The 49051-nt window shown below is 40.7% G+C and carries 56 protein-coding genes and 2 pseudogenes; 32 read left to right on the top strand and 26 right to left on the bottom strand.

Annotated features, from left to right (window positions below):
- Nucleotides 1-173 precede the first annotated feature (173 nt).
- The 4 genes from Q8W26_RS15035 to Q8W26_RS15020 all read left to right on the top strand — a co-directional run bounded on the left by Q8W26_RS15035 (nucleotide 174) and on the right by Q8W26_RS15020 (nucleotide 2670).
- The gene (locus tag Q8W26_RS15035; RefSeq protein WP_305473718.1) at nucleotides 174-503 is read left to right on the top strand and encodes a hypothetical protein; all 330 of its coding nucleotides are present in this window, start codon (nucleotides 174-176) and stop codon (nucleotides 501-503) included.
- A gap of 110 nt (nucleotides 504-613) precedes the next feature.
- Nucleotides 614-1132, top strand: coding sequence for a hypothetical protein (locus tag Q8W26_RS15030; RefSeq protein ID WP_305473717.1), 519 nt, complete (start codon nucleotides 614-616; stop codon nucleotides 1130-1132).
- 221 nt (nucleotides 1133-1353) lie between these two features.
- The gene (locus Q8W26_RS15025; protein WP_305473716.1) at nucleotides 1354-1764 is read left to right on the top strand and encodes a hypothetical protein; all 411 of its coding nucleotides are present in this window, start codon (nucleotides 1354-1356) and stop codon (nucleotides 1762-1764) included.
- A 129-nt stretch (nucleotides 1765-1893) separates the two neighbouring features.
- Complete coding sequence (locus Q8W26_RS15020) at nucleotides 1894-2670, top strand: alpha/beta fold hydrolase (protein WP_305473715.1); 777 nt, start codon at nucleotides 1894-1896, stop codon at nucleotides 2668-2670.
- A gap of 325 nt (nucleotides 2671-2995) precedes the next feature.
- Here the strand turns inward: Q8W26_RS15020 and Q8W26_RS15015 are convergent, their stop codons facing one another.
- The 4 genes from Q8W26_RS15015 to Q8W26_RS15000 form a co-directional block, all read right to left on the bottom strand.
- Entirely contained in the window at nucleotides 2996-3211 is a 216-nt protein-coding gene (locus tag Q8W26_RS15015) for a phage integrase N-terminal SAM-like domain-containing protein (RefSeq protein WP_305473714.1), read from the bottom strand.
- A gap of 234 nt (nucleotides 3212-3445) precedes the next feature.
- Nucleotides 3446-3625: a DUF6435 family protein gene (locus Q8W26_RS15010; RefSeq protein WP_101214707.1), complete on the bottom strand. Its 180-nt coding sequence runs from the start codon at nucleotides 3623-3625 to the stop codon at nucleotides 3446-3448.
- 559 nt (nucleotides 3626-4184) lie between these two features.
- On the bottom strand, nucleotides 4185-4682 hold the full coding sequence (locus Q8W26_RS15005) for a GNAT family N-acetyltransferase (RefSeq protein WP_305473713.1): 498 nt from the start codon (nucleotides 4680-4682) through the stop codon (nucleotides 4185-4187).
- On the bottom strand, nucleotides 4679-4951 hold the full coding sequence (locus Q8W26_RS15000; protein WP_101214705.1) for a DUF1778 domain-containing protein: 273 nt from the start codon (nucleotides 4949-4951) through the stop codon (nucleotides 4679-4681). The genes Q8W26_RS15005 and Q8W26_RS15000 overlap by 4 nt, the downstream gene beginning before the upstream one ends.
- 355 nt (nucleotides 4952-5306) lie before the next feature.
- On the opposite strand from Q8W26_RS15000, the gene Q8W26_RS14995 reads away from it, so the two are divergent.
- From Q8W26_RS14995 to Q8W26_RS14920, 16 genes and pseudogenes are all read left to right on the top strand, one after another.
- The gene (locus Q8W26_RS14995; protein WP_305473712.1) at nucleotides 5307-7208 is read left to right on the top strand and encodes a S9 family peptidase; all 1902 of its coding nucleotides are present in this window, start codon (nucleotides 5307-5309) and stop codon (nucleotides 7206-7208) included.
- A gap of 267 nt (nucleotides 7209-7475) precedes the next feature.
- A pseudogene (locus Q8W26_RS14990) lies at nucleotides 7476-7550 on the top strand (type II toxin-antitoxin system prevent-host-death family antitoxin); the annotation flags it as partial.
- A 16-nt stretch (nucleotides 7551-7566) separates the two neighbouring features.
- Nucleotides 7567-7629 (top strand): annotated as a pseudogene (locus Q8W26_RS14985) (Txe/YoeB family addiction module toxin); the annotation flags it as partial.
- Entirely contained in the window at nucleotides 7604-7750 is a 147-nt protein-coding gene (locus tag Q8W26_RS14980) for a hypothetical protein (protein ID WP_305473711.1), read from the top strand. The pseudogene Q8W26_RS14985 and the gene Q8W26_RS14980, both read left to right, overlap by 26 nt.
- Before the next feature lie 279 nt (nucleotides 7751-8029).
- Nucleotides 8030-8455: a hypothetical protein gene (locus Q8W26_RS14975; RefSeq protein WP_101214703.1), complete on the top strand. Its 426-nt coding sequence runs from the start codon at nucleotides 8030-8032 to the stop codon at nucleotides 8453-8455.
- A 255-nt stretch (nucleotides 8456-8710) separates the two neighbouring features.
- The gene (locus Q8W26_RS14970; protein WP_101214702.1) at nucleotides 8711-9109 is read left to right on the top strand and encodes a GNAT family N-acetyltransferase; all 399 of its coding nucleotides are present in this window, start codon (nucleotides 8711-8713) and stop codon (nucleotides 9107-9109) included.
- A 211-nt stretch (nucleotides 9110-9320) separates the two neighbouring features.
- A complete protein-coding gene (locus Q8W26_RS14965; RefSeq protein WP_101214701.1) occupies nucleotides 9321-9953 on the top strand; it encodes a LysE family translocator in 633 nt (210 codons plus the stop codon).
- A gap of 160 nt (nucleotides 9954-10113) precedes the next feature.
- The gene (rhlP, locus tag Q8W26_RS14960; RefSeq protein WP_101214700.1) at nucleotides 10114-10998 is read left to right on the top strand and encodes a rhombotarget lipoprotein; all 885 of its coding nucleotides are present in this window, start codon (nucleotides 10114-10116) and stop codon (nucleotides 10996-10998) included.
- Nucleotides 10991-11506 carry a hypothetical protein gene (locus Q8W26_RS14955; RefSeq protein ID WP_101214699.1) on the top strand — a complete coding sequence of 172 codons (516 nt, stop codon included), beginning with the start codon at nucleotides 10991-10993 and terminating at the stop codon, nucleotides 11504-11506. The genes rhlP and Q8W26_RS14955 overlap by 8 nt, the downstream gene beginning before the upstream one ends.
- A 105-nt stretch (nucleotides 11507-11611) precedes the next feature.
- A complete protein-coding gene (locus tag Q8W26_RS14950) occupies nucleotides 11612-12139 on the top strand; it encodes a GrpB family protein (RefSeq protein WP_101214698.1) in 528 nt (175 codons plus the stop codon).
- A 50-nt stretch (nucleotides 12140-12189) separates the two neighbouring features.
- A complete protein-coding gene (locus Q8W26_RS14945) occupies nucleotides 12190-12615 on the top strand; it encodes a GNAT family N-acetyltransferase (RefSeq protein WP_101214697.1) in 426 nt (141 codons plus the stop codon).
- 119 nt (nucleotides 12616-12734) lie between these two features.
- Entirely contained in the window at nucleotides 12735-12959 is a 225-nt protein-coding gene (locus Q8W26_RS14940; protein ID WP_101214696.1) for a hypothetical protein, read from the top strand.
- On the top strand, nucleotides 12935-13567 hold the full coding sequence (locus Q8W26_RS14935) for a class I SAM-dependent methyltransferase (protein WP_305473710.1): 633 nt from the start codon (nucleotides 12935-12937) through the stop codon (nucleotides 13565-13567). Before Q8W26_RS14940 ends, Q8W26_RS14935 begins: the two co-directional genes overlap by 25 nt.
- 59 nt (nucleotides 13568-13626) lie before the next feature.
- A complete protein-coding gene (locus Q8W26_RS14930; RefSeq protein WP_101214694.1) occupies nucleotides 13627-13926 on the top strand; it encodes a hypothetical protein in 300 nt (99 codons plus the stop codon).
- A gap of 43 nt (nucleotides 13927-13969) precedes the next feature.
- On the top strand, nucleotides 13970-14467 hold the full coding sequence (locus tag Q8W26_RS14925) for an LD-carboxypeptidase (protein WP_305473709.1): 498 nt from the start codon (nucleotides 13970-13972) through the stop codon (nucleotides 14465-14467).
- An 8-nt stretch (nucleotides 14468-14475) separates the two neighbouring features.
- Entirely contained in the window at nucleotides 14476-14988 is a 513-nt protein-coding gene (locus Q8W26_RS14920) for a hypothetical protein (protein WP_305473708.1), read from the top strand.
- A gap of 35 nt (nucleotides 14989-15023) precedes the next feature.
- On the opposite strand, the gene Q8W26_RS14915 is transcribed toward Q8W26_RS14920, so the two are convergent.
- The 11 genes from Q8W26_RS14915 to pspF all read right to left on the bottom strand — a co-directional run bounded on the left by Q8W26_RS14915 (nucleotide 15024) and on the right by pspF (nucleotide 27187).
- On the bottom strand, nucleotides 15024-16259 hold the full coding sequence (locus Q8W26_RS14915) for a hypothetical protein (protein WP_101214693.1): 1236 nt from the start codon (nucleotides 16257-16259) through the stop codon (nucleotides 15024-15026).
- Entirely contained in the window at nucleotides 16259-17068 is an 810-nt protein-coding gene (locus tag Q8W26_RS14910; RefSeq protein ID WP_101214692.1) for an outer membrane lipoprotein-sorting protein, read from the bottom strand. The genes Q8W26_RS14915 and Q8W26_RS14910 overlap by 1 nt, the downstream gene beginning before the upstream one ends.
- The gene (locus Q8W26_RS14905) at nucleotides 17052-19421 is read right to left on the bottom strand and encodes an RND family transporter (protein ID WP_101214691.1); all 2370 of its coding nucleotides are present in this window, start codon (nucleotides 19419-19421) and stop codon (nucleotides 17052-17054) included. Before Q8W26_RS14905 ends, Q8W26_RS14910 begins: the two co-directional genes overlap by 17 nt.
- 230 nt (nucleotides 19422-19651) lie before the next feature.
- Nucleotides 19652-20311, bottom strand: coding sequence for a TetR/AcrR family transcriptional regulator (locus Q8W26_RS14900; RefSeq protein ID WP_101214690.1), 660 nt, complete (start codon nucleotides 20309-20311; stop codon nucleotides 19652-19654).
- Nucleotides 20312-20388: 77 nt separating this feature from the next.
- The gene (locus Q8W26_RS14895; protein WP_101214689.1) at nucleotides 20389-20667 is read right to left on the bottom strand and encodes a peptidylprolyl isomerase; all 279 of its coding nucleotides are present in this window, start codon (nucleotides 20665-20667) and stop codon (nucleotides 20389-20391) included.
- A gap of 18 nt (nucleotides 20668-20685) precedes the next feature.
- On the bottom strand, nucleotides 20686-21456 hold the full coding sequence (locus Q8W26_RS14890; RefSeq protein WP_101214688.1) for an ATP-binding cassette domain-containing protein: 771 nt from the start codon (nucleotides 21454-21456) through the stop codon (nucleotides 20686-20688).
- Nucleotides 21450-22451, bottom strand: a complete 1002-nt coding sequence (locus Q8W26_RS14885; RefSeq protein ID WP_101214687.1) for an oligopeptide/dipeptide ABC transporter ATP-binding protein — start codon at nucleotides 22449-22451, stop codon at nucleotides 21450-21452. Before Q8W26_RS14885 ends, Q8W26_RS14890 begins: the two co-directional genes overlap by 7 nt.
- Complete coding sequence (locus tag Q8W26_RS14880) at nucleotides 22451-23344, bottom strand: ABC transporter permease subunit (RefSeq protein ID WP_101214686.1); 894 nt, start codon at nucleotides 23342-23344, stop codon at nucleotides 22451-22453. The genes Q8W26_RS14885 and Q8W26_RS14880 overlap by 1 nt, the downstream gene beginning before the upstream one ends.
- The gene (locus Q8W26_RS14875; protein ID WP_101214685.1) at nucleotides 23331-24362 is read right to left on the bottom strand and encodes an ABC transporter permease subunit; all 1032 of its coding nucleotides are present in this window, start codon (nucleotides 24360-24362) and stop codon (nucleotides 23331-23333) included. Before Q8W26_RS14875 ends, Q8W26_RS14880 begins: the two co-directional genes overlap by 14 nt.
- Nucleotides 24363-24364: 2 nt before the next feature.
- On the bottom strand, nucleotides 24365-25984 hold the full coding sequence (locus tag Q8W26_RS14870; protein ID WP_305473707.1) for an ABC transporter substrate-binding protein: 1620 nt from the start codon (nucleotides 25982-25984) through the stop codon (nucleotides 24365-24367).
- A gap of 111 nt (nucleotides 25985-26095) precedes the next feature.
- Entirely contained in the window at nucleotides 26096-27187 is a 1092-nt protein-coding gene (gene pspF / locus Q8W26_RS14865) for a phage shock protein operon transcriptional activator (RefSeq protein WP_101214683.1), read from the bottom strand.
- A gap of 183 nt (nucleotides 27188-27370) precedes the next feature.
- Between pspF and pspA the strand changes: the two genes are divergently transcribed.
- The 3 genes from pspA to pspC are packed head-to-tail and all read left to right on the top strand — an operon-like array spanning nucleotide 27371 to nucleotide 28688.
- Nucleotides 27371-28033, top strand: coding sequence for a phage shock protein PspA (pspA, locus tag Q8W26_RS14860; protein WP_101214682.1), 663 nt, complete (start codon nucleotides 27371-27373; stop codon nucleotides 28031-28033).
- Between the two features lie 14 nt (nucleotides 28034-28047).
- Nucleotides 28048-28287, top strand: coding sequence for an envelope stress response membrane protein PspB (gene pspB / locus Q8W26_RS14855; protein WP_305473719.1), 240 nt, complete (start codon nucleotides 28048-28050; stop codon nucleotides 28285-28287).
- The gene (gene pspC, locus Q8W26_RS14850) at nucleotides 28284-28688 is read left to right on the top strand and encodes an envelope stress response membrane protein PspC (protein ID WP_305473706.1); all 405 of its coding nucleotides are present in this window, start codon (nucleotides 28284-28286) and stop codon (nucleotides 28686-28688) included. The genes pspB and pspC overlap by 4 nt, the downstream gene beginning before the upstream one ends.
- Before the next feature lie 67 nt (nucleotides 28689-28755).
- On the opposite strand, the gene bcp is transcribed toward pspC, so the two are convergent.
- Together bcp and Q8W26_RS14840 are read right to left on the bottom strand one after the other, a co-directional pair.
- Nucleotides 28756-29223: a thioredoxin-dependent thiol peroxidase gene (bcp, locus tag Q8W26_RS14845; RefSeq protein ID WP_305473705.1), complete on the bottom strand. Its 468-nt coding sequence runs from the start codon at nucleotides 29221-29223 to the stop codon at nucleotides 28756-28758.
- 81 nt (nucleotides 29224-29304) lie between these two features.
- The gene (locus tag Q8W26_RS14840) at nucleotides 29305-29820 is read right to left on the bottom strand and encodes a glycine cleavage system protein R (protein ID WP_101214678.1); all 516 of its coding nucleotides are present in this window, start codon (nucleotides 29818-29820) and stop codon (nucleotides 29305-29307) included.
- A gap of 164 nt (nucleotides 29821-29984) precedes the next feature.
- Between Q8W26_RS14840 and dapA the strand changes: the two genes are divergently transcribed.
- The 3 genes from dapA to Q8W26_RS14825 all read left to right on the top strand — a co-directional run bounded on the left by dapA (nucleotide 29985) and on the right by Q8W26_RS14825 (nucleotide 32580).
- The gene (dapA, locus tag Q8W26_RS14835; protein WP_101214677.1) at nucleotides 29985-30863 is read left to right on the top strand and encodes a 4-hydroxy-tetrahydrodipicolinate synthase; all 879 of its coding nucleotides are present in this window, start codon (nucleotides 29985-29987) and stop codon (nucleotides 30861-30863) included.
- 13 nt (nucleotides 30864-30876) lie between these two features.
- Nucleotides 30877-31959, top strand: a complete 1083-nt coding sequence (gene bamC / locus Q8W26_RS14830) for an outer membrane protein assembly factor BamC (protein WP_305473704.1) — start codon at nucleotides 30877-30879, stop codon at nucleotides 31957-31959.
- Nucleotides 31960-32112: 153 nt separating this feature from the next.
- Entirely contained in the window at nucleotides 32113-32580 is a 468-nt protein-coding gene (locus Q8W26_RS14825) for a GNAT family N-acetyltransferase (RefSeq protein WP_101214675.1), read from the top strand.
- 61 nt (nucleotides 32581-32641) lie between these two features.
- Here the strand turns inward: Q8W26_RS14825 and Q8W26_RS14820 are convergent, their stop codons facing one another.
- Together Q8W26_RS14820 and Q8W26_RS14815 are read right to left on the bottom strand one after the other, a co-directional pair.
- On the bottom strand, nucleotides 32642-33397 hold the full coding sequence (locus tag Q8W26_RS14820; protein WP_101214674.1) for a class I SAM-dependent methyltransferase: 756 nt from the start codon (nucleotides 33395-33397) through the stop codon (nucleotides 32642-32644).
- 103 nt (nucleotides 33398-33500) lie between these two features.
- Nucleotides 33501-35171 (bottom strand): bifunctional UDP-sugar hydrolase/5'-nucleotidase, encoded by a 1671-nt coding sequence (locus tag Q8W26_RS14815; RefSeq protein WP_101214673.1) that lies wholly within the window; start codon nucleotides 35169-35171, stop codon nucleotides 33501-33503.
- A 267-nt stretch (nucleotides 35172-35438) separates the two neighbouring features.
- Between Q8W26_RS14815 and Q8W26_RS14810 the strand changes: the two genes are divergently transcribed.
- Complete coding sequence (locus Q8W26_RS14810) at nucleotides 35439-35645, top strand: DUF3545 family protein (RefSeq protein WP_305473703.1); 207 nt, start codon at nucleotides 35439-35441, stop codon at nucleotides 35643-35645.
- Between the two features lie 92 nt (nucleotides 35646-35737).
- Here the strand turns inward: Q8W26_RS14810 and arsJ are convergent, their stop codons facing one another.
- The 3 genes from arsJ to Q8W26_RS14795 are packed head-to-tail and all read right to left on the bottom strand — an operon-like array spanning nucleotide 35738 to nucleotide 38341.
- Entirely contained in the window at nucleotides 35738-36946 is a 1209-nt protein-coding gene (arsJ, locus tag Q8W26_RS14805; RefSeq protein WP_153071505.1) for an organoarsenical effux MFS transporter ArsJ, read from the bottom strand.
- Nucleotides 36947-36952: 6 nt separating this feature from the next.
- Nucleotides 36953-37957 (bottom strand): ArsJ-associated glyceraldehyde-3-phosphate dehydrogenase, encoded by a 1005-nt coding sequence (locus Q8W26_RS14800; protein ID WP_305473702.1) that lies wholly within the window; start codon nucleotides 37955-37957, stop codon nucleotides 36953-36955.
- Between the two features lie 36 nt (nucleotides 37958-37993).
- The gene (locus Q8W26_RS14795) at nucleotides 37994-38341 is read right to left on the bottom strand and encodes a metalloregulator ArsR/SmtB family transcription factor (RefSeq protein WP_101214670.1); all 348 of its coding nucleotides are present in this window, start codon (nucleotides 38339-38341) and stop codon (nucleotides 37994-37996) included.
- A gap of 169 nt (nucleotides 38342-38510) precedes the next feature.
- Between Q8W26_RS14795 and Q8W26_RS14790 the strand changes: the two genes are divergently transcribed.
- The gene (locus Q8W26_RS14790; RefSeq protein ID WP_101214669.1) at nucleotides 38511-39833 is read left to right on the top strand and encodes a methyl-accepting chemotaxis protein; all 1323 of its coding nucleotides are present in this window, start codon (nucleotides 38511-38513) and stop codon (nucleotides 39831-39833) included.
- A gap of 54 nt (nucleotides 39834-39887) precedes the next feature.
- Here the strand turns inward: Q8W26_RS14790 and Q8W26_RS14785 are convergent, their stop codons facing one another.
- Together Q8W26_RS14785 and Q8W26_RS14780 are read right to left on the bottom strand one after the other, a co-directional pair.
- Nucleotides 39888-40811: an ion channel gene (locus Q8W26_RS14785; protein WP_101214668.1), complete on the bottom strand. Its 924-nt coding sequence runs from the start codon at nucleotides 40809-40811 to the stop codon at nucleotides 39888-39890.
- 64 nt (nucleotides 40812-40875) lie between these two features.
- Nucleotides 40876-42828 carry an exoribonuclease II gene (locus tag Q8W26_RS14780; protein ID WP_101214667.1) on the bottom strand — a complete coding sequence of 651 codons (1953 nt, stop codon included), beginning with the start codon at nucleotides 42826-42828 and terminating at the stop codon, nucleotides 40876-40878.
- A 182-nt stretch (nucleotides 42829-43010) separates the two neighbouring features.
- On the opposite strand from Q8W26_RS14780, the gene Q8W26_RS14775 reads away from it, so the two are divergent.
- Nucleotides 43011-45485, top strand: a complete 2475-nt coding sequence (locus Q8W26_RS14775) for a hypothetical protein (protein WP_305473698.1) — start codon at nucleotides 43011-43013, stop codon at nucleotides 45483-45485.
- 77 nt (nucleotides 45486-45562) lie between these two features.
- Here the strand turns inward: Q8W26_RS14775 and Q8W26_RS14770 are convergent, their stop codons facing one another.
- A complete protein-coding gene (locus Q8W26_RS14770; RefSeq protein ID WP_101214665.1) occupies nucleotides 45563-46504 on the bottom strand; it encodes a chemotaxis protein CheV in 942 nt (313 codons plus the stop codon).
- Between the two features lie 273 nt (nucleotides 46505-46777).
- Here Q8W26_RS14770 and Q8W26_RS14765 point away from each other — a divergent pair, with 273 nt between their 5' ends.
- Nucleotides 46778-47200: a DUF3010 family protein gene (locus Q8W26_RS14765; protein ID WP_101214664.1), complete on the top strand. Its 423-nt coding sequence runs from the start codon at nucleotides 46778-46780 to the stop codon at nucleotides 47198-47200.
- Between the two features lie 40 nt (nucleotides 47201-47240).
- Here Q8W26_RS14765 and Q8W26_RS14760 read toward each other — a convergent pair whose 3' ends face one another.
- Entirely contained in the window at nucleotides 47241-47519 is a 279-nt protein-coding gene (locus tag Q8W26_RS14760) for a hypothetical protein (RefSeq protein WP_101214663.1), read from the bottom strand.
- 93 nt (nucleotides 47520-47612) lie between these two features.
- Here Q8W26_RS14760 and Q8W26_RS14755 point away from each other — a divergent pair, with 93 nt between their 5' ends.
- Both Q8W26_RS14755 and Q8W26_RS14750 read left to right on the top strand, forming a co-directional pair.
- Nucleotides 47613-48119 (top strand): M48 family metallopeptidase, encoded by a 507-nt coding sequence (locus Q8W26_RS14755; RefSeq protein WP_101214662.1) that lies wholly within the window; start codon nucleotides 47613-47615, stop codon nucleotides 48117-48119.
- 127 nt (nucleotides 48120-48246) lie between these two features.
- Nucleotides 48247-48915, top strand: a complete 669-nt coding sequence (locus tag Q8W26_RS14750; RefSeq protein WP_101214661.1) for a deoxynucleoside kinase — start codon at nucleotides 48247-48249, stop codon at nucleotides 48913-48915.
- Nucleotides 48916-49051 lie beyond the last annotated feature (136 nt).

Raw genomic sequence — 49051 nt, 5'->3', positions numbered from 1 at the left:
GCAGCTAAAGCCTGGGTCTCACTTTACCGGAAACTAGATTTATTTAGTAAATAAGATGGGTTTATTATCCATACAAGGCGCTCAAACGGAAAAAATACAGTTGGCTCGCGCTTCGCGCAGTTTAGCCTAACTCTATTTTTCCGCTTAGCGTTAGCACTCAATGAGGATCTAGCATGTCGTCGGTACCTGAAAAAGATTGGAAGCTATTTCGAAAACTTCAAAGCGATTTAACAGCAAAAGCTTGTGAACTTATATTTGTTAAAGTTGATGCTTTAGCTAAAAACAGAGAGGGTATTGAACATAAATCATATCTAGACCTGTATGACTTAATTCAAACTGAAGATGCAAAGATTGCTGAGATGTTCAATAACCCTACTCGTAATAATATACTGTTGAAACTAGTTTCTTTGAAAAGTTATGGCATTTTTACTGAGGAACAATTTCAAATGTTCAGTCAAGAAACACAAGATAGGATTGCTAGCATACTTGAGTTGAGGTGCTAACAAGCGCATTAAGATGGGACTGCTAACAGTTGGCTCAGTTTCGCTCCGCTACACATTTTAGCCAACAATTATCAGCCCCTTATGCGGGCGTTAGCAGTACAAGGATAGTCATGAGCAAGGTTATAGTTCTACTTCTTTTAAGTTTTTGTTTACTTGGCTGTGCACCTTCTACGTCAACATACATGAAACCTGAAGGTAATTTTGGTAAAGCAACAATCGATGGTTGTGGACAAATACCAAGTACCTTTAGATATGAGTCAAAGAAATCTGCTTTTAAAGTTACTGTATATAGAAATCAAATTCTCTTTGGGCTCGAAGCAGTAAGTAATCATGAAGTGAAATGGAGTTCTTCTAAATTAAAAGTAATTGTTGATGGACAATCTCATTCGTTAAACGTTGGTGAATTCAAACCAAGCTATCTCAGACAGCCTTGCGGTGGCTTCGCTGAAGCATTTAATTGTGCTGCGATACAGCATTATTATTCAGATCTAGAGTTACCAAATATGATGGAGGCTTCAGAAGTAATTATAATTCCGCCAACTCCATTAATTAATGGTAAACCAATGAAAGTAGATCGGATTAAATTTAATAAAGTAACTGAAACGGTTTGGTCGGCATTGAACTGCTAACAAGCTGTGCAAGCGGGACTGCTAACGTTTGGCTCGGTTTCGCTTCGCTACACATTTTAGCCAAACATTATCAGCCCCTTAACAGGGCGTTAGGGAAACAAGGTAAGCACAGTGAAAAAACTCATCATTATTGTTATGTTCCCTTTGATGCTCCTTAGTTTTGCTATGTACTTTTATTTAAAGCAAGAGTTTACTTACCATTTGCACTATATTGCACTATATTGCACTATATTGCACAGGAAAATTCTGTACTTGGTACAGTTAGTGAGTTGTGGCTTGAGTCTTGCCCTAGCATTCGCGCTGATGATGCTGAACCAAATTCACTTTTGGGTGCTGTTGTTGCAGGTCGCGAAATTTTAAATTCAAAGTTTAGTACCGTACTGAAAAATATGGTTAGCTGTGGGGCTGACATAGAGCAAAGAGATTCAATAGGTTTTACCCCTCTACATGCTGCAATCTTATATTCAGATCCTATTGCAGTTAATGAGTTACTAAAACTTGGGGCAAATAAAAAATCTAAGTTAACCAATGAAGCAGCAAAAAAGTATGGTGCTGTTGATGCAATACAATTTGCATCTCAAGTTCAAAGACCAAATGAAACTATCATAAAGTACTTAGTAAATTTGCCCTAACAAGGTTGTAAACGCGGACAAATAACAGTTGGCTTTGTTCGTGCCTCACTTATTTTAGCCAACAATTATCAGCCCCTTATGCGGGCGTTAGGTTTTTTTAGTTTTCTCACATCAATAAGGAGTTGAGATTTGTTAGCTTTTACACATAAAAATGGACACTATTTAAGTCTTGACGGTGCGGAACTTTATTATGAAATTATGGGTAACCTAAATGGAAAGCCCCTTGTTCTATTACATGGCGGCTTTGGGAGCATGCTCGACTTTAACTGCCTTCTCGGGAGTATACCATCTGACTATCAGATCATTGGTATTGACCTTAGAGGCCATGGGAAATCTACTGTAGGCGATAAAGAACTAAGCTACGCTCAATACCAAAGCGATATCGAAGCTGTTGTAAATCATCTGGATATTTATTCTTATTCTTTATTAGGTTTCAGTGATGGTGGTATTGTGAGTTATCGCTTAGCAGCATCAGAAAACTCAAAGGTAAAACAGTTAATTACTTTAGGTTCACAGTGGCGTTTAGAAAAAGATGACCCATCTGTCGACTTCTTGGGTGGTGTCACATCTGGCGACTGGGAAGGAATGTTTCCTGATGCGGTTGCATCTTACAACCGATCAAATCCACAACCAGATTTTGATTTGTTAGTAAATAAAGTAAAGAACGTCTGGCTGGATATGACTTCGACAGGTTACCCAAATAATGACGTAGGTGACATTAAGTGCCCGGCGCTTGTAATGCGTGGTGATGATGATTTCTTGTTTTCTCTCGGAGAGGCTGTTGCGCTAGTAGAAGAAATAGAAAATTCAAAATTTATGAACATTCCATTTGCTGAGCATGAGGCTCATAAAGAATATCCTGAAGTTTGTTGCTCTGTAATAAGCAAGTTTCTATCAGCGTATTAGTCCAAAACCTAACAAACAAGAATAGGTGTCGCGCAGCCGACACCTTATTCGGGTGTTGGACAAGCCCGAAGCCCTTCCTTTTATAGTAAATAGTGCAAGGTGTACCAGTGGTGATCAAGCCTGAATAATAAACTTAAGCCGAGTCGTGTTAGTGCATAACGTGTGTTCACGTTATATCAAGTGATTAGCTATTTTTAGTTGTTGTTCTTCTCGTTATTGCTCCTCCCATTTTGTTGATGCCATTCTCCTTATTATCGGTACCGCTTAGCTCGTTCGCGTGATGCCTATACAGGTCATCTCGTGTTGGCAACACGGGCAAATGCGTTTAGCGCGTGGTGGTGTCAGTTGAGGGGCGAGAGCAGAACGCGGAAGCTTTATGGTCCAGCTTAATGGTACTCCAAGAGTGCGTTTGAATCAGGCTATTAAAATACTGCTTCAAATCAGCAGTGGTCAGCGTATCGGGTACGCAATCAAAAAACTCAGTAATACGGCGAACGGCACGGGCATAAGCATCAATGGTTGATGGGCGTTTACCTTGCAAGCGAAGGTTGATAAAGGGTATTAAAACGTTGTTGTTGGGCGGTGTTCATTGTGATGTCTCCAGTTAAAACGCACCCAGTGGTGGTTTATCTGGTTAAGTATGAACAACCGCGAGTATATTCTGCCGCGGAGCGGCTTCGTTCAACAAGGGTTTTCAAGTCGGACAAATTACAGTTGGCTTTTTGTTCGTGCCTCATTTATTTTAGCAAACTGCAATTTGCCGCTTAAAACGGCGTTATTTTTTTGCGGAATTTTCTAGCTCTTGTATTTTATTTGCTATTAACTCAGCTTCAGCAGTAATCATTGAATAAGACTTAATATCGCCATTTCTTTGAGCGTGCATAGCTTGCTCAAGCTTGGCTTCATAAGCTTTGTTTAATTTTTTTATTGGATCAGTTTTAAATATTGAGAACATCTTTATCACTTTTTAAATTGTATTTACTTTAATACGTATATGAAGAGACTTTAGTTTTGTATTTTACAATAAAAACATAACAAACAAGAATAGGTGTCGCGCAGCCGACACCTATTCGGATGTTGGACAAGCCCGAAGCCCTTCCTTTTATAGTAAATAGTGCAAGGTGTACCAGCGATGAGCAAGCCTGAATAATGAACTCAAGCCGAGTCGTGTTAGTGCATAACGTGTGTTCACGTTATATCAAGTGGTTAGCTATTTTTAGTTGTTCTTCTCGTTATTGCTTCTCTCATTTTGTTGATGCCATTCTCCTTATTATCGGTACCACTTAACTCGTTCGAGTAACCCCCGTGCATATTGTGATGTCTCCAGTTAAAACGCATCCACTGGTGGTTTATCTGGTTAAGTATGAACAACCGCGAGTATACTCTGCCGCGGAGTGGCTTCGTTTAACAAGAAAATAACAAGGACTTAAAACAGTTTGCTGTTTTTTGTATCTCAAATTTTAGCAAACAATTTTAAGTCTGTTATTTAGGCGTTGCTAAAGGCTAGCGGTTAACTAGCTTAAGCTTGCTCTCACATCAGCAATGGTGATGAAGAGTTTACTTTCAGCGTCTTCAAATGATTGAAAACCATAGCGTTCATAGAAGTGTTTCGCACCGTCTTTGGCGTCAACGATAACAACTGGAAATGCAACGCTATCACTTGCAGCTAATAGCTTTCTGAGTGCGTCGATAAGCAGCCACTCACCAAAACCTTTCCCTTTGTATCGGTCATCGACAGCAAGGCGGGCAATCAGACCACCAGAGGTGGATGGTTGGTGTTTTTTTTGTAACTTATCGGGCAATGCCTTTAAGTCAATTGGTGTCATTGTTAGCGTGTAAAAGCCGATGACATGAGAGTTGTCGTTATCATCCTCCAAAACAAACGTTCTGGTGTTGTCTTTTTTTGCTTGCTGACTCGCCATTACTTTTAAGTAATTATTGAGAGCTTCGATACCACACTTGAATCGGTTTCTATCGTGTTTAGCTTTATCTAGAAGTACCGTATTCATCATTGAGTTTTGCTTTCGTACCGATCAGCAGCAGCTTTTAGTTTTGAGTTCTGTGTAGCAGGGCGGTCTAAAGCTTCCATTAGCAACATAGCATCAGCTTGGCTCAGTTTTAAAGCCTGTTCACGTTCGATGACTTGTTTAGCTTTTTCGATTGCAGCGCTTAGAACAAACGAGTTGATGCTAGACATGCCGGTGATCGCGGCAGCCTTAGTAAGTAAGTCTTGTGTATCGACATCAACTCTAGCGGTGATGCGAGGCAAAGTAGTAGCCATAATTATATCTCCTGTTGTGTCAAAGTGTCACATGGGTATTATGGTCTTAAAGTGTTCAATAAGCAATCTTTGTGTCACTTTGGCACGCAAACTAACAAACAAGAATAGGTGTCGCGTAGTCGATACCTTATTCGGGTGTCGAATCGAACAATAGAACAATAAGACAATCATAAATTATCGTGAATGGCCGTTTCATAAACTTTATAAAAGGGCTTTAGAGCTACTGTAACGATAATATGCCAGCCTGATAACATCTTACCTCTGGATAATCTGCCCAATTCTTAACGCGAGTTCTTTTAACTTAGTGTCAATTTATGTAGTCTATTCGAGATTTTATTTTTAGAGGTATTTCGCGATGTTGCGGATTCTATTATGTGCAAGTTTAGGACTTGCGGCAAGTATGCATGTATCAGCCAAAGAGGTGATGACACCTGAGAAACTTTGGCAACTTAAACGCGTAAGCGCACTGGGCTTAAATACAGATAAAACTCATGTGATTTACAAGGTAACCACTCCAAGCATTGAAAAGAATGACTTTTCAAGCAAGGTGTACCAAGTACCGCTAAAAGGTGGTAGTTCTCAATTATTAGAGGCATACCAAGGTGTGGTCATTGATAAAAGTATCTCACCGGATGGCAGCAAAAAGCTATTTCACGAAAAAGTACAGATTGAAGACGTACTTGCCACTGTCCGCCATAAAGAGCTGAGCCAAGCCAATGCTTATGTCTATGACGATTTAAACTACCGTCACTGGGATACGTGGAAAGATGGCAAATACAAGCATGTGTTTTACCAAGACTTAAAAACTGAAGAAAAAGTCGACATCATGCAAGGCATGCCATTTGATAGTCCAACATCACCATTTGGTGGTCCGGCAGACTACACGTGGGGGCCAAAAGGTAAAAACATTTATTACGTAAGCAAAAAGCTTACGGGCACAGAATATGTTAAAAGCACCAATACCGACATTTACAGCTATAACCTAGCAAGTAAAAAAACCACCAATCACACCGAGAAAAACCTTGGCTACGATAAGTACCCAGCATTTTCGCCAAAAGGCCATTTAACTTGGCTACAAATGGATGAAGCAGGTAACGAAGCCGACAAGCAAGATATTATTGTGCGCGTAAAAAACCGCGATATTAACTTAACTGAGCACTGGGATGGCACGGTATTTAGCTTTAAGTGGAGTACTGACGGCAAAACTATTTACTTTATTGCGCCAACCAATGGCACAATTCAGCTATTTAAAGTAGCGGTGAATACAAAAACCAAGGCTAAGCCTAAAATCAAACAGCTAACCAAAGGTCAGTTTGATGTAAACGGCATTGTTGCAGTGCTAAAAGATAAGCTTGTGGTCACACGCAATAGCATGAATGCAGCCAAAGAGATTTACCGTTTTGATTTAGGTAGCAAAAAACTCACTGCCCTGACTAAAGAAAACGATTCAGTGTATGGTGAGCTAGACCTGCCAAACGTTGAAAAGCGCATGGTAAAAACTACCGATGGCAAAGACATGGTCACTTGGGTAATTTACCCACCTAATTTCGATAAGAAAAAGAAATACCCAACGCTTTTATACCTTCAAGGTGGGCCGCAGTCGCCACTTTCTCAGTTCTATTCATTCCGTTGGAACTTCCAATTAATGGCATCACAAGGTTACATTGTAGTTGCGCCTAACCGTCGTGGTATGCCAGGTCACGGCGAAAAGTGGAACGACGATATTAGCCATGATTGGGGCGGTCAGGTAATGGATGATTACCTATCGGCCATTGATGATGTAGCAAAAGAGTCATACGTTGATAACAACCGTATTGGTGCCGTTGGCGCAAGCTACGGTGGTTACTCTGCATTCTACCTTGCAGGCAACCACGAAGGTCGTTTTAAAACCTTCATCGCACACTGTGGTATTTTTGACTTACGCAGCATGTACGGCACAACAGAAGAATTATTCTTCGTCAACAACGAACTAGGCGGTGCTTACTGGGAAAAGAACGCAGCGACTGAAAAAGCCTATGGCCAGTTCAATCCAATCAATCACATTGAAAAATGGGATGCGCCAATGTTTGTGATCCACGGTGCAAAAGACTACCGTGTGCCACTTGAGCAAGGCATTGCAGCGTACCAAGCCGCAAAACTACGTGGCTTACAGAGTCGCTTCTTACTTTTCCCTGAAGAAAATCACTGGGTACTAACGCCGCAAAACGGCATTGTATGGCAACGTGAATTCTTCAAATGGTTAGAAGATACGCTTTAAGCACGATTAAGCGTAATTTAGCATTAAAAAGCCAGTGCACCTGCACTAATGCCGATCAGTTAAGTAAAAAATAACTTGAAGAATGGCTCAATGAGATCAAAATCCGATGAATACTTTTCATCGGATTTTTTTATGCAAGAGAAGAAAACAAGAATGAAAGGACAGACTTAAATTTGTAAATTTTCGCATGTTCAATTAACTATACATGTTGGTTGTCTAAGTCTATATTTGTCTTATAAGTTGTACATGTGGAAGCTCTTGTGAAAGATTGTATCTTTTACGGAAGCCAGAAGTGGTCTCAAAGTTGTTTTGGATGGTGTAGTTAATGATGCCGATACAACAGCACGAGAACTAATTGATGAGTAGTAGCCAACGTTTACTCTCTGGGACTGACGATGCTTGGACCGACTACTTGTATTGGTAAACTCAAGACAAGAATGCCTGCACGTCAAAATGCGAAAGTTGCTGCTGTATTATGGGGGCTACTTACAATTCCTTTTGCTCCAATATCATTAGTCATGTTTTTTGCCTTTGATGTATAACGTTAGTGTGAAGTTGGGTGGCGCTCATTCTTCGCTATTTATGAAAAGTTTAAGCCTTTCTTATTTTTCGTGTTTTCCGTTTCCTATGTTTTCTAAAATGGTATCTAAATACAGTAAATGATTGTTTCTTAATGTTGTTTTTGTGGAGTATACTGGCTCCTTTGAGCGTGTAGTGAATACTTAGAATACGTGAGACTTTTCATTGTCTCGTTTGTGTTAATATCTTCGCAGACCACAGGGTCTAAATTATGCTGTACGTTTACGTCTCAGGAGTTTTCTATGCAATATAAAAACACACAGCTAGGTACGGCGATGCTTGCACTAATGGGGCTTGTGACTGTTATTCTTGTGCTTGGCTTAATAAGTAAGCCACAAGAGCCTATAGGGTTTGCGTTTGTCATTGTCGGTGTGATTGCGCTGCTTTTTTCATCACTCACCATTAAGGTCAGTAGCGATACGATTGATTGGTTTTTTGGCCCTAAGTTTTGGAAGAAATCACTAGCCATTTCTGATGTTCGATCGGCGCAGGTTATACGAACTAAATGGTATTATGGCTTTGGTATTCGTCTAATCTCAACAGGGTGGTTATATAATGTATCGGGTTTAACGGCTGTTGAGCTTAAGCTAAACGATGGAACAACAGTGAGCCTAGGGACTGATGATCCTGAGAATTTACTTGCCGCGATTAACGAGCGCCTATCATAACCTGTAACCAATAGTTTCACATTTTCAACTCAGTGAAAAAAGTCGATGTCTGTTTGCTTCTGCTCGCTCTAACTTATCAGATCATGGGTGATGGCACTGCTTCTGAATTCGATTAACCCCGCTTAACAGGCGGCTTTTGCGATTAAGGTGAATACCGTTTTACAACATTTAGTAACCCGCCCACTCTCAGTCTCGGATGAAAATTTTCTCTGAAAAGCTTTCTACTATGCAGTGAATGCACCTTCTGAGGAGCTAGTGCCAGAGCCTCTGATTGCGAATTCACCGCAGCTTTCTTGTTACGTGAAAGGTTGGATGGAAGGTGCTGATGACTTTGGTTTTTTGGCGCTGCATAATAATAAGCCCATTGGCGCCGCATGGTGTCGTTGCTGGAGCGGTAATCAATTAGGTTTTGGTTTTATTGATAACGCAATACCGGAGCTTTCAATCTCAGTTATGCCAAGTTATCGAGGCTATGGTGTTGGTAGGTATTTACTCCGTAAGACGCTTGTTAGCGCTAAAAAGCAGTATCCTGCTGTCAGCCTGAGCGTTTCGTTAGATAATCCAGCAAAACGATTATACGAAAAGGAAGGGTTTCAAGACGTCGGTCTTGTGGAGCAGGGGTACATCAAAATGGTTAATCGATTTTCAGTATGACAAATCAACACGTTGAAAACAGTGAGCAGCAACTGGTATCAGAGAAAAGATGTTACTATGGACAAAGCTCGAATGATGGGTACCTACCTAATCTAAAACTCTCTCGACATGAAAATAGCTGACAAATTAAGTACTTTATTAATTGTAAAATCGCTTTAATATTATATTTTAAAATTCAATCTATGCGTTTGAATATAACTCGGAGAATTTAGTGAATTTAGACACTTTAGCCATCTACTGTTTTGTTTCATTTTTTTATATTATTAGTCCTGGCCCTGCGATTTTTCTCGCCATTTATAATGGCGCGGTTAATGGTGCTAAGTGCGTGATGGTGTCCGCTGTGGGTAATATCTTGGGGCTAATGTGTTTATCGGCCTTGTCGGTCACCGGTTTAAGTGCGATTTTGTTAGCCTCCTCGACGCTTTTTATGGCGGTGAAGGTTATTGGTGCCTGTTATTTAATTTACCTTGGCGTGAAACAAATTCGTGGTAGTCGACAAGATAAGAACCAGCAACATGCGTTGGTTAACCAACCACGTGCGCTTAGTTCTTACTTTAAAGAAGGGTTGCTTGTTGCTATCACTAATCCCAAACCCATTATTTTCTTTGCGGCGCTATTTCCTCAATTTCTTGATACTACGCAACCTCTGCCATTGCAATTTATCGTAATGACGTTCATTTTTATGGCATTCTCATTTTTGTCACTTTCTACTTATGGCTACTTAGCCCAACGTGCTAAAGGCTTCTTAGCTAAGCCCAACAATGTTAAATGGTTTCAACGCATTACTGGTGGCTTGTTTGTTGGTATGGGGGTTAGTTTGTTTCAGATAAAGAATGCCAACTAATGAATCTGTATCTATACAGCGGATTTCAGCGAATGAATTTTTTACTGCTATAAAACATATGTTTACCCGTAGCGGTGTGCGGTATATATTACTTGTTTTGGTTTCAGTAAAAATCCGCTGACTTGACCACCAAAGCAACAGCGTAGTTAAAGGAATAAGAATGAAATTTAGAATGTTAATGGTGATGCTAGGGGTAATCTTTTTAGCGTCTTGTAGTTCAATAGTCAGTGTTAATACAGGAAAAAACACTCAATCAAGCAGCCTGATGGATTTTTTATACCCAGATAAGAATAGCCGCAGTGAACATAAACCGGAGTTGCCAACACTAAGGCTACCTGTGACGGTTGGGATTGCTTTTGTACCGTCTTCTCAATGGGCTCGTGATGGTTTACACAGTAAAGATCAGGTTGAGCTGCTTAATAAAGTGAAAAAGTCTTTTTTAAAATACGATTACATAGATCGTATTGAAGTTATCCCAAGTACATATTTAAGAGGAGGGGAAGGTTTTACTACCCTTGCTCAGGTTGCAAGGCTCTATGATGTTGATGTGATGGCGTTGGTGTCATATGACCAAGTTACTCAATCAATAGAGAACAGTGCGGGGTTACTTTATTGGACCATCGCAGGGATGTATGTAATACCTGGTAATGAGAACTCAGTACAAACATTTGTTGATACGGCTGTTTTTGATGTTAAAAGCACCAAAATGCTATTTAGAGCACCGGGAATCAATAAGCTTTCCGAGCGCTCAACAGCTATTGGTATTGATGAAACATTAGCAGAAAAATCACGTGAAGGTTTTGATTTAGCCGTGACAGATATGAGTGCTAATTTAGAGTTGGAGCTGTCTAATTTTAAACAGCGAGTTAAGCAAGAGAAAATTGCAAACGTTGAGCGTCGAGAAGGTTATAGTGGCGGAGCTATGGGGAGTACATTATTGCTTTTGGGATTATTATTGTTGGTCAATCGTTTGATGAGAAACCGTATATTCACCGCTCCGCGAGTTGTCATTAACCCGCTTTTGGAGCTTAACCTAAATGAATAATAAGCAATTGTATAAAAAACCAGAAATGATAGTTGCTCTATCAGCATTGCTGATTAGTGTTATTACCGCCGTAATTGGTGTGTACTCGGCATATATTGATAGAGCCTATGCTCGCGCTTCTGTTTGGCCACGGCTTGAGGTATTTCAAAGCTTTGACACTGATAGTATTGAATATGGGGTCACTAACAACGGTACCGGCCCTGCAATTATTAAACATGCTATCGTACGTTATAATAACGAAGTTATTCATCAGTGGCGTGATATTCCAGACTTGCCTCAGTTCGTTCAGTCCCATATTGGACAGCGAATTTTACCTTCTAAACTTTCAATTACGCCAATTGTAATAGAAGACAATGAAGTATCAAAGCTACAAAAGGTATGGCGATTAATTGAGATCGAGCTTTGCTATTGTTCTATTTATGATGAATGTTGGCAAACCGATAAAACCAACCAACCAACGTTGGTTGAAGCATGCATTGTCAGTAAATCTGATCGGTTCTTACAATAGCACTGTTAAGTAAACCGCGAAGGGAGTTTGGGTTGTGATGCAATGACTATTGGCTTTGTTAGTGAATGGGCAGGTATTACTTTTTAACCAATAAATAGATATAAAATGAAGATATTACCCTATAGAAAAATAGCGGCGAGTTTTAACCCGTGGACGCCCGCTTACCTTGAGGTTGCACAGCAACTCATTGACTACCTAGCGACTGAGCGTTTCAGTGTTATTCATTTTGGTTCAACATCATTTAAGGTTGGCGGTAAAGGTATTATTGACCTTTCAATTCTTTATCCTTCAGGTGAGTTGGACAGCGCCGTAACCCACGTATTAAACCGAGGGTTTCAAGATCAAGTGAGTGATAAGCCATTTCCGCCTGAGCGCCCAAGAAAAGATGGAGCGGTATTCGTTGACGGTACCATGTTTTACATTCACCTTCATGTCATAGAGCATGGTAGTGAAAATCATCGTAAGCAGCTGGCTTATAAAACTCACATGCTAGCGAATACTGAGGCTAGAGTGGATTACGAAGCGTCTAAGAAAAAAATTTTAGCGAATGGGGTCACTGAACAAGAAGCCTATGGAGAGCAAAAATCGCCGCATGTGAAGTCTGTCTTGCAACGGATCGATGATGCGTACTAAGCGCTCTTTTTTTGCATTTTTTAAATGAATAATCAAAGGCAGCTAATAATATGAAGCTAACAACTCCACAACCGCCAAAGGAGCATGAATTTGAGGCTTTAAAATTAGGGCTCAATGGCTTTAATGAATCAATAACAGGTACTGTTCATCGCGAGAAAGTTGCCACTTTTATCAAAGATGATACCGGTGTTGTTATTGGTGGTATTTTAGGTGAAATAAATTGGCACTGGCTTCATATTCAAGGGCTTTGGGTTGATAAATCGATGAGTGGTCAGGGGTGGGGTAGTCAGCTGATGGAGTCACTCGAATGCTACGCAATGACACGAGGCATTACTAATATTCGATTAGAGACGACGGCATTTCAAGCGTTAGACTTTTACCTTAAACTGGGTTATTCAATATTTGGTAAGTTACCCGATATGCCTAAAGGCTACACTAGTTACTTCCTTCAGAAGCAGCTTAAAGCAAAGGAGTAATATTGACTCTCTTCGTTAAGCCCAGCGTTTGGTTACTTGCTTTGGTATTAATTGCCCCTATTATCGATTACTGTATGTTTAGTTTATGAACAATTTGACGATTCGTTGAGGCGCGTTTTATGGGAAATGAACAAGATATTTCAGCACATTACCTTCATGGTGACTTGTTAAAAGCCGTCGAAGCAGCTCTGGCCGAGCTTGGCAAAGAGCCCGCACAACTCACTATGGACGATTTAGCACTGGTCGATGAGTTTCATATTGGGGGGCGTGCAGCAACAAAGCATTTATTCAATCAACTCCCTTTGAAGCCACAACACTTGTGCTTGATGTTGGCTGTGGGTTAGGAGGGGCTGCTCGGTTCCTTGCCACGGCTTTTGATGTTCAAGTGTTCGGCATTGACTTAACGCAGGAGTATATCGATACAGGTAATGTTTTATGCCAATGGCTAAACCTTGATAAAAAAGTGCAATTAGCTCATGGGAGCGCGTTAAGCATGCCATATGATGACGCCTCTTTTGCTGGTGGCTATATGCTGCATGTCGGGATGAATATTGAAAATAAACAAGCGTTGTTTCACGAAGTCGCTCGTGTTCTGAAACCCGGTGCACGCTTTGCGATTTATGATGTGATGCGCTTTAACAGTGATAGGCTAACTTATCCAGTCCCTTGGACGTCTAATTCTTATGATTGCCACTTAGCAACGCCAGCGACCTATCGTGATGCAATAAATAATGCTGGGTTTATCATTGAGGCCGAGCATGATCGCCGCGACTTTGCGATAGCCTTCTTTAAGGGGTTGCGTGAGAAGAATAAACTGCAAGGTTTTCCCGTGCTAAGCCTTCACACATTGATGAAAGAAAGTGCCGGTGAAAAACTTAAAAATATGGTGAGTAACGTAATGGAAGGCCGAATTTCTCCTGTAGAAATGATTATTAAAAAACCATTGCAATAACGATACCTTTCGCTAACAATAAAATTACTGTTACACATAGTCAGGGCTATGGGGGTTGTATGTTATATTTTTTAATCGCGGTATGGGCCGGTCTGATGATTTACTCTGTCCGCGCTGAATTGCGCTATTATCATGCCGTACAGGAGCATGAGCCTGGGTTGTGGCAAAAGATTGGTGCTCCGACGCTATTTAAGATTCCTTTTGTTTTCCTTAATAAGAAAAAAGTACAACAGTTAAAATTGGTTAACAACCCGACAGTATTGGCGTTGGCACGCAAAAATAAGCAAGCACAATACTTTTTCATCGGTTACCTTGTCTTGGTGCTTTGTGCGGCGATAGTTTTTTTTAAGTTTGCTTAACCCTCCAGACACTTTCATTTTATTTATAAGATAGTTTAAAGCCATGTTATATCCAAGCCCATTAATTGCAGGTAGTACCATTGCTATCACCGCTTTTTCATCAGGCGTTCCCAGTGACTGCCACCCCCGTTTAGATATTGTTATCGCAGGCTTAAAGCAACGCGGTTTTGATGTTATTGAAGGGAGCTGCTTACGTGAAAATTATCAGCATCTCAGTGCTGATAAAATAACTCGATCTCAAGAGTTAATGACGATGTTATGCGATGACAACATTGATGCAATCATGCCGCCGTGGGGTGGTGAACTAGCAATGGACCTATTGCCATTGCTGGACTATGAGCGTTTAGCGTTGGCTAAGCCTAAGTGGCTGATAGGCTTTTCAGATATTAGTACGCTGCAGGTTGCTTTAACGACTAAACTTGGTTGGGCTAGTGCTCATGCAACGAACTTAATGCAACTACACCCGCAAGAGACAGAGTCGTTAACAACACAACTATTTGACTGCTTATCGTGTGGGCAGGGACAGTCCTTTGAGCAGTAGCCTATCAAGTGTCAAACGAGTGGTTTGCTGACAACCCAGACGTATTGTTAAACCTAACGGAACAGACTCAGTGGAAAACATTCGCTAAGGCTCACCGCTTAAGCTTTAGTGGGCGTTTGATTGGCGGTTGTATCGATACACTCATTCACTTTGTGATGACAGAGTATTGTGACTTAACTACCTATGCCAAACGTTATCAAGATGACGGGGTGATTTTATATATTGAAAATGCGGAAATGTCGCCAACGGCTTTTTGCCGGGCATTGTTAGGGCTTAAATATCGCGGCGTCTTTGAGTTAGTTCAGGGCGTCATCATTGGTCGTCATGGCATGCTAGAGAATGGCGGCAAAGATATTGACTTTGAACAGGCGCTAGCGATGGCTTTTGACGGCGTCGATGTGCCAGTGGTCTATGACGTTGATGTCAGTCACTTACCACCTAATTTAACCTTAATTAATGGTGCTGTTGCTCAGGTTGAGATTGAAGCCGGGCAAGCAAGCCTCGTGCAACAGTTGGTTTAACTGCTTTACAAGGCTCGTCCGAGTGATGTGTAAGACTAGAAGTAACGATTAACCGTTAACTCGATATAGTCATCATTTCTAATGGCGAAGCTGAGATCTTGTGGTGAAGTATTAGTCAGTACTCTTACTTCGCTGGCAATACTCCATACATCATTAAGGCGATGACTCGCTTCAAAAGAAATGAACTGACTGTGATTATCAAGATCAACGGTCATCGCTAATAAAGCGCTGGTATCAGCGGCGTTATTAAGTGCTAGTCGAGCGCCGATTGCTAAATCGTTATCAGCACTGGTATAAGAGCGATTGTCATATTGGTATTCAAATAATAAACCGAGATCGGCTACACTATTAAAAATGCCATATAAAGTGTTTTCACCGCCAGCAACTAGTGCACGATAATTTTCATTTCTACCTTGATATTTTTCTTGACCGGCAATAGCCTCAAGCTTCCATAGCCAATATTCAGTGGTCGCTTGTAAGTCGATACCCACTTGCTCTAATTGAGAATAGTAGGGCGCTAGCACAAGTGTTCCTGCCTCAGACACTGAGCCCTTTGGCGCTGCTTGGACTATGTAGCGTGGGTCACGGTTGGTTCCCTTAAAGTAGCTGGCACCAATATCCCAAATATCAATCACGTGACTATAACGTAGCGCCCAGTCAATGTGATCGTCATCGCGACTTGCTTGGTAGCGTGTCAGTGATGGCTCAACAGGTAAGGGTGGGGCAAAACGGCTATGACGTTGACTATATTCCTGTGGTTTAAATCCGATTAAAGCAAATGCTTCGAGGTTACCCCAAGACTGCACTGTTAGCAGCGATACCATGGGTTGCCCAAGCCTGTCTTCTTGGTCAATATTCGATTGTTGATCGCTTTGATTAATAATATTAACTAAGTGACGTGTTTCAGTGACTCCCCAGAACACAATGCGATTACCAATGGTTATCTCTAGATCGTTCTCTGTTTGATACCACCAATACAGCTCTTGAACATCAAATAAATCACGAGCGTCGTCATTAAAGTCTTGGCGTGCGATGACATCGAATGCTAGGCGGGATCGTCCATCGAAAAAGTCCTGATAGCCTTGGAGGTTTAACGACAAACTATGGCTGTTATCTACCTGCTCAGGCCTCAGCCCTGCTTGAGGGAAGTGTCGCCCCTGCCATTGTAGGTGACCGTCAATGTTCGGGTTCCATTGGGTTGCAAGAGCGGTAGGGGGGGCTAAAAATACCGTAGCCATTAAGGCTACGATAGTGGTTAGTGACTTTACCATTAGCGCGCTCGTTTTAAGCTGGTGGTTGTGAAGTCTTTGTCAGCATAGCCATTGCGGAATGTCCAATCTGAGAACACAAGTTCAGTACTTTTACCCGTTTGGTGATTGTGCATCGCCCAAACATTTGCGCGCCAAAATTGATTTAAATGTTGATGATAGTCACTTAAATTTAACGTTTTGAGTAAATCTTGTTTACGGTCATAAAAATCAATTTTAAAGGCACGATACTCTTGGGTATCAATCCATACATGTTGCTTTGAATAGCCTGAACGAGGATCGACAGGATCTCGCTCAATCACAAAGAATTCAACATTATCGATGGTTTCATTTTTTAAATAACGGTACGTGTATTTTTCGATTTCTTGCGATGAAATGTCTTCATAAGCAAACTCACTGCCCATAAATGGCCCTGATTTATTACTCGATGCAATGCGCTTTACTCGCTTTAAAGCGGGTAAAAATAGCCACTGCTCATCATTACTGGCTCTGTGGGTATAAGATAAAAAAGAAGTACCCTTTACGTCCCGTGGGTTATCAAACGTGATCAGCGCCTTATCGCCGTCATTAGGTTGTTCAAGTGTTTTATTACGCATTGAACGTTTTGACTCTTCCCCATGTTTATTACGTAATATCATGGTGAGATTTGACTTTACATCACCAAAACCGTTGTCACGAACATCAGCTTCAGTGGCAATCGCGAGCCCTTTAGCAATGGCTGCTTCATCGGTTAATGCTTGCACCTGTGTTGTCAGGGTAATCAAACTCGTTGCAATTAAAGAAAGAGTGATAGTTTTAACTAAATGACGCATGTTGTGTCTCCTGTGATGTTGAATGTAAAGTCGTTGGTTGAGCCGTAGGCTGAACGGCTGGATGTTGTTTTTTATCTAGTAGCATCAGTAAGGCTGGCAATAATAAGAAGTCGGCAACTAATGCTGTCCCGATACCAATCGCTGTCAGCATTGCCATACCGCTATTCATACCAAAGCTTGATTGCGCAAGTACCATAAAGCCTGCGACCAAGATGATTGAGGTGGTGATAATTGCAACACCGACCGATGAAAAGGCATAGCGAACAGCATCGGGTGCCGTTAAGCCTTTTTCTCTGCGGGCACGTAAGTACTTTGAAAGGAAGTGCACGGTGTCATCAACCACAATACCCAGCATCATGCCTGTGACCATCGCAATGGACATATCGACTTGTCCGATAGTCAGCCCCCAAATTCCAAATGCGAGCCCGGCAGGGAGGAGGTTCGGAACAAGACTTAATAAACCTAATCTGACACTGCGAAGAGCCAACGTAATTAAGCCACTAATCACGATAAGAGCCACAATGGTACCGACAATCATTGAGTTAATATTACGCTCAGAAATGTGGGCAAACATGATGGCTGGACCAATCCCAACGCTATCCAACTGGTGGTTTTCTTTAAGCCACTGGGTACCACGGGCTGCCATCTCACGTAACTTTGTGGTTGGCATGTCTTGTAACGTGATAATTAACTGCGTTGATGACTTGCTGATGTTGAGCTGATTATTTAGGTCTAAACCATAAGGTAAAGAAAGTTCATACAATAATAAGTATTGGGCAGCGAGCTCGTTTGACTCAGGTAAGCGATAGAATGCTGGATCATCACCATGCATGTTCATGTTGAGGCGCTTAAATGTATCAGAGAGCGTATTAACGTGAGTGACTTCAGGCTGTTGGCGTAGCCAAGTCGCGAAACTGTCGACTTTATGTAAAAAGTCAGTGGTTGCCACCCCGTTATTAACCCCAGAGTCTAATGAGTATTGCAGTTGAAACAATCCAGTTAAATTATCATTGATATAATCACTATCAGTTCTAAAGCTGACACTTTCATCAAAGTAGGCAATGAAATTGTCATCAAGTTTATTTTGAGGGATGAACGTTAATAGTAAGATTGAGGCGGCAACAGAGGCACCAAGCATGAGTTTGCGTTTAGCGATAATGAAATTGGCGAATGTCACCATCGATTTATCAAAGCTATTATTCGATTGACGTGCCTTTGCTGGGAAGATAGCCATTAATGCCGGTAATAAACTGACTGAAAATAACCAAGCAAACATCACTCCAATTGCTGTGATATTGCCAAGATCATGAAACGGCGGTGAGTCAGAGAAGTTCATCGACATGAAACCAACGGCCGTAGTGATGGAGGTTAATGCCACTGGGCTGAAGTTTAAGCGAAGACTTTCGGCAATCGCTTGTTGACGGGTCATTCCTTGTCTCATCGCACTAAACATTGATACTAATATATGAATCGAGTCGGCGACGGCTAAGGTCATAATAATGGTGGTTGCTGAAGATGACGGTGGTGTTAATGCAATGCCTAAGTGACCAGCAACGCCTAACGCAGACATCATAGACGCGATAATTACTACCACTGTTGAGAAAGTTGCACTCTTTGAACGAACGAGCAGGAAGGTGATTAGGATTATAACGGCATACATGAGTGGGATCAGCGTCGACATATCATTCATTGAAGCTTCAAAGAATGAATTTGAGAGCATGACTACGCCTGTTAGGTAAATGGTAACATCGTATTTTTGTTCAATGTCATTGGCGAGTTTTCTTGCAGCAGCAACAGCAATTGGCGCTTCATCTTCTGATTTTTGCGGCATTTGAAATGTTACATTGGCCGCAATCATCGAACCATCGTTGTTAATTAATTGCCCTTTTAAAAAAGGTTCTGCCAGTGCATTGGATTTAACTTTTGCAATTTGCTCTGGGGTTAATTGAGCTCCACCTTGAAATAAGTCTTCGACAATTAGGTCATCTTGTTCAGACCAAGTGTGCTGAAAGTTATTGAGCGAGTCGACACGTAAAGAGAAGGGGAGCTGCCAGGCTTGGTGTGATAGTTCTTCAATAGCGGCCAATGCATTATTTGATAATGGCTCATTATTATTGGACTCGATGGCAAATAAAATATTGTCAACCTTGGTGTAGGTGCGTTGAAGTTGATCAAAGGCTTGTAATTGTGGATTATCATCACTAAAAAATACCCGATATTCATTATCAAAACGGATTTTCGTGACGCCTGACATGGCAGCCATTGCGACAATCAAGCTTGAGATGACGACAATCCATCGCCAACGGACGAGCCAATGACTATATGACATTAGCCAAGATGATTTTGGGGACATGATGTTGCTCCTTAAGTAAACCGACTGGACGGTTTGTGTTTTTTGTAAATAAAACTGTATGTAAACTAATTAAAAGTGATTTGCTCTTTTGCCTATTAAACTCAGAACCTTTACTTGAGGTTACTGAGCTTACGACCCCCGCTCATACCGACCGCTCGGTCTGTCGTGTAAGCTAAAAAAAACGATAAAGCTATCGTTTTTTATTTGTGCCTGTTGTTTGGCTTGTTAGCTTATTTAAAGCGTTCGCTTAACTGCACTGCTGGGCAAACAAAGGGCTTTAATATAATCTTTTTGGCATTAGCTTTCGATTCTTGTGAGCGCAATCCCAACACATACTGAGCGAGCTCGTCACTTAAAATCTGAAAGGTTTCTCGGCAACGACATCCTTTGATGATCATTACCGAGCCTTGCATCGACGCTAAGATAAACATTGCTGCATGTAATGGATTTACGTCTTCTCTCAAACCTGAACGTGGCATCTCTTGTGCTAGCTTATTCACAAAGGCTTCAAATAATGTCTCAATGCGTTGGCGAAAACCTTCATCGACAGTCGACATCTCATTACACATATTGATCATTGGGCAACCACTTTCTAGGGTATGTTCGTCAACATTTTGTGGCATTTGACGAATAATTTCCGCAATGACTCCTAGTGGATCTTCATGCTCATAAGCTTGCTGCCAAGGTTGATTAAACATTGGCATAAATACTTCTTCCATCACTGCATAGCCAAGTTCAATCTTGTTCTTAAAGTGATGGTATAACGCCCCTTTAGATATTTCAGCCGAGGCTAAGATGTCCGCTAAACTCGTTGCCTTAAATCCACGATAATGGATTTCTTCTGCGGCAATAAGAAGAATTTTTTGTCTAGTAGCTTCAGGACTTCTCATTATTTACTCATGTTGCTAACTTACATTTATGCTACAGACCGTTTGGTCTGTTTGCAATGGGAAATTTAACTTTAGCCTTAATTTCGGTATAAAGTCTTAATTAAATGAAAGCCAAACTGGGTTTTGATTGGGCCGTGAACTTCAAGGATAGGTTTTTTAAATACAACGTTATCAAAGGCTTTGACCATTTGACCTGGCTTGAACTCACCAAGGTCGCCGCCTTTTTTACCTGATGGGCAAAGGGAATGTTTTTTAGCAAGTGTTGCAAAACTTTCACCTTTAGCTAAGCGTTGTTTTAGCTTTTCAGCTTCGTTTTTAGTTTTTACTAAGATATGTACTGCACTAGCTTTAGCCATGATAATTCCTACTAATGATTAATGGCCAAGATTATATAACAATTTTCGAGTGTAGTCGTTTTCTGGGTGGTTGAATACTTGCTCTGCATCACCAAACTCAATCACTTTGCCTTGATCTAATACCATCACCTGGTCGCTAACATGACGTACGACATTGATATTATGAGATACAAATATATAGGACAGCCCCATTTCGTTCTGAAGCTTTAACAACAAGTTTATTACCTGAGAGCGTACTGACATGTCTAATACCGAAAGGGCTTCATCAGCAACGATAATGTGCGGATCAAGCATTAAGGCTCGCGCAACTGCAATACGTTGTTTTTGACCACCAGAAATCATGTGAGGATAAAAATGTGCATGTTCAGGTAATAAACCCACTTGTCGCAATTTGTTATAAACTTCTTTCTCTCGGTCTTTTGACGGCATATCAGTGGCAAACTTCAATGGCTCTTCGAGTAAATTCCCAATACGCATACGTGGATTAAGACTGGTATTGGCATCTTGAAAGATCATCCGAATCAGACTACAGCGTTGTTGACGATTTCTCACTTCGAGTTGTTCCCCCTCAAGCAGAATCTGCCCCGATGTGCGTTGCTCAGCGCCAACTAAGATACGAGCGAGTGTGGTTTTTCCTGAGCCTGCATTACCTACCACCGATAAGGTCTGTTGTTCTTCAAGTTTAAACGATACAGGCCCTAACGCGCGTTGATATTGAGGAATCAACCAGCGGTAGCCAATACGATAAGACTTGGTTAAGTTATTTACTTCTAGCAGGGTGTTCAAGATTTTTTCCCTTCTTGCTCAGTTAATGGGAAGTGACAGCTAAAGTAATGACCGCGAACTTTTTCCATTTTGGGAATTTCAACGCAAAGCTTTTGTGCTCTAGGGCAGCGTGGTCCAAGTCGACAGCCAATGGGTAAATGTTGCAGCGACGGAACTGAACCTGATAATGCTGTCAGTTGAGACTTGCGACTGAGTTGCGCATTAAAGTGTGGCATGCTTTGTAACAATGCCATGGTGTAAGGGTGGTAAGGCTGCTTAAAAATTTGTTTGGTATAACCTGATTCAACCGTTTGACCACAGTACATTACGGTAATCGTTTTAGTCCATGACTCGACATGCTCTAAATCATGCGTAATTAAGAGAATTGAGACTTCGTTAAGTTGGTTTAGCTTTTTAAATAACTTAAAAATTTGATCTTGTGCGCCCGCCTCAATGACCGTGGTTGGCTCATCGGCAATGAGCAACCGTGGCTTATAAGCGATTGTCATGGCAATCATTACTTTTTGACAAATCCCTTCAGATAACTCGTGAGGGTAGCTTTTCATCACGCGTTTATGATCGCGAATGCCGACTTTGTGTAGAAAAGCTTTAATTCGTTCCTCACGCCACTTTCGTCGCTTAAAGAATGAAACATCACACTCATCCATTGGCAGTGATTCATGTAACTGATGACCGACGGTGTCGTTTGGATCAAGGCTGGACGACGGCTCTTGAAAGACCATGGCTATTTCACGCCCCATCAGTTTTCGGCGCTCTTTTGCCGACAACGAGAGTAAATCCACACCGTTATAACGTAATCGATCGGCCGAAACATACCAGCGATCATTTAAAATGCCCATGATGGCTTTAGCAACCAAACTTTTTCCTGAACCTGACTCGCCTACTAAACCGCGTATTTCTCCCGGGTTAATGGATAAGTTAACGCGATCGACGGCTTTAATTCGCCCGTGTGGACTATCAAATTCAATACTGAGGTTTCGAATATCAAGTAAAGGCATTATCCGAGTCCTTCTTTTACAGCGCGTTGTAAACCGTAACCGACTAAATTGATTGCTAATACACTAATAAAAATAGCGAGTCCGGGAAAGGTTACATTCCACGGGGCAATAAAGATCAAATCAATGCCATCGACTAGCATTGCTCCAAGTTCTGAGGTTGGCGCTGGCGCGCCAATTTTTAAGAAGCCTAGTGTTGCTATATCTATAATCGCAATTGAAATTGCCAATGTAAATTGCACGATTAGTGCGTCTAAAATATTTGGTAATATCACATTATAAAATATCTGAAATTGATTGGCGCCATCAAGCTTCGCCGCGATGACATATTCGCGGGATAATTCATGATGCACAGCGGTGTGGGTTGCACGCATAAACTGAGGCATTAAAGCGATACCTACAGCGATCATAACATTGATTAAACTTTGCCCACTAATTGCTACGAGTACGATGGCTAATAGCAGTGATGGAATCGCTAATGTTGCATCGAGCACGTGATTTAAAATGCTCGACTTTAAGCCACGAGACATACCTGAGAAAACCCCAAGTGCGATACCAAAAATGGCAGCAAATATAGTGACAATTAGGCTGGAGCCAAATGTTGTTCTAACACCATGTAACAGGTTTGAGAAAATATCTCGGCCAAGATCGTCGGTACCAAAAAAATAGGCAATATTGCCATCGGGATGCCACGAAGGTGGTGACAATAGTGCATTTGTATGTTGGTAATCAGGTGGATAAGGAGCCAAAAATGGTGCAAAGATGGCAATAAACAAGAACAATAAAAATGTCCACAAGCCAAGTTGCGCTACAGGATAGCTCATAAAGTTAAGCCATATTTGTCGCAGAGGTGACGGGATCACTTCCTCTTGATAAATACTGCTAGCTCGAGCCATAAACTGCACTCCTGCGTTGTGGTGTTGTTGCAATCAAAAATATATCACTGAGTACTGATACCAAAATAATAAAGCCTGCACAGACTAAAATTCCTGCGCTAATTACAGGGTAGTCACGTTGATAAATAGCATCCATCAACCAGTTACCAATACCCGGCCATGAGAAGATAACTTCGATAACCATAGCACTGGTAAGTATGGTGCTTAATTGTAAACTGACCTGAGCGAGCACAGGCTGAATAGCATTGGGTAAAGCATGACGAAAAATAATGGTGGCTGGGGATAGGCCACGAGCTTGAGATGCTTTGATGTAGTTTGCATTGAGCTCTTCGAGCATTGCTGTGCGCATGATCCTAGCAACCACTGTGGTTGGAAGTAGCGCTAAGGTAAGTGCTGGCATTAACAGGTGAGAGAAGGCGTCGCGCAATGCGAGTCGCTTGTTTTCAATGTCTGAAAGTAAAATATCAATAAATGTAAAGCCAGTAATTGCGTCAACTTGGTAAAGTAAATTTAAGCGACCTGCAACAGGTAACCATTGCAGTTTTAAGCCAAAATACATAATTGCCAACATCGCCAGCCAAAAAACAGGAATTGAATAACCGATTAAACTAATGCCTAAAACGGTATGGTCACTGAACTTGCGGTATCTGACTGCACCTAAAATCCCCATTGGCAAACCAAGGCAAAGGGCAACAAGGAGCGCGTAAAAACATAGCTCAATAGTGGCAGGCAAGACTTTGAGCATCTCATCAAATATCGGTTGAGCAGTCGTAAATGATAAGCCAAAATCACCATGAATACGTTGATTGATAAATGAGATATATTGATTAAACCAATTCTTATCAAGCTGATATTGCTGAACTAATTGTTCGTGTTGTTCAACCGAAGGGTTAACGTGTCCGCTAATATTCGTCGCTAACTCTCCAGGCATAGCATTAATCATTAAGAACACTAAAAAATAGAGCACTGCCACGGTCAAAACAAACAGGTTAAAACGCCGAACAATATAAAACCACATGGTTATTTTTGCTCCTGTTGTTGAGCTTTTTTACGGTAGGTTTTTGCAAAAGAAACGCCACCATAAGGGTTTAATGGCATTCCCTTAATAGTGCGGTGCTTCACCTGAAAGCGTAATGCATGAGCAATTGGAATTAATGGTAATGTTTGATTGAGTTTTTGCTGTGCCTGATGATACAAAGGAACTCGTTTAGCTTGATCTGTTTCGGCAATTGCTTGCGAAACGATGTCATCAAACGTTGGTCGGCACCAGTTCGAGCGGTTGCCTCCAGAGTTTATCGCAGCACAGCTAAACAACGGACGAAAGAAGTTATCTGGGTCAGCATTATCTGCGGTCCAACCAAGTAATACTGAATCATAATCAAAACTGTTAAGCTTTTGAATGAAGACGCTCCAGCCATAGCTGATAATATTAACTTTGATTCCTACTTTGGCTAATTGCCCTTGAAGCAACTCTGCAGTTTTTATCGCGTTTGGGTTATAAATTCGTTGTACTGGTGCAGCCCAAAGATCCATGGTGAAACCGTCACCATAGCCAGCCTGTTCAAGCAACTGCCTGGCGCGTTCAGGGTTATAATGATAAGTGGTTAATTGTTCATTATAGGCCCATGATAGTGGTGGTAAGATACTGTCTGCTATCGTCGCGCTGCCATAATAAACAGCTTCGACGATGGCTTTCTTATTAATGGCGTGGGCCAGTGCTTTGCGCACTAATATATTATCAAACGGTGCACGCTCTGTATTAAAAGCCCAATAGGCCACATTAAAACCTGTTTGTATCTGCAATTCCAATTTAATGTTGCTTCGCAGGACATCTAACTCACTAGACTGGGGCAGTGCAGAAACATCACAATCCCCCGTCATTAGCTTAGCAATACGGCTAGTACTGTTGGGCGTAATATCGTAAACAAGCTGTTCTATCTTCGGCGGACCGTCCCAGTAGTGTGGGTTGGGTTTATAGCGAATATGATTGCTTTGAAAGTATGAGTCTAAAACGAAAGGCCCCGTGCCAATAGGTTGGCTATCTATTAATTGTGGTTGATTTTTTTCAAGCAGAAAATCACCATACTCTTGAGATAATACTACGGCAAAGTTAGCTGCCAGATTGGCCAAAAAAGAACTGTCTTTCTCTTTGAGGTGAATGGTGACCATATGGTCATTCACCTTTGTTATTTTATCAATTAATTGACCAAAACCTACACTCTCAAAGAACGGATATAAGCCTCCTGATATATGGTGGTATGGGTGTGAAAGTTCAATGATTCGATTAAAACTAAATAGCACATCATCAGCATTAAACTCTCGCGAGGGTGTGAAGCCATGATTTTGATGAAATTTAACCCCCTTTCTTAAATAAAAGGTATAAATTTTACCATTCTCGTTAATATGCCAAAGGTGGGCAAGCCCAGGCTGAATGACGCCCAGCTCAGGATCGTATTCCACTAGCCTATTATACAGTTGATAAGATGTGGCATCTGTTGTGGTACCGCTGGTGGTTAATTGCGGATTAAACGTGGTTGGATCGCCCTCAGAGCAATAGACCACCCCCGGAGTTAAGTGCGCGGTACCATCAAAGTTCGGATTGCACGCAGTCATCATTAGGATGACTGGTAACAAACTCATTTTAAAATTCTTTTTAAACCAATTTATCATGGCAATATATGGGTTTCTACTAATACAGATAATGTAACGCCATGACCGTTTAACATCAATAAAATAATGAGTTTTGGCGGATTAAATGTTGCTTGAATCAAGTAAATTATACTTTTTTAGCAATCCACGTAATTGATGGTAGGTTACACCCAATTGCTCTGCTGCTTTTTTCTGGCTAAATTGTGCACTAGTGAGGGCTTGTTTGATCATTTCAATCTCATAACTTTCTGAGGTTTGCTTAAAATCAAGTGGAAAGCTGTGTTTAACTGGTGACTCTGCATTAGTCGCGGTTGATTGAGTTTGTGATGCTACATTCTCTGTTGATAAAGGTACCTGTGCTGATGCTGGTGGCTGCGCTCGCACGCTTGACGCAATTGACTGAGTTGGACGGTAAGGTGACTCGAAAGGGTCTAAGAGAATCTTTTGTAGGGGTAGGGCTGCGTTATCGTGACGATACAGAGAGCGTTCTACTACATTTTTTAATTCTCGAACATTACCTGGCCAATCATAGCTGGTTAAAATCTGCTTGGCCTTTGAACCAAAACCGCCAAAATATTCTAGCTCTAACTGTCGGGCCATATTGATAGCGAAGCTCTCTGCTAACACTAGGATATCTTCTTGACGGTGGCGCAGTGGCGGTAGGGTAATAACGTCAAACGCTAGACGGTCGAGTAAATCAGCACGAAACGTTCCTTGCTCGACAAGAGTTGGTAAGTCTTCATTGGTTGCACAAATAAGGCGAACATCTGTTTTTACGGGTCTTGAGCCACCGACACGTTCAAATTGCCCATATTCAATGACATTGAGCAGCTTCTCTTGGACTTGTAATGATGTGTTCGCTAGCTCATCAAGAAATAGTGTGCCGCCATTTGCACGTTCAAAACGACCTTCATGGCGTTTGCTTGCCCCTGTGAATGAGCCTGACTCATGACCGAATAATTCACTTTCTAAGACGCTTTCTGCAAGAGTTGCACAGTTTAGTTTTAGATAAGATTGTTCCCAACGCTTTGATAAGAAGTGGATGCGTTCTGCAATTAACTCTTTACCTGTGCCGCGTTCACCAATGATTAAGACGGGCTTTTCAATGGGGGCGGCTAATGAAACATGGTCTAATACTTCGAGAAAGCTGGACGCTTGGCCAATCAAATTATCTTTTTTGGTAAATCTACTCATCTTTATACTTTATATTGGTGTATTTAACTAAAATTTAGTCTAACAAATAATTGGAAATAAAAACAAGAGCAAACAAGGTTTATATTTTATTTATTTTTATCAATGGCTTACTGTTTTTGTTCAATGTTGGCACTGTTCGTGAATGTATGAGTGCAGTTAGTTAAATTATAGAGGTTACAAACTATGGGAATTTTTAGTCGTTTTGCAGATATTGTAAATTCAAATATTACGTCATTATTAGATAAAGCGGAAGATCCAAAAAAGATGGTTCGCTTAATCATCCAAGAAATGGAAGACACCTTAGTCGAAGTACGCTCAAATTCAGCTAGCCTAATCGCGCAAAAGAAAGAGCTGCAACGTCGTATTACTCGTGCCATGAATCAGGAAACTGAGTGGCAAAGTAAGGCTGAGTTAGCTTTAAGTAAAGAGCGTGAAGATTTAGCGCGTGGGGCGTTAATTGAAAAGCAGAAAAGTGCTGAGCTGGTTAAAACACTGAGTGATGATATGGTGTTAATTGAAGAGCAACTAGCACTATTGAAAAATGAAGTTGAACAGCTTCAATCAAAACTTGATGAAGCAAGAGCACGCCAAAAAGCGATGGTGATGCGCACTGAAACCGCTTCTTCACGTTTACAAGTGAAAAAGCAGTTAGATACTAGTCGAATTCAAGATTCAATGGATAAATTTGACCAATATGAGCGTCGTGTTGAAGATCTTGAGTCTCAGGTTGAAGCGCAGGACTTAGGTGCACGTTCATTAAATGATGAGTTTGCTGAACTTGAAGCGCAAGATGCAATCAGTGATGAGCTTGAAGCATTAAAGAAAAAGATGAGTAAATCTAAATAATTAAGGAGCTGATGATGGACCATGGAGTAGTAGCTGTATTTATCGTGCCAATCGCGCTGTTTTTAATTTTTGTGGCACCGATTTGGTTGTTTTTACATTACCGTAGTCGCCGTCAGGTAAGCCAAGGCTTATCGGATGAGGAATATCAAGAACTAACGGATTTAGGCCAGCAAGCAGAAGCGATGGCAATGCGTATCTCTACCTTAGAGTCTATATTAGATGCTGAGGCACCTGAGTGGAGAAATAAACAATGAGCAAAATAGAACGTTCCAATGAGTTATATCGAATTTCTGAACAAGCTAAAATTGGCGGCGTCTGTGCTGGTTTAGCAGAACGCTTTGGTGTAGAAACTTGGTTAGTCCGTGTTGGTGTGGCTTCGGCGTTCTTTTTAGGTGGCTCTGGCTTTATCTTCTTGATGTATATTGCCGCATGGTTCATGTTAGATGATAAACCAGCCGAAGGCGTTGATGAACATGGTGGTTTAGATCACAAAGTCTCTATCAAGTCTAAGGTATGGCAACCGGGACAACCGCCGAAAGAGGCGTTTCGTGATGTGAAGACTCAATTTAGGCAATTAGAGTTACGCCTGAGAAATGTTGAGCGTTACGTGACTTCTTCTGAATTTCACTTGTCACAAGAAATTGATAAGCTTTAACGGTAGTTTACTACAAACAAAAATGCCGCGTCACATTGATGACGCGGCATTTTTTATTGGTTTCTGATTAAGCTTGTTGAAGGTAATTTAATACCACTTCATGGTGATCTTTAGTTTTAAATTTATTAAAGATATGCTCAAGGTTACCTTGCTCATCGACTAAGAATGAAGTTCTTACAACACCCATGTTCTCACGGCCCATAAACTTCTTTAATTGCCAAACGCCATAGGCTTCACAAACACCGTGGTCCTCATCGGCTAATAAGGTGAAGTTAAGCTCTTGTTTATTAGTGAAGTTAGTCAGCTTCTTAGGTGTGTCAGGGCTTAAGCCTAAAACAACCACATTTAACTTTTCTAATTCGGCTTTGGAGTCTCTTAATGCACAAGCTTGTACAGTGCAGCCTGGAGTTGAGGCGCGAGGGTAAAAATAAACTAAGACTTTTTTTCCGCTAAAATCGCTTAGCGAGACACTGTTACTGTTTTGGTCTAATAACGTAAATTGTGGTGCCGGTGCACCGATTTCTAATGTGCTCATGGTGAGGCCTTTTATCAGTCATCCTAAGCTAAGTATTTAGCTCAGTGTTTTAATATACGAGTTTTAAAAATCGCTCTAAATTTAGTGCTGCTCTAAGTGTTCAAATCGAATAGAAAGCTTTAACTGTTCAGCTAATTGTTCAAAGTGTTCTTGTAAGTCAGCATAATCAGCTTCATCGGTGATATTAATTAACATTTCAATTTGCTGATAGCCACTCTTTGCTTTAGTGCGAAAACTTGATAGGTCAATACTGCGAGAAGCGAGGTATTCAGTGAATTGCCCAATACACCCAGGGGCATCTTCACCATCAAGTTTAACAGAGACTTGCCCTGAATAATTGATGAGCTTGTGCTCACTAGTACGCTTCATTAATGTAACCAATTCAAGTTGTGCACTACGGACAGAAAGGTCGGCTTCAAAGCGAGTGATAGCATTCCATTCACCGCTAAGGAGTAGGATTAAAGTAAACTCATTCCCAAAGACAGCTAAACGACTGTCTACAATATTACAATTAGTCTGAGTAACTATCTTGGTGAGTTCGTTGACAATACCTGGGCGATCAGTGCCCATGGCGGTAACAACTAAGAAATTCGCCATGCTTTTCCTTCTATCCGATGAGTAAGTGACGACTTATTAGGAAGTGTAGTCACAAAAAATTGCTGGGATTTTAGCATATATTAGGCATAAGGCGATTAAATCCTTGAGTTTATTACCTACGGTACGTACCATAGCTCACCAGTATTTTTGAAGGAATTTGAGTGATGTTTTCAGGCAGTATTGTTGCATTAGTAACACCCTTAAAAGGGAACGGCGAAATTGACTATCAAAACTTAGAACAGTTAGTCGATTTTCATATTGAACAAGGGACCGATGGTATAGTCGCTGTCGGTACAACTGGTGAGTCAACGACGTTATCAATGGCTGAGCATACTGATGTGGTCAAGCATATTGTCTCTTTTGTTGCGGGCCGTGTACCCGTGATAGGCGGTAATGGCTCAAATTCAACCGCCGAAGCTATTGAGTTAACCCACTTACTTAACGGTACTGGTGTGTCAGGTATGCTAGGCGTTACACCGTATTATAATAAGCCACCTCAACAAGGTTTATATAAACACTATCAAGCTGTTGCTGCTGCGACTGATATCCCGCAAATTCTTTATAACGTTCCTGGGCGAACATGTTGTGACTTGTTACCTGAAACGGTTGCTGAATTAGCAAAAATAAAAAATATTGTTGGGATAAAGGAAGCCACGGGGAACTTATCCCGCTTAACTGAAATCAAAGCACTTTGTGATGATGACTTTTTACTGTTCAGTGGCGATGATGCCACCGGTATGGAGTTCATGTTACAAGGAGGGAACGGGGTTATTTCTGTGACAAATAATATTGCACCTAAGCTGATGAGTGACATGTGTCGTTACGCGCTTGCGGGCCAACGTGAACAAGCGAGTGCAATTAATGCTCAGTTACAACCTTTACATGATAATTTATTTGTTGAAGCAAACCCTATTCCTGTTAAATGGTGTTTAGCGCAAATGAAGTTAATTAATGATGGTCAGTTACGCTTGCCTTTAGTTGAACTCGCACCGCAATACCATGCGCAGTTATTAACAGCTTTAAAGCAAGCCGATGTATTATAAAAACGGAGAACAAATGAGAAAGCTTTGTATTGCCTTATGTGGCGGTATCGCATTAAGTGGTTGTAGTAGTTTTTCAGAGCGCCATCAAGCGAGTGGTAATTTTGAATTTCTTAACGAAAAGCAACAACAAGCTATTACGGTTCCTGAAAACTTAACACCTCTAAAAGTGACAGATAAGTTTACAATCCCTAGATTAGGTGAGAGTGCAGGTCAGTTAATGGGCCCTGAACTCGATATTCGTGCACCAGCATTAATTATGCCCGTTGCACCGAATTCATTAGTGAGTGACAACAATAAACAGGTTGAAGTTTATTTTGAGTCTTTCATGGCGGCTGATAAGTTTCGAAACGATTTATGGCAAAAGCTGAATTTGTTTATTGATGATTTAGGTTATGGTGTTGGCATCGAACTTGAGGGACAAAGCCTGACAACACGTTTAATCGATTCAGACCCATTTTTTAAAGCAATTTTCGGTCTTGATGATGATCATAGTTTAGCTCAGCAGTACCAATTTTCAATTGCTGTTGAAGAACAAGGCCATAAAGCTGTCGTTAAAGTTGCCTTGGTTGAACATCAAGAGTTGGGGCTAGCAAAAGAACTCACCGACTTTGCTAAACGTCGTTATGAAGCACGTATGCTAAATCAGTTTTTATCACACGTGGCAAGCGAGCATAATAAACAAGCAATAGCTAACCGCATTAAGGCCAAAGATGGTATTAAAATTAAGTTAGCAATCGACTCTGAGCAACACACGGTTTATGAACTACATGCTGAGTTTGAGCAAGCATGGGAGAAGTTAGCAACTGTGTTACCTAAGCTTGGGTTTGAAGTTGAAGATCGTGACAAAACGTTAAATGCTTACTTCACTACTTTTGATGAAATGGATGTTGGTTTCTGGACTGGGTTATTCTCAAGTGATGATGTCTTAGTACCAATTGAGCTTGAGAAAGGCAGTAAATATCAAGTTCGTCTAAGTAAGCAAGGTGATGTTAGCCTATTGAGTATTCTTGATGCTAAAGGTAATAATCTGCCAGCGGAGAAAATGACAGAAATGTTTAATACTTTTAATAAAGTGATGGCATCGCGTCAGCTCTAGTGTAGTTACAATGTTGGTTTAGGTTATAAGGGCTTTGTTAGTAAAACTAACAAGGCCCTTTTTTGTCATACTTTAGTTTAATAAAGTATTGGTATTTCTGTGCATTGGGTATTAGTATGGATAATACTTGAACAAATTTGAAAGGAGACAGTTGTGCAGCCACTAGTGATTAGACAAGCGCAAAGAGCTGATTGTGCCGAGATAAGCTATCTCATTACGCGTAATGCAAAGCTGTTATTAAATGAGGATTTTGATGGTGACGGGCTAAATTTCTTTCTTAATACCGTTACTGAACGTGCGATTCGTGAGTACATGGATCAAGGCTTTAATTATCTTGTGGCGCAGGCTAATAATGAAATTATTGGTGTGATCGCGATTAAAGATAACAGTCACATGTTTCATTTATTTGTTGATAAAAATTATCATAAAAAGGGTATTGCCAAACAGCTATGGGAAAGTATTTACACACAAAGTGTTGAGTCGGGTAACAATGGAACCTTCACGTTAAATTCTACGTCTTATGCACTACCGGTATATCAACGTTGGGGCTTTACTTGTACTGATGAGCTACAAATTCGCCATGGTATCCGCTACACCCCGATGTCGTTAACGGTTGATTAATCATTAGACGTATACAATAAAAAAAGGTGCTTTAAAGCACCTTTTTTGTTTGTAGAGAGTTTTATTTACTAGGTTTTTTAAACAGTAATGTAAAACGGTCCGTATTTCCTGTAACGGTTTTACGGCCAACTTCATAGCGCAGTTCATCGTCAGCGCGGTAATGCAGCGTTGAGTAATCTACTAATTCAAAACCTGCCTGCTGGATCTCTTTTATCGCTAGTACAGGGTCAAAACGACGGCCATTTTCGTCATTTTTCTTTTGCATATGGCGACGAGTATGATCGATTACACCGTATACACCACCTGGCTTGAGCGCCTTAAAGGCCGCTTGGTTCATTTTATGACGACCTTCTTCTCCAAAGTTATGGTAGTTACGGAACGTTAAAACAGCATCAAGGTTCTTCAAATCAAAATTGATTTTCCCTATTTCATAGCCGCCAATATCACGGTTGTATTTCATTGATGTGTCTTTACTAACGACTTTGGCTTTATCAAAATCGCCTTTGCCTAGTAAGTTTTTCTCAATTCTCGATGTACCTAGCGCAGCATAATATTGGCCTTTATCACGCAGTGCAGGTGCTAATAATTTAGTGTACCAACCACCACCTGGGATTAACTCAAGTACGCGCATGTCTTCTTTGATACCAAAAAACTCTAATGTCTGAACTGGTTTGCGGTTTCTATCGCGATTTACTTCTTTTTCAGTTCGAAGTTCAGATTTCATTGCTTGTTTAACTTTATCGCTAAAGTCATCAGCGTGTACTTGGCCTGAGACGACTGAAGCTGTTAAAGCGAGCGGGAGTAATAGTTTAAACATACTTAATTCCTTGGCTAAAAAATAGTTATTGTATAATCAGAATTAAAATAGCATAAATCGATGAGAGGTAACGCTTTTTCATACAATTAAATGTAAGAAATTTTTAAAAGGCTTGGGCGAATTCGACAAAGGAGCTGCTCATTGTTTGAGGGTGCTCGAAATGATCCCAACTATTGAGTAAGTTATCATAACCTTCCTTGCCTGCGATTGTATAAGCTGATGAGATACCACGATACGTTGCATCTGCTACAACAGCGAGCCACTTGCCATTCTTTTTAATTTCTAGACGGGTGATACGGTGACCTTCGGATTGTTCGGCATCATATTCAAATCGCAAGTGATAACAATATGGGTAGCTACCATCACCAGTCCCTGTAACACCGTTATTTGTCGCATTATTTATTGCACCTTCAAGCGCTAAACGTAAATCATGACCTTTAATCACGTAACTGATGATTTGGATTTCAAAAGGCAATAACCGGCCGCATATTTCAGCTTGGGTTAGTGGGCCACTTTTAAGAGATACTCGAACACCACCGGCATTATGAAGAGCAAAGTCTATTTCACGGTCTTTTTGTCCGGCCAAGTAAAACCCTTGGCTGACTAGTGGAGCTATTTCGCTACCAAGAGGATAATCTTCGGTTGGCAAGCGGGTATGATGAAGAGGCGCGTCGAGGTGGGTAATGATACGGTGACGCATCGCATCAATAGCAGGTCGGTACTGTTGGTTAATAAGTGTTTTTATCTTTTTACAGGGAGCAACGACCGTAAAAAGAGCGCTATTATCGATAAACTGCTGTATGTAGCGTTTCGCTTGTTGTGGTGCTGGTTCGTCATGTTTGTCATAGGCCTGCCAGTGTTTGTCGATAAGAAGTGAAATACCTCCTTCCTGTTTTTCTACGCGGCCACGAGCGTTAAAAGTGAGCTTGGATAAGCCCATACTTTCAGCATGTTTACCAGCTTGTAAAATAAGGCAATTATTTACAAACTGTTGCTTTATGCCTGTTGACTCAATGTCAATGGCACTGAAATCTCCAGTGAGGGTATGTGAGTGCCCGCCAACAATGACACTTATATCTGACACCGCTTCAGCGAGTTGTAAGTCACCTTGATAGCCGAGGTGACTTAACACGATGATGTGATTTATCCCTTGCCTTTTAATGTGCTCAACGGTAGCTCTACACGTTTCGATAGCGTTAAGAAAGAGGCAATCATGATCAGGGCAGCCTATTTTGGCCATTTGATCTAATGTGATACCAAAAATAGCCAACTGCTTATCAAAGAGTGGCTTGGTGATGTATTGAGCTATTTTTCGCTGATTATCATAATGGTACAAATTTTTATGAGGAGATAATGGGTGTGGTTTACTTTGGCTCTCCTGCGCTAGATCCATGTTGCCGGCTAAGATAGGAAATTCTACTTCACCGATAAATTGGGATATAGGACTGTTACCCAGATCGAATTCATGATTACCGATGGTCATTGCATCCGGTGCCAGTAAATTCAGTAACACCGAGTTGGCTTTTCCTTTGTATTGACTAAAGTAAAGGCTGCCTTGAAAGCTGTCTCCCGCATGAAGGAATAATGACGGAATGTTTTGTTGTTGTGCTTGTTCGCGTTGTAGGTTCAGTGCATTAGCCACTTTAGCATAGCCACCACAATGCGCATCTATGCGATAGCAAATACCCTTATAGTTGAGTTTGAAATGCACTAATGAGGGCTCAAAGTGTGAATGAGTGTCGTTGACATGTGCTAAGTATAAAGAGTAACTCATTACACCTCCTGTTAAGGCTAACGGTTTTATCACTTAAAAAGATCATAACATGCTAATGGTTAATTGATATGGTTTTTGTGTTACAGATAATTTCTTTGTTATTGATTCAATGTGTATTTATTAATGTGTTTGTCACTAGCTTGTCATTTCATTGTCATCTAACTCGCTTAATTTGTTGCGTGTTCATTTATTGCGCTGACATGTAGTTAACTATAAGCCAATAACTAGACTACTGAGATAAATCTGTTGACTAAGAAAAGGAAAGTAATGATGAAAGCACTAGATTTTTATGATAATTATCAACATCAAATGGAATTAGAAGAGCAGCCACAACGAGTTAAACGCAAAGCGAAACAGTCTAAACGTAAATGGCGCGAAATCGAGATGGTAAAAGAGAAGCAACGATTGCGCCGTGAATTTGTTGATTACAATGAATATACGGTTGAAAATGATTTAGCTAGTATTTTTCTATGAGTGGTCGACGGTTCGTATTAATAAGTCCAATGACTCACTTAGTTTATTACCCTAATGATTAAGTGAGCCATTGAACTTTTTATGCCGCTGTACTATTGCGTTTGTTTTGATATCGCTACCCGCGGTAATTGCGTTGCGGTGACTGCAGCCAGAGCCAACATCGTCCCCGAAGCTATTAAGCAGATCATTAAGCCAAATTGAGTATATAAGTATCCTGACAAAATTGTGCCGAGCAGACGGCCGCTTGCATTGGCCATATAATAGAAGCCAACATCTAATGACACGCTATCGCTATCTGCAAAGTGAATGATTAAGAAACTATGAAGCGAAGAATTTATCGCAAATAACACGCCAAATATAAATAAGCCGCAAGTGATAATTATCGCAGGCGATAAAGCCGTTTGAAACGCGCCATAGATTAGAAATGGCGTTGTGGTTAAACAAAAGCCCCAGAAACTAACATTTTGAAATTTGCTAAGCTGTGGTCGCTTTAATAAGCTCGGTGTTGTGGATTGTACAAAGCCATACGCGATTATCCACAGTGCCATAAAACTGCCAATTTGATAATGATCCCATTGTAGTTCCACGCTTAAATAAACAGGAAGGGCAACGACAAACCAAACGTCTCTAGCAGCAAATAAAAATAAGCGAGCAAAGGCGAGTTTGTTTATCGAGCTACTGCTTGAAAATAGGCGAGTGAACTTAACCTTAGCCTTACTTTTCCCCAAATCTTTCGCTAAAAAGTTAATACTTACTAACCAAGTAATAACCAGTGCAATTAACATGATTAGAATAGCGGTTTGAAAAGAGCTTACCGAGAGTAAGAAAGCACCAATGAAAAAGCCGGCCCCTTTAAGCGCATTCTTAGAGCCAGTGAGAATAGCAACCCACTTAAACAGTTGGCTATCTTGTCCTTGATTAACCAACATTTTAATTGAGCTCTTTGCACTCATCTTATTAAGGTCTTTAGCGATACCGCTTAGTGCCTGTGCTGTCATTACCCAAACAACGCTGAGATAGTGTTCGGGAACAAGTAACGCGCCCAGCGCAATGATTTGCAATAACAAGCCAGTGTTCATTATGTTATTTAAACCAAGCTTTGCACCGAGATAGCCAGCCACTAAATTGGTAACCACTCCGAAAAACTCGTAGAAAATAAAGAGCATCGCGACTTCAAGTGCGCTATAGCCGAGCTGAGAAAAATAGAGAACCACCAACATCCGCAGTGCACCATCGGTGACTGTAAAGGTCCAGTAATTGGCGGTAATTAATCGGTATTGTTGTAATAGGTTAGTAGCCACTTGCTATTATTCCTGCGTTGCAACCATTAGCGCTAGCTCAGCTAAGCGGTTGGCATAGCCCCACTCATTGTCATACCACAAATACAGTTTTACTTGGCTATTACAGGTAACCACTGTTGATAAGGCATCAACTACAGTTGAGTGTGAATTAGTACGATAGTCTATTGAAACTAAAGGTTTCTTTTCAAAGCCCAAAACACCTTTTAGCTCGCTGTTTGCTGCGTTTTCAAGTAAATCATTGACCTCTTGAGCTGTAGTGTCTCTACTCATTTCAAAAACACAGTCTGTGATAGACGCGTTGGTTAGTGGCACGCGTATCGCGTGACCGTTTAGTTTACCTTGCAGCTCTGGAAAGATATGGCCAATGGCTGTTGCAGACCCCGTTGTTGTCGGAATTAAGCTCATACCGCACGCTCGAGCTCTACGAAGGTCTTTGTGTGGTGCATCGATGATCGTTTGTGTATTGGTAATATCGTGGACTGTCGTAAATGAACCGTGCTTAATACCAATATGTTGCTGTAGCACTTTTATAACAGGGGCGATGCAGTTAGTGGTACATGATGCTGCACTGACTATTTGATGCTTTGTGGGATCATAGAGCTGGTGATTAACCCCCATTACAATATCTAAACAACCATCAGCTTTGACTGGTGCACTGACAACCACACGTTTCACACCTTGCGTTAGGTAAGGTTTCAGCGACTCAGGTGTTTTGAATTTACCTGAGGCTTCAATAACCACGTCACATTGAGACCAGTCAGTCTCATTAACTTCTCTGTTCTGGCTAACGTTGACCAATTTGTTATCTATCTGAAACCCTGTTGCGCAATCATTCGCTTCATGTTGCCACTGACTATGCACAGAATCGTAGTTGAGTAAATGAGCCAGTGTTGCTGCGTCGCCTGCTGGGTCGTTTACATGAATAATGTTTATATTGGGTTGTTGCCATAAAACACGAAAAGCTAATCTTCCCATTCGGCCAAAGCCATTAATACCGATATTAATTTTCATTTTATTTCTCTGAATTGTCAGTTAATTCAATTGGTGTTATACACAGCAAGTGGTGATTCGTTCTGGACGATCGCCCATCGCGTTGAGTGTCATTAAATTGTCATTGATAACTGCTAGGTTGTGGTCTAATTTTGATGATAGGAGTTGTTGCTGCCAAGGCTCTAATGAAGCGCTTAGCGAGTAAAAGACCCATGTCCCTTGACGACGACTATGAACAAGGTTAGCTTCTTTTAATAATGCAAGGTGTCGTGATATTTTAGGTTGGGAGAGGTTAAGAGCAACCATCAGTTCACAAACACACAGTTCTTGTTCGGCGCTTAATAACAGCAGTGTTTTAAGGCGTGTGTCATCAGCTAAGGCTTTATAAAAAGAGAGTAGGGTCATATCATTGCATATATGTTTTTTCGTATATATATAATGATATCCTTTGGTCTTGAATAATTCTAATGAAATTTTTATTACAATGGCTGAGTTTAGCTATAAATGATTTATATCATTGTTAAAAAATGAAAAAAACGTATGATTCTAGTTTTAGTTTAAGGAAATATTGTTTATGGACAATTCGATTAGGCACTTAGGCGACTCAAATGGCTCTTTTTCTAAGCCATTGGTTTTTATTCTTGCCATTCCTATATTGATTCAAGTTGTTGGCTTGGCTTTAATGGCTTACTTCTTTGATATTTCGATAAGTAAATTTACTGCCATAGTCTGTTTGTTATTATTATCTAATGCGATTATCTGTGTTCAAGCATGGCGATTGTTGTATCGTGGCATGAGCAACTTAATGAGCCATACTGAAAAAATTTCTCAACATGAAAAAATCGATGTCACAACCTCTATTGATGTTAAAGATGCTGGAGTTTTTGAGATGGTTTTTCAAGTCCTAAACCATAAAACCAAGCAGATGAATAATTTACTTAAAGGGCTATATGCCTCTTCTGCACGCTTGCACCCGATGTCTGAAGAGTTAAGTAATTCATATAATACAATGATGCAACGAGCGACAATGCAAGAAATGATGGGCCAAAACATCCATCAAGCATTAACTCAAGTCCAAGGCGCATCCGATGATTTATTTAGTGATTTAGAGTCGCTAATGAGTGAGGCTGAAGTGTCAGGTCAATCGGCGAGCATCGCTGATGAAACGTCGGTTAAAACTAAGCAAAGTGTAGAGCTGTTACGCGAACAGTTAATTCAAGCGGCTGAACAGATAGACGTACTGAAAAAAGATAGTGAAGAGATTAACTCGATTATCAACGTGATTAATTCTATCGCTGAACAAACAAACTTATTAGCGTTAAACGCTGCAATTGAAGCTGCGCGTGCTGGTGAACAGGGGCGAGGTTTTGCTGTGGTAGCTGATGAAGTTCGCACTCTGGCTGAACGAACCGCCTCTTCAACTAAAGAAGTACGAGACATTGTCACTCGTATCTCACAAAGTACAGATAATGCGTATAATTCAATGCAAACAGGGCTAAATTCATCGCAAGAGTCGTTGGAGCTTTCCACTGAGTCATCAAATCAGATTGAAACTATTTCAAACTCAATTCGTTCGATAAATGCGTTGTCAGACCGCATTAAAAGCTCGTCTCAAGTGCAACAACAAGTCTCTATGCAAGCACAACAAGAAATCGATAGTATGGTTATCTTGAACAGTGAGGTATTAGAAAGCTCTAAAGAGCAGGAGCTGTCTTCCAATGATCTAGTGGCATTGTCGCAGTCACTGAGAAGTATTTTAGATCAGTTCAATATCAGCGATGCTCATTGGGATGACGGACATAGACCTAAACGTAAACAGCGTATCGATAAAAAAACATCATCGACTTCTTCCACCAGTGAACTGGTTGAAGAGGATGACGGTATAGAGTTGTTTTAAATAACACACGTTTAACAGACTCAATATTAAACAACTAATGACTCGCTAAACTAATTAGCGGGTCATTTTTTTTACGAACACCACTACAAAGAGGGCGAGGGTAAAGCTACCAAATAATGCTTCTATGGCTGCGAGAATTCGAGAAAATCCTGTCGGGGCAATATCTCCATAACCTAAGGTGGTAAAGGTCACAATGCTAAAGTAACCGCAACTAATGAAGTCATTGACGTTTTGGCGCAAGGAGGCATTAGGATCGAAGACAATTTTTTGTTGGTCGTAATCAAGCCCAGTGAAAAAGAAGAGAATCGAGAAAATAATAATAACGGCCCAAGTGAAACTAACAACGCGGATCGGCTGCTCACCATAACCACAAAACAAATCGACTATCTTTGAGATAAAGCGTTGTAATGATAGACGAGGTAATTGCTTGCGCCGCATTACCATTTCGCGTTGGAAAAAAGATCCTGCCACTTCGAACAGACCCTGCTTTTCTGACACTAAACGTAAGTTTCTATAGATCTCTTCTGCTTGTTGATAATAATCGAGTTGTTCAGCTAAGTCTTTACTTTGAGCTGCTTGTTGTTCTTGGATGACCTTGTCACCCCAAATGACATGCTCAAGCTTTGCACCCTGAAAATTAGTGCCTAAAAGGTTACAGTTGGTGAGATTTGCACAGTGGAGATTAGCTCTGCGAAAGTTCGCTTTCATCAGCGAACTCCCTGAAAAGTCGAGTTTAAAGCAATGTGAGTAGCTGAAATCAGCATGATAGCAGTCAGCGTTTGTCAGTTCATACCCTGTTTTTGATGCCCGATTAACTAAATTAATATGAGAAAAATCTCCTTCACTCAACGAAAAGCCCTGCATTGGTTGGTGCGTGGCTGCTCTTTCAGTCAACAGGTGTTTAGCGTTAGGCTGCTGTGCAAGATGACCACTTTGCCACTCTTGGTCATCAACAAGGTCATTAATATGATCGTGCATAACTTAATCCGTTGCGATTCATCATATAAGCTTGGTTGACTGAATCGCATCGATCAAGTTTATTTTAAGTAATTTTACCCGTTAGGCTAAGTTTGTCTTTATTTCCGTTGGTAATCACAATTGTCACTTTATCAGTAATTCGATTGATGATTTGATCATTCACACTGATAGTGCCAAGTTCTGTATCGATTTTGATTGATTTGCGATCTTTAGCAAAGGTTGTGCTTGGAATAAAGATAACAGCACCATTCTCATCAAGCTTAACCATGCAACCACCGCGATTGACGTTAAATATTTCACCTTTAAATACGGTTTCATCACTTACAGCATGTGCTAGGTATTCGATATAAAGCCAATTATTTATGTCACGTTCAACAACGCGTTGATTATCACGTTGCTGTTTTAACAATTCAGCTTGTGCGGCTTTAATCGTAACCTGGTCAGGTTGCCCAGCAATGATTGCTTTTAATAGGCGGTGATTAAGTAAATCGCCATACTTCCTGATCGGTGAAGTCCAAGTGGCATATTGTTCTACCCCTAAACCGTGGTGGGGCTCTGGCTGGTGTGAGATGTTGGCGTAATTTTGAAATTTACGTAACCTAGCTGCCAAGTAGTTATCATTTCTAGACGTCATTTCCCGCTGTAGTTGACAAAACCCTGCGGTTGTCAGCAAGTGCTGTGGGTGATAGGTGTAATCATGTTCAGCGAGTAGCTTGGTAAGTTTCACTACTTTTTCCGCCTCAAAGCCAGGGTGTGTATTAAAAATACCTTTATTGGCTTGTTGTTGTAACAATTGACCACCGCTGATATTAGCTAATAACATCGCTTCTTCAATCATGCTTTGTGCAATGCTTTGGTGTTGCACATCGACTGATTCAATCCGTAAGTCATCATTAAGCACTAAACGATAATCTGGGCGGCTGTCGAATAATTGTGTATTTTTAGCACGCCAACAATTGCGAGCGAACGCTAATTCGCTCAGTTGTGTGAGTGCTTTACCTAACTCGCTTGAAGGCTGCCAAGTTGATTGGTCATCAATGTATTCTGTTACTTGCTGATAATTTAGTTTTGCAGCTGAGGTAATGTAAGCAAGTGAGAAAGTCGGGTTTTCCAGTAACTTACCACGTGAGGTAATTTGCATTTTACAGACAACCGCAGGGCGCTTCTCTCCTTCAACGAGTGAGCACAAATCATAACTAAGAGACTCTGGCAGCATGCTAATAACACGCTTTGGTAAATAGTGTGTATAGCCACGTGCTGCCGCCTCTTGGTCCTCGCCGCTGCCAGGAGCAATATAGGCACTTGGATCTGCTACTGCGACCTGTAATTGCCAATGCCCATTCGCTAATTGGCAAATATTGATTGCATCATCCATGTCTTTGGTTGATGGGCCATCAATCGTGAAAAAAAGCTGTTCGGATAAATCATCACGCGCTATTGATTCATCAAACTGCCATTCGCCTGTATCTTCTGGTGATTGAGTGGGGAGTGTCTGCTCAGGGTTTAATAAATTGTATTTTGCTAAGCTGACTAACCACGGCGTGTCAATGGCATCTTCTTTTGCAATAACGTTGTCAATTTTTGCTAGGAATTTACCTGCAGGCTCTGTTTGTTTTAATGGGTGTTGTATGATGGTTGCTTGGACATAATCACCAGGTGTAACGTTAATGTTCGAGTCGGTTTGTGTTTCAATTGCTGGGCCTCGATAAGGAGCCGGCGGCATTAACATGATTTTATTTTTTTGTTTTGAAACCTGTGCAATAAAGTGCTTAACCGCTGGGCTGACCAAATTCAAAGGTTCTGCTTGTTCTTTGCCTTTATCTTCACGAAGATGAGCTTCAATAATGTCACCGTGCATGACTTTTTTCATCATTGGCGGAGCAATGAAGTAACTCTTTTTCTCTGTTTCTAGAAAGCCATAACTTTTATCTGTTGCTTTAACACGACCTTCAATCTTAGGCAGAGTTTGTTGAATATCTTGCTTGAGCTGAGCAAGAAGTGCGTTATCTTTAAACATGGTTGAGTCTCTAACTTTTTATGCGGTGACTATAGGTTAATTTGTAATGCAATTCTAGTGTCTTTAGGGAACTCGCACGAGACCGCTGCCAAAGCACACTAATAGAGTTACGTACTCGACTAGAGGAATGATATGTAATAGCTTATAATTTAAACATATTGAGTGATTCATTTAGGGATAGAATGAAAATTTTTCGAGTACTAACGATGCTATTGATTGGCTGTGGTATTGTGGCTGCCTTAACACTTTTCGGAATGAGGGAGTATCAAGTATCATTTTCAACATTCGTCAATAAAGTTGCACAACGATTGTCACTGATAAGTGATGATCAGGTGATTATTCACTACGATAAAAAATATCAAAAAACACCCATGCATCATGTGTCGAGTGGCGACTTTCCTCGGCTTTTTTTAAACCCTCTTCGTGGTTGGAATGGTTTAGAAAGTCCGTTATTTTACCAGCAGCGAGTAGACTTTTTGACTCAAGCTAACCTTGGTTTTAAACCAAATTGTCCAAATACAACCTTATCAACTGCTCTCCATTGTTACTTAATTAAACCCAACACAAAATCACAGATTGCCCTTGAAACCAGCTTGATCAACTTTAAGTTCTTAAAGCCCCAGCATAGCAACTTCTATGGTAATGCATGGATGTTTGCGCTGGGCGTCGATATCTCAATGGCATCGGGAAAAATACGCCATAAAACCAAACAAAAACTCCAATTTAGGTTAGAGTCAATGCTCTCTGAGTACTTAACGCTCTTAGACCAAGACTCTGCTGGTCTATGGCATGGGCGTACAAACCTCGGTGCGCAAGCCTTTCTACTAGCTACTGTCATGGATAAAACGACACAAAAGCAAATCAATTATTACCGCCGAGCGTTAGGCCACTTTGAGCAAGTCTATCAAGCTATTGAAGCAACGGAAGTATGGCCAGAGAGCTATAACTATTGGATTAACTCGCGGGGGCTTGAAGTGGTGTTAGCTCTTTCGGCTTACAAAAATGCACTCGTTGAACCTGTGGCCCAGCAAAAGGCGTTGGCGTTAATTAAGCGAATTGGCTTGTGGCACATCTATTTGACGCGCCCTGACTTTAAAATTGAAGGCTGGGGTGACGAAGGACCGCGAGTTGATCTTAAAGATGAAACTGCTCGTGTTATAGACTTGATAGCACAAGTGACAAAACAACCTGAGTTTTTTGAGTTTAGCCGAGTAATACGTCGCCATTACGCGCATGAGAGCTACTTTGTTGGCTATCGCTGGATGTTACCTTTACTCTATTCGGCACCAGAGCATCAAACTTCTAAGCAGCGTAGAAAAAAACAACCAATAAATACTACTTCGGAGCGCCTTAGCCCGATGAAACCCTTGTTAGCCCCTGTGGAACTTTTTGGTCGGGGGTTTGTTAACCAACTAATTGTGCGCAGTGGATGGGCTGATAACGATACGTTTATTTCGTATCGAGCTGGTCATATATTTAGCCATCACCAGCATTATGACGCCGGGCACTTTACCTTGTTTAAAGGGGTACCGTTAATCGTTAATCATGCTAAATATAATGGGAATGTTCACTCACCTTACCGCTTTAATTATGCTATTCGTACCGTTGCTAAAAACACGTTGTTAATTCAGCAGCCTAATGAACGTACAGTTAATAATAAGCGTTATAGTGAAAACGTTGCTGATGGTGGTCAGCGTTTAGTGTTACCTTCTGGAAACGCTATTGAATCTTTTACCCAGTGGCAAGAAAATCTAAGCGATGGCCCCCATTATGGCGCAGCCACATTACTCGATTATCAATATGAAAAAGATAAGTTTACTGCAATAGGTTCGGATATTACGGCGGCATATAATAGTACTAGATTTAGCGCTTTCGGTAACAAAGCAAAGGTCAAAAAAGTTACACGCGAACTTGTCTATCTTGATGAGCATGATTTGTTGTTAATGCACGATAAAATATTAACGACAGAGCCCGAGTATAAAACGAAGTGGCTGAGTCACTTCGTTAATAAACCCAGCAGTTCGTCACCATATAATGTGGTTCAAGGAACGGATGAGGATGGAATTTTAACGACACTATCTAGGCAATTTATTGTCGACAATCAGGGGAGCCGCTTAACACTGGATGTGTTAGTTCCCTCTAATACGCACGCTCATTTAATTGGCGGAAAAACGTTTCAACATTACGTTGAAACTGATGGAAATGATACTGAGCTTAATGGGCAGCTGATAGAACAGGATTTCGACGATAAACCTTGGTTCGATACCGGTCAGTGGCGACTTGAATTGTCGCCCCTAAATCAGACTGGTAAGACTCATTACCTCGTAGCTATGCAGCCGAGGATTCTTGCTAAGGAAAAGATTGCAGCGAAAGTAAATCCGATTCAATTTCATAACTTGAGCACTCGTCCATTAACTCATCAGCCACTCAATCAAGTGGGTAAAGTATTGTCGATGTGTATAGATGAAGTTGATGCGTTTAGTTTTGAACTTAGTCAAGAGGTGCAAACGTTGGTCATTTTTTCAGAGACAGCAAAACAATTGAGGTTAAGCCGTGGCCACAAAAAGAATAGTATGAGCATAGACGTTAAAAAGGGGATAACTGTCTTGACGAGACCTTTGGCTAGTAAAACGCCTTGGTATATCACTAAGGTATAGCTTTTAGCTGTGACGATAGTCATCAAACGAAGTAAGTAATGACTATCGACAAATAACTAGGTCTATTTTAACTAGGCCTATTTCATTGTTTCTCGTAAACGATCTTGAACAACCTCGACGAGTTTATCTGGTTGGAATTTAGAAATAAATTTATTACAACCAACTTTTTCGACCATCGCATCGTTAAAACTACCGCTAAGGGAGGTATTAAGTGCGATGTAGAGATCACTCATTCGCTCATCATTACGAATTTCATAAGTTAGCTTGTATCCATCCATCTCAGGCATTTCGGCATCGGTGATCATCATTAATAATTCATCAGTGATTTTCTTGCCTTCATCTGCCCATTGTTTTAATAAATTGAGTGCTTGTAAACCATCGGACGCTTCAATTATTTCAAGGCCAACCGTTGATAAGGTTTCTCTTACTAAATTTCGTGCTGTTGGTGAGTCATCTACAATTAAGATACGCTTACCATGAAAATGTTCTGCAATAGAGTGATCTAGAACGCCTTCTGAGATACTTGTATCGTAAGTAATTATTTCAGCGAGGACTTTTTCTACGTCAATAATTTCAACGATGTTATTAACTTTCCCTCGCTCTATTTGGGTAATGGCGGTTAAGTAATGGTGACGTCCCGCTGTCTTAGGAGGTGGTTGAATACTACCCCAGTTGGTATTGACGATTTGATCAATTTTACCCACTAAAAATGCTTGAATAGTACGATTATATTCAGTGATGATAAGGTTACAATCTTCATTAACTTCCATCGGTCGCATGCCAATGGCTTGTGGTAAATTGATAACAGGGATCGTGATACCACGCATGTTAACTACACCAATAACAGAAGGGTGGGAGCCTGGCATTGCAAATAGCTTTTGTAGGCTTACGACCTCTTGTACTTTAAATACATTAATCGCGAACGTTTGATAGGAACCTAAATTAAACAATAGCAATTCGAGGCGGTTTTCCCCGACAAGTTGCGTTCGTTGGTTAACACTATCTAAAACACTGCTCATGCTGAATCCTTGTCATTACTTCTAGGTAAGAGTATAGCTGATGTTATGCAACTTATCGTTCACACGATAAGCAAAGAATGACATCTTAGCGAAAAAGCATAAATAATTCTATTTTTTAGCGCTCTCGAGTGAGATTAATCAATTAAAATGTAAGGTTTTTCTATCCAAATCATTATTTTTTAACCAACTAGATCCCATTACTCGTCGATAGGTAGTGTGCCTGTGCCGTGAAACAGTTTATAATGCGCGGTAATTACGAATGAGGTGAATTTAATGAGAATTTGTGCCGTAGATTTAAAAGATAATCACGCCAATATATGCATCATGCAAAAAGACAATGATGTGTTTGATATTCCTGATTGTCGTCAACAACGTTTGACGGCTCAGAAAGTGAATGAAGTGGAAGACTTATTAGCGTTCCAGTTTGCGTTTAAAAAGCTAATGGAAGACTATCAAGTCGATCGCGTAATCATCGCTGAGCGTATCTCAAATGGTAAACATGCCGCAAAAATGTCGACGTTTAAGTTAGAGGCTGTTTTACAAGTGTGTGCTGAATTAACGGTTGAGTTAATTCCACAAACGGTAGAAAAGCAATGGTTAAAGCGCTGCGCACCACCGGTAGAGTTTAAATATACTGGTTTAAAACCTTTCCAAGAAAAAGCTTTCTTAACGGCTTACGCTTATTTAAGTCACTAGCTTTCGCTAAAGAAAAAAGTAAGAACAAGTTAACTTATTGTTAGCTTGTTCTTATACGCACCACTTTCATTATTTCAATTTCCATCCCTGCAATAGTTTCGTTTTCTGGGTAATAGGTTACATTAACCCGTTGGCCTTTGAGTGAACGATACAGCTTTTTACGTTTGTATTTAAATGACACGTCAATATCTGCAAGCATCAAGGTATTAATAACCCACTCACCTTGTTCTCGCTGTACATGGGAAACAACTTTAATGTCGGTTGAATGAGTGAGTTTAGGGTGGTTTTTTAATAATTTATCAACCGGTGTCTTAGCCATAGTTTGCTTTCTTTGTTTAGAAGTGTTGATGAGGGTAGGGTTATTGTAATGCGATGTCGCGGTAAAATAAATCACTTAAGAGAGTAGTAAGAAATGACGGGTGAATTAATCTATCTACAAGGTTATCCTGCACAAATTGTCGAAAAAACTCAGCAGTTAGTTAAACAAAATAAGCTCAAAGCGTATTTGCTATCGCGCTATCCAGAATGTCATGACATAACGAATGACAAAGCACTTTATGCATATGTACAGCAACTAAAAAACCAATATTTAAAGAAGTCTGCACCGATCAGCAAAGTTATCTTTGATGACAAAATCCATGCGATTAAGAATGCCCTCGGGACTCATTCCTATGTCAGTCGTATTCAAGGTAGTAAACTTAAGGCGAAGAACGAAATTCGTATTGCCCGAGTTTTTAAAAAAGCACCGCTGCCATTTCTATCGATGATTGTGGTTCATGAGTTAGCTCATGTGCGAGAGAAAGAACATAACAAGGCTTTCTATAAGTTGTGTCAGCACATGGAACCCGACTACTTCCAGCTTGAGCTTGATTTACGCCTTTATTTAACCCAGCTAGAGTTACAGGGAGCTATCTACTAACCTTTAGGTTTTGTATGCTTTTTGTTCGAACAATTATTTGACCTACAAACTATGAACCGCCTCACTTTTTCAATTATTGATTATGGTAACCTTATCGGCTCTTTTTCATTTATATTTGTAGGTTGTAATGTCTCAAATTCAGCAGTTCAATCTTATTGCCGTCGAAGGTAATATCGGGGTAGGTAAATCGACATTATTACCAAAATTGGTTAATGAATTAAATGCACATAGTAATCAGCCGTGGCAGTTAATCATTGAAGACGTTGATACCGACCATGAATTTCAACGCTTATTAAAAGCATTTACTGTAGACCCAACGAAACGTATTGAATTTCAGCGTTACATTACCAACAAGCGTGCTGAAATTTGTCAGAACTTAAGCCCTGATTATAACTATGTTATCGAGCGCTCATTGTTTTCTGATTTAGTTTTTTGTCAAGCTAACCTCGCTGAAGCGTGTCGCCCCGATGGCAAAGATTTAGATTACTATTATGATATTCAGGATAAATTAAACGATTACCCACAAGTAAGTGCTGTCATTTACTTAAAGTCTGATCCTGTTATTTCATATCAGCGTATGATTGAGCGAGCACGTGATGCTGAAGCAGGTACAAGCCAACAGTATTTACAGTTGATCTCTGATTGCCACGATACATTTTTACCGCATATTTGTCAGCGTTATAACACGCAATTGATTATTCAGGAGTGGACTGATTTTGGCTGCCATGAAATGCTAGCACGACGCATTTTAGTTGATGTCTGCCCAGAGTTAGCGCAAGTCGCAGAGTCTGCCTAATAAGTTATCAATACTAAAAAAGCCACTTCAAGTCTTCGGTCAATCCGGCGCGCTCTTATCCGGAATCTCAGTGTTGAAATACAAAGCGAGACCCTGAATAAAACCTTTCAGGGCGACGTTGTGTGGCAAACTCCAA

Origin of the sequence: Psychrobium sp. 1_MG-2023 (assembly GCF_030689115.1) — a bacterium.
GTDB lineage: Bacteria > Pseudomonadota > Gammaproteobacteria > Enterobacterales > Psychrobiaceae > Psychrobium.
This window is presented reverse-complemented; position numbering and strand designations above follow the sequence as displayed.

What these genes read in the sequence shown, in the direction of transcription:
- Q8W26_RS15035 (WP_305473718.1), top strand. Translation starts at nt 174, where the DNA reads ATGTCGTCGGTACCTGAAAAAGATTGGAAGCTATTTCGAAAACTTCAA.
- Q8W26_RS15030 (WP_305473717.1), top strand. Translation starts at nt 614, where the DNA reads ATGAGCAAGGTTATAGTTCTACTTCTTTTAAGTTTTTGTTTACTTGGC.
- Q8W26_RS15010 (WP_101214707.1), bottom strand. Translation starts at nt 3,625, where the DNA reads ATGTTCTCAATATTTAAAACTGATCCAATAAAAAAATTAAACAAAGCT.
- Q8W26_RS15005 (WP_305473713.1), bottom strand. Translation starts at nt 4,682, where the DNA reads ATGATGAATACGGTACTTCTAGATAAAGCTAAACACGATAGAAACCGA.
- Q8W26_RS15000 (WP_101214705.1), bottom strand. Translation starts at nt 4,951, where the DNA reads ATGGCTACTACTTTGCCTCGCATCACCGCTAGAGTTGATGTCGATACA.
- Q8W26_RS14995 (WP_305473712.1), top strand. Translation starts at nt 5,307, where the DNA reads ATGTTGCGGATTCTATTATGTGCAAGTTTAGGACTTGCGGCAAGTATG.
- Q8W26_RS14980 (WP_305473711.1), top strand. Translation starts at nt 7,604, where the DNA reads ATGCTTGGACCGACTACTTGTATTGGTAAACTCAAGACAAGAATGCCT.
- Q8W26_RS14975 (WP_101214703.1), top strand. Translation starts at nt 8,030, where the DNA reads ATGCAATATAAAAACACACAGCTAGGTACGGCGATGCTTGCACTAATG.
- rhlP (WP_101214700.1), top strand. Translation starts at nt 10,114, where the DNA reads ATGAAATTTAGAATGTTAATGGTGATGCTAGGGGTAATCTTTTTAGCG.
- Q8W26_RS14955 (WP_101214699.1), top strand. Translation starts at nt 10,991, where the DNA reads ATGAATAATAAGCAATTGTATAAAAAACCAGAAATGATAGTTGCTCTA.
- Q8W26_RS14950 (WP_101214698.1), top strand. Translation starts at nt 11,612, where the DNA reads ATGAAGATATTACCCTATAGAAAAATAGCGGCGAGTTTTAACCCGTGG.
- Q8W26_RS14945 (WP_101214697.1), top strand. Translation starts at nt 12,190, where the DNA reads ATGAAGCTAACAACTCCACAACCGCCAAAGGAGCATGAATTTGAGGCT.
- Q8W26_RS14940 (WP_101214696.1), top strand. Translation starts at nt 12,735, where the DNA reads ATGGGAAATGAACAAGATATTTCAGCACATTACCTTCATGGTGACTTG.
- Q8W26_RS14930 (WP_101214694.1), top strand. Translation starts at nt 13,627, where the DNA reads ATGTTATATTTTTTAATCGCGGTATGGGCCGGTCTGATGATTTACTCT.
- Q8W26_RS14925 (WP_305473709.1), top strand. Translation starts at nt 13,970, where the DNA reads ATGTTATATCCAAGCCCATTAATTGCAGGTAGTACCATTGCTATCACC.
- Q8W26_RS14915 (WP_101214693.1), bottom strand. Translation starts at nt 16,259, where the DNA reads ATGGTAAAGTCACTAACCACTATCGTAGCCTTAATGGCTACGGTATTT.
- Q8W26_RS14910 (WP_101214692.1), bottom strand. Translation starts at nt 17,068, where the DNA reads ATGCGTCATTTAGTTAAAACTATCACTCTTTCTTTAATTGCAACGAGT.
- Q8W26_RS14905 (WP_101214691.1), bottom strand. Translation starts at nt 19,421, where the DNA reads ATGTCCCCAAAATCATCTTGGCTAATGTCATATAGTCATTGGCTCGTC.
- Q8W26_RS14900 (WP_101214690.1), bottom strand. Translation starts at nt 20,311, where the DNA reads ATGAGAAGTCCTGAAGCTACTAGACAAAAAATTCTTCTTATTGCCGCA.
- Q8W26_RS14895 (WP_101214689.1), bottom strand. Translation starts at nt 20,667, where the DNA reads ATGGCTAAAGCTAGTGCAGTACATATCTTAGTAAAAACTAAAAACGAA.
- Q8W26_RS14885 (WP_101214687.1), bottom strand. Translation starts at nt 22,451, where the DNA reads ATGCCTTTACTTGATATTCGAAACCTCAGTATTGAATTTGATAGTCCA.
- Q8W26_RS14880 (WP_101214686.1), bottom strand. Translation starts at nt 23,344, where the DNA reads ATGGCTCGAGCTAGCAGTATTTATCAAGAGGAAGTGATCCCGTCACCT.
- Q8W26_RS14875 (WP_101214685.1), bottom strand. Translation starts at nt 24,362, where the DNA reads ATGTGGTTTTATATTGTTCGGCGTTTTAACCTGTTTGTTTTGACCGTG.
- Q8W26_RS14870 (WP_305473707.1), bottom strand. Translation starts at nt 25,984, where the DNA reads ATGAGTTTGTTACCAGTCATCCTAATGATGACTGCGTGCAATCCGAAC.
- pspF (WP_101214683.1), bottom strand. Translation starts at nt 27,187, where the DNA reads ATGAGTAGATTTACCAAAAAAGATAATTTGATTGGCCAAGCGTCCAGC.
- pspA (WP_101214682.1), top strand. Translation starts at nt 27,371, where the DNA reads ATGGGAATTTTTAGTCGTTTTGCAGATATTGTAAATTCAAATATTACG.
- pspB (WP_305473719.1), top strand. Translation starts at nt 28,048, where the DNA reads ATGGACCATGGAGTAGTAGCTGTATTTATCGTGCCAATCGCGCTGTTT.
- pspC (WP_305473706.1), top strand. Translation starts at nt 28,284, where the DNA reads ATGAGCAAAATAGAACGTTCCAATGAGTTATATCGAATTTCTGAACAA.
- bcp (WP_305473705.1), bottom strand. Translation starts at nt 29,223, where the DNA reads ATGAGCACATTAGAAATCGGTGCACCGGCACCACAATTTACGTTATTA.
- Q8W26_RS14840 (WP_101214678.1), bottom strand. Translation starts at nt 29,820, where the DNA reads ATGGCGAATTTCTTAGTTGTTACCGCCATGGGCACTGATCGCCCAGGT.
- dapA (WP_101214677.1), top strand. Translation starts at nt 29,985, where the DNA reads ATGTTTTCAGGCAGTATTGTTGCATTAGTAACACCCTTAAAAGGGAAC.
- bamC (WP_305473704.1), top strand. Translation starts at nt 30,877, where the DNA reads ATGAGAAAGCTTTGTATTGCCTTATGTGGCGGTATCGCATTAAGTGGT.
- Q8W26_RS14820 (WP_101214674.1), bottom strand. Translation starts at nt 33,397, where the DNA reads ATGTTTAAACTATTACTCCCGCTCGCTTTAACAGCTTCAGTCGTCTCA.
- Q8W26_RS14815 (WP_101214673.1), bottom strand. Translation starts at nt 35,171, where the DNA reads ATGAGTTACTCTTTATACTTAGCACATGTCAACGACACTCATTCACAC.
- Q8W26_RS14810 (WP_305473703.1), top strand. Translation starts at nt 35,439, where the DNA reads ATGATGAAAGCACTAGATTTTTATGATAATTATCAACATCAAATGGAA.
- Q8W26_RS14800 (WP_305473702.1), bottom strand. Translation starts at nt 37,957, where the DNA reads ATGAAAATTAATATCGGTATTAATGGCTTTGGCCGAATGGGAAGATTA.
- Q8W26_RS14795 (WP_101214670.1), bottom strand. Translation starts at nt 38,341, where the DNA reads ATGACCCTACTCTCTTTTTATAAAGCCTTAGCTGATGACACACGCCTT.
- Q8W26_RS14790 (WP_101214669.1), top strand. Translation starts at nt 38,511, where the DNA reads ATGGACAATTCGATTAGGCACTTAGGCGACTCAAATGGCTCTTTTTCT.
- Q8W26_RS14785 (WP_101214668.1), bottom strand. Translation starts at nt 40,811, where the DNA reads ATGCACGATCATATTAATGACCTTGTTGATGACCAAGAGTGGCAAAGT.
- Q8W26_RS14780 (WP_101214667.1), bottom strand. Translation starts at nt 42,828, where the DNA reads ATGTTTAAAGATAACGCACTTCTTGCTCAGCTCAAGCAAGATATTCAA.
- Q8W26_RS14775 (WP_305473698.1), top strand. Translation starts at nt 43,011, where the DNA reads ATGAAAATTTTTCGAGTACTAACGATGCTATTGATTGGCTGTGGTATT.
- Q8W26_RS14770 (WP_101214665.1), bottom strand. Translation starts at nt 46,504, where the DNA reads ATGAGCAGTGTTTTAGATAGTGTTAACCAACGAACGCAACTTGTCGGG.
- Q8W26_RS14765 (WP_101214664.1), top strand. Translation starts at nt 46,778, where the DNA reads ATGAGAATTTGTGCCGTAGATTTAAAAGATAATCACGCCAATATATGC.
- Q8W26_RS14760 (WP_101214663.1), bottom strand. Translation starts at nt 47,519, where the DNA reads ATGGCTAAGACACCGGTTGATAAATTATTAAAAAACCACCCTAAACTC.
- Q8W26_RS14755 (WP_101214662.1), top strand. Translation starts at nt 47,613, where the DNA reads ATGACGGGTGAATTAATCTATCTACAAGGTTATCCTGCACAAATTGTC.
- Q8W26_RS14750 (WP_101214661.1), top strand. Translation starts at nt 48,247, where the DNA reads ATGTCTCAAATTCAGCAGTTCAATCTTATTGCCGTCGAAGGTAATATC.